At 66.6% G+C, this 56,200-nt stretch carries 52 protein-coding genes (2 of these 52 running past the window's edge); 25 read left to right on the forward strand and 27 right to left on the reverse strand.

What is annotated here, in order from left to right; genetic code table 11:
- Together GVL12_RS05340 and GVL12_RS05345 are read left to right on the forward strand one after the other, a co-directional pair.
- Positions 1-533 carry the final stretch of a class I SAM-dependent methyltransferase gene (locus tag GVL12_RS05340; protein ID WP_159911627.1) on the forward strand. 778 nt of this gene lie to the left of the window's left edge, so the window shows 533 of its 1,311 coding nt (coding positions 779-1,311); its start codon lies off the left edge, out of view; it ends in the stop codon at positions 531-533.
- Positions 494-835, forward strand: coding sequence for a DUF1840 domain-containing protein (locus GVL12_RS05345; RefSeq protein WP_159911628.1), 342 nt, complete (start codon positions 494-496; stop codon positions 833-835). Before GVL12_RS05340 ends, GVL12_RS05345 begins: the two co-directional genes overlap by 40 nt.
- Before the next feature lie 229 nt (positions 836-1,064).
- Here GVL12_RS05345 and GVL12_RS05350 read toward each other — a convergent pair whose 3' ends face one another.
- From GVL12_RS05350 to GVL12_RS05385, 8 genes are all read right to left on the reverse strand, one after another.
- The gene (locus GVL12_RS05350; RefSeq protein WP_159911629.1) at positions 1,065-2,054 is read right to left on the reverse strand and encodes a tripartite tricarboxylate transporter substrate-binding protein; all 990 of its coding nucleotides are present in this window, start codon (positions 2,052-2,054) and stop codon (positions 1,065-1,067) included.
- 119 nt (positions 2,055-2,173) lie between these two features.
- A complete protein-coding gene (locus GVL12_RS05355; RefSeq protein ID WP_159911630.1) occupies positions 2,174-3,421 on the reverse strand; it encodes an AMP-binding protein in 1,248 nt (415 codons plus the stop codon).
- 171 nt (positions 3,422-3,592) lie between these two features.
- Positions 3,593-4,441: an ABC transporter ATP-binding protein gene (locus GVL12_RS05360; protein WP_159911631.1), complete on the reverse strand. Its 849-nt coding sequence runs from the start codon at positions 4,439-4,441 to the stop codon at positions 3,593-3,595.
- 84 nt (positions 4,442-4,525) lie between these two features.
- Positions 4,526-5,839, reverse strand: coding sequence for an ABC transporter substrate-binding protein (locus GVL12_RS05365; protein ID WP_159911632.1), 1,314 nt, complete (start codon positions 5,837-5,839; stop codon positions 4,526-4,528).
- 85 nt (positions 5,840-5,924) lie between these two features.
- Complete coding sequence (locus tag GVL12_RS05370; protein ID WP_159911633.1) at positions 5,925-6,989, reverse strand: branched-chain amino acid ABC transporter permease; 1,065 nt, start codon at positions 6,987-6,989, stop codon at positions 5,925-5,927.
- Between the two features lie 21 nt (positions 6,990-7,010).
- Positions 7,011-7,940, reverse strand: coding sequence for a branched-chain amino acid ABC transporter permease (locus tag GVL12_RS05375; protein WP_159911634.1), 930 nt, complete (start codon positions 7,938-7,940; stop codon positions 7,011-7,013).
- 18 nt (positions 7,941-7,958) lie between these two features.
- Positions 7,959-8,744 (reverse strand): ABC transporter ATP-binding protein, encoded by a 786-nt coding sequence (locus tag GVL12_RS05380; RefSeq protein ID WP_159911635.1) that lies wholly within the window; start codon positions 8,742-8,744, stop codon positions 7,959-7,961.
- Positions 8,745-8,762: 18 nt separating this feature from the next.
- On the reverse strand, positions 8,763-10,697 hold the full coding sequence (locus GVL12_RS05385) for an AMP-binding protein (RefSeq protein ID WP_159911636.1): 1,935 nt from the start codon (positions 10,695-10,697) through the stop codon (positions 8,763-8,765).
- A 228-nt stretch (positions 10,698-10,925) separates the two neighbouring features.
- On the opposite strand from GVL12_RS05385, the gene GVL12_RS05390 reads away from it, so the two are divergent.
- The 4 genes from GVL12_RS05390 to GVL12_RS05405 all read left to right on the forward strand — a co-directional run bounded on the left by GVL12_RS05390 (position 10,926) and on the right by GVL12_RS05405 (position 16,618).
- On the forward strand, positions 10,926-11,672 hold the full coding sequence (locus GVL12_RS05390) for a Crp/Fnr family transcriptional regulator (RefSeq protein ID WP_200843507.1): 747 nt from the start codon (positions 10,926-10,928) through the stop codon (positions 11,670-11,672).
- A 220-nt stretch (positions 11,673-11,892) separates the two neighbouring features.
- A complete protein-coding gene (locus tag GVL12_RS05395) occupies positions 11,893-13,683 on the forward strand; it encodes a pseudouridine synthase (RefSeq protein ID WP_235033805.1) in 1,791 nt (596 codons plus the stop codon).
- Between the two features lie 144 nt (positions 13,684-13,827).
- The gene (htpG, locus tag GVL12_RS05400; protein WP_159911639.1) at positions 13,828-15,819 is read left to right on the forward strand and encodes a molecular chaperone HtpG; all 1,992 of its coding nucleotides are present in this window, start codon (positions 13,828-13,830) and stop codon (positions 15,817-15,819) included.
- Positions 15,820-16,186: 367 nt separating this feature from the next.
- Entirely contained in the window at positions 16,187-16,618 is a 432-nt protein-coding gene (locus GVL12_RS05405; protein ID WP_200843508.1) for a hypothetical protein, read from the forward strand.
- Between the two features lie 6 nt (positions 16,619-16,624).
- Here the strand turns inward: GVL12_RS05405 and GVL12_RS05410 are convergent, their stop codons facing one another.
- The gene (locus GVL12_RS05410) at positions 16,625-17,674 is read right to left on the reverse strand and encodes a serine/threonine protein kinase (protein ID WP_159911643.1); all 1,050 of its coding nucleotides are present in this window, start codon (positions 17,672-17,674) and stop codon (positions 16,625-16,627) included.
- A 70-nt stretch (positions 17,675-17,744) separates the two neighbouring features.
- A complete protein-coding gene (locus tag GVL12_RS05415; protein WP_159911645.1) occupies positions 17,745-18,593 on the reverse strand; it encodes a 3-hydroxybutyryl-CoA dehydrogenase in 849 nt (282 codons plus the stop codon).
- A 291-nt stretch (positions 18,594-18,884) separates the two neighbouring features.
- Between GVL12_RS05415 and purT the strand changes: the two genes are divergently transcribed.
- The gene (purT, locus tag GVL12_RS05420) at positions 18,885-20,126 is read left to right on the forward strand and encodes a formate-dependent phosphoribosylglycinamide formyltransferase (protein WP_159911647.1); all 1,242 of its coding nucleotides are present in this window, start codon (positions 18,885-18,887) and stop codon (positions 20,124-20,126) included.
- Positions 20,127-20,240: 114 nt separating this feature from the next.
- Here the strand turns inward: purT and GVL12_RS05425 are convergent, their stop codons facing one another.
- The 3 genes from GVL12_RS05425 to GVL12_RS05435 are packed head-to-tail and all read right to left on the reverse strand — an operon-like array spanning position 20,241 to position 24,373.
- Complete coding sequence (locus GVL12_RS05425; protein ID WP_159911649.1) at positions 20,241-20,813, reverse strand: DNA-3-methyladenine glycosylase I; 573 nt, start codon at positions 20,811-20,813, stop codon at positions 20,241-20,243.
- On the reverse strand, positions 20,810-22,291 hold the full coding sequence (locus tag GVL12_RS05430) for an AMP nucleosidase (protein ID WP_159911651.1): 1,482 nt from the start codon (positions 22,289-22,291) through the stop codon (positions 20,810-20,812). Before GVL12_RS05430 ends, GVL12_RS05425 begins: the two co-directional genes overlap by 4 nt.
- 3 nt (positions 22,292-22,294) lie before the next feature.
- Positions 22,295-24,373: a bifunctional diguanylate cyclase/phosphodiesterase gene (locus tag GVL12_RS05435; protein WP_159911653.1), complete on the reverse strand. Its 2,079-nt coding sequence runs from the start codon at positions 24,371-24,373 to the stop codon at positions 22,295-22,297.
- 121 nt (positions 24,374-24,494) lie between these two features.
- On the opposite strand from GVL12_RS05435, the gene dbpA reads away from it, so the two are divergent.
- From dbpA to dtd, 3 genes are all read left to right on the forward strand, one after another.
- Positions 24,495-25,892 carry an ATP-dependent RNA helicase DbpA gene (dbpA, locus tag GVL12_RS05440; RefSeq protein WP_159911655.1) on the forward strand — a complete coding sequence of 466 codons (1,398 nt, stop codon included), beginning with the start codon at positions 24,495-24,497 and terminating at the stop codon, positions 25,890-25,892.
- A gap of 63 nt (positions 25,893-25,955) precedes the next feature.
- Positions 25,956-26,906 carry a cation diffusion facilitator family transporter gene (locus GVL12_RS05445; RefSeq protein WP_159911657.1) on the forward strand — a complete coding sequence of 317 codons (951 nt, stop codon included), beginning with the start codon at positions 25,956-25,958 and terminating at the stop codon, positions 26,904-26,906.
- Between the two features lie 4 nt (positions 26,907-26,910).
- Entirely contained in the window at positions 26,911-27,378 is a 468-nt protein-coding gene (gene dtd / locus GVL12_RS05450; protein WP_159911659.1) for a D-aminoacyl-tRNA deacylase, read from the forward strand.
- 3 nt (positions 27,379-27,381) lie between these two features.
- Here dtd and GVL12_RS05455 read toward each other — a convergent pair whose 3' ends face one another.
- The 3 genes from GVL12_RS05455 to GVL12_RS05465 form a co-directional block, all read right to left on the reverse strand.
- Entirely contained in the window at positions 27,382-28,134 is a 753-nt protein-coding gene (locus tag GVL12_RS05455) for a sulfite exporter TauE/SafE family protein (RefSeq protein ID WP_159911661.1), read from the reverse strand.
- Between the two features lie 142 nt (positions 28,135-28,276).
- Positions 28,277-28,735, reverse strand: a complete 459-nt coding sequence (ybeY, locus tag GVL12_RS05460) for an rRNA maturation RNase YbeY (protein WP_159911663.1) — start codon at positions 28,733-28,735, stop codon at positions 28,277-28,279.
- Between the two features lie 8 nt (positions 28,736-28,743).
- Positions 28,744-29,715, reverse strand: a complete 972-nt coding sequence (locus GVL12_RS05465; RefSeq protein WP_159911665.1) for a PhoH family protein — start codon at positions 29,713-29,715, stop codon at positions 28,744-28,746.
- A 48-nt stretch (positions 29,716-29,763) separates the two neighbouring features.
- Between GVL12_RS05465 and ruvA the strand changes: the two genes are divergently transcribed.
- The gene (gene ruvA / locus GVL12_RS05470; RefSeq protein ID WP_159911667.1) at positions 29,764-30,336 is read left to right on the forward strand and encodes a Holliday junction branch migration protein RuvA; all 573 of its coding nucleotides are present in this window, start codon (positions 29,764-29,766) and stop codon (positions 30,334-30,336) included.
- 3 nt (positions 30,337-30,339) lie between these two features.
- Positions 30,340-31,386: a Holliday junction branch migration DNA helicase RuvB gene (gene ruvB / locus GVL12_RS05475; protein WP_159911669.1), complete on the forward strand. Its 1,047-nt coding sequence runs from the start codon at positions 30,340-30,342 to the stop codon at positions 31,384-31,386.
- A gap of 72 nt (positions 31,387-31,458) precedes the next feature.
- On the opposite strand, the gene GVL12_RS05480 is transcribed toward ruvB, so the two are convergent.
- The 7 genes from GVL12_RS05480 to GVL12_RS05510 form a co-directional block, all read right to left on the reverse strand.
- Positions 31,459-32,310 carry a lysoplasmalogenase gene (locus GVL12_RS05480; RefSeq protein ID WP_200843509.1) on the reverse strand — a complete coding sequence of 284 codons (852 nt, stop codon included), beginning with the start codon at positions 32,308-32,310 and terminating at the stop codon, positions 31,459-31,461.
- A gap of 83 nt (positions 32,311-32,393) precedes the next feature.
- Positions 32,394-33,458 (reverse strand): ABC transporter ATP-binding protein, encoded by a 1,065-nt coding sequence (locus GVL12_RS05485; protein WP_159911671.1) that lies wholly within the window; start codon positions 33,456-33,458, stop codon positions 32,394-32,396.
- Between the two features lie 4 nt (positions 33,459-33,462).
- Entirely contained in the window at positions 33,463-34,329 is an 867-nt protein-coding gene (locus tag GVL12_RS05490; RefSeq protein ID WP_159911672.1) for a carbohydrate ABC transporter permease, read from the reverse strand.
- Positions 34,319-35,320, reverse strand: a complete 1,002-nt coding sequence (locus GVL12_RS05495) for a carbohydrate ABC transporter permease (protein ID WP_200843510.1) — start codon at positions 35,318-35,320, stop codon at positions 34,319-34,321. The genes GVL12_RS05490 and GVL12_RS05495 overlap by 11 nt, the downstream gene beginning before the upstream one ends.
- An 18-nt stretch (positions 35,321-35,338) precedes the next feature.
- Positions 35,339-36,604 carry an ABC transporter substrate-binding protein gene (locus tag GVL12_RS05500; protein WP_200843511.1) on the reverse strand — a complete coding sequence of 422 codons (1,266 nt, stop codon included), beginning with the start codon at positions 36,602-36,604 and terminating at the stop codon, positions 35,339-35,341.
- Positions 36,605-36,798: 194 nt separating this feature from the next.
- Complete coding sequence (locus GVL12_RS05505; RefSeq protein ID WP_159911674.1) at positions 36,799-37,725, reverse strand: TauD/TfdA family dioxygenase; 927 nt, start codon at positions 37,723-37,725, stop codon at positions 36,799-36,801.
- A 363-nt stretch (positions 37,726-38,088) separates the two neighbouring features.
- Positions 38,089-38,949: a fumarylacetoacetate hydrolase family protein gene (locus GVL12_RS05510; RefSeq protein WP_159911766.1), complete on the reverse strand. Its 861-nt coding sequence runs from the start codon at positions 38,947-38,949 to the stop codon at positions 38,089-38,091.
- Between the two features lie 171 nt (positions 38,950-39,120).
- Here GVL12_RS05510 and GVL12_RS05515 point away from each other — a divergent pair, with 171 nt between their 5' ends.
- The 9 genes from GVL12_RS05515 to GVL12_RS05555 all read left to right on the forward strand — a co-directional run bounded on the left by GVL12_RS05515 (position 39,121) and on the right by GVL12_RS05555 (position 48,926).
- Entirely contained in the window at positions 39,121-40,089 is a 969-nt protein-coding gene (locus tag GVL12_RS05515) for a tripartite tricarboxylate transporter substrate binding protein (RefSeq protein WP_159911675.1), read from the forward strand.
- Between the two features lie 62 nt (positions 40,090-40,151).
- A complete protein-coding gene (locus GVL12_RS05520) occupies positions 40,152-41,030 on the forward strand; it encodes an IclR family transcriptional regulator (protein WP_159911676.1) in 879 nt (292 codons plus the stop codon).
- A gap of 196 nt (positions 41,031-41,226) precedes the next feature.
- Positions 41,227-42,435 carry an acyl-CoA dehydrogenase family protein gene (locus tag GVL12_RS05525; RefSeq protein ID WP_159911678.1) on the forward strand — a complete coding sequence of 403 codons (1,209 nt, stop codon included), beginning with the start codon at positions 41,227-41,229 and terminating at the stop codon, positions 42,433-42,435.
- A gap of 12 nt (positions 42,436-42,447) precedes the next feature.
- Positions 42,448-43,326: a MaoC family dehydratase N-terminal domain-containing protein gene (locus GVL12_RS05530; RefSeq protein ID WP_159911680.1), complete on the forward strand. Its 879-nt coding sequence runs from the start codon at positions 42,448-42,450 to the stop codon at positions 43,324-43,326.
- Entirely contained in the window at positions 43,326-44,201 is an 876-nt protein-coding gene (locus tag GVL12_RS05535; protein ID WP_159911682.1) for a CoA ester lyase, read from the forward strand. Before GVL12_RS05530 ends, GVL12_RS05535 begins: the two co-directional genes overlap by 1 nt.
- A gap of 27 nt (positions 44,202-44,228) precedes the next feature.
- Positions 44,229-45,389, forward strand: coding sequence for a CaiB/BaiF CoA-transferase family protein (locus GVL12_RS05540; RefSeq protein WP_159911684.1), 1,161 nt, complete (start codon positions 44,229-44,231; stop codon positions 45,387-45,389).
- A complete protein-coding gene (locus tag GVL12_RS05545) occupies positions 45,386-46,135 on the forward strand; it encodes an electron transfer flavoprotein subunit beta/FixA family protein (RefSeq protein WP_159911686.1) in 750 nt (249 codons plus the stop codon). The genes GVL12_RS05540 and GVL12_RS05545 overlap by 4 nt, the downstream gene beginning before the upstream one ends.
- A gap of 455 nt (positions 46,136-46,590) precedes the next feature.
- Positions 46,591-47,535, forward strand: coding sequence for an electron transfer flavoprotein subunit alpha/FixB family protein (locus tag GVL12_RS05550; RefSeq protein ID WP_159911688.1), 945 nt, complete (start codon positions 46,591-46,593; stop codon positions 47,533-47,535).
- Positions 47,536-47,588: 53 nt separating this feature from the next.
- Entirely contained in the window at positions 47,589-48,926 is a 1,338-nt protein-coding gene (locus tag GVL12_RS05555; RefSeq protein WP_200843513.1) for an MmgE/PrpD family protein, read from the forward strand.
- A gap of 49 nt (positions 48,927-48,975) precedes the next feature.
- Here GVL12_RS05555 and GVL12_RS05560 read toward each other — a convergent pair whose 3' ends face one another.
- From GVL12_RS05560 to GVL12_RS05575, 4 genes are all read right to left on the reverse strand, one after another.
- Positions 48,976-49,752, reverse strand: coding sequence for an amino acid ABC transporter ATP-binding protein (locus GVL12_RS05560; protein WP_159911690.1), 777 nt, complete (start codon positions 49,750-49,752; stop codon positions 48,976-48,978).
- A 26-nt stretch (positions 49,753-49,778) separates the two neighbouring features.
- Positions 49,779-50,429 (reverse strand): amino acid ABC transporter permease, encoded by a 651-nt coding sequence (locus GVL12_RS05565; protein ID WP_159911692.1) that lies wholly within the window; start codon positions 50,427-50,429, stop codon positions 49,779-49,781.
- A gap of 11 nt (positions 50,430-50,440) precedes the next feature.
- A complete protein-coding gene (locus GVL12_RS05570) occupies positions 50,441-51,103 on the reverse strand; it encodes an amino acid ABC transporter permease (RefSeq protein ID WP_159911694.1) in 663 nt (220 codons plus the stop codon).
- 176 nt (positions 51,104-51,279) lie between these two features.
- Positions 51,280-52,074 (reverse strand): transporter substrate-binding domain-containing protein, encoded by a 795-nt coding sequence (locus tag GVL12_RS05575; RefSeq protein WP_159911696.1) that lies wholly within the window; start codon positions 52,072-52,074, stop codon positions 51,280-51,282.
- Positions 52,075-52,369: 295 nt separating this feature from the next.
- Here GVL12_RS05575 and GVL12_RS05580 point away from each other — a divergent pair, with 295 nt between their 5' ends.
- The 4 genes in view from GVL12_RS05580 to GVL12_RS05595 are tightly spaced (at most 28 nt apart) and all read left to right on the forward strand, a layout consistent with a single transcriptional unit that may run on beyond the window.
- Positions 52,370-53,269, forward strand: coding sequence for a MurR/RpiR family transcriptional regulator (locus tag GVL12_RS05580; protein ID WP_159911698.1), 900 nt, complete (start codon positions 52,370-52,372; stop codon positions 53,267-53,269).
- A 21-nt stretch (positions 53,270-53,290) separates the two neighbouring features.
- Positions 53,291-54,529 carry a diaminopropionate ammonia-lyase gene (locus GVL12_RS05585; protein WP_159911700.1) on the forward strand — a complete coding sequence of 413 codons (1,239 nt, stop codon included), beginning with the start codon at positions 53,291-53,293 and terminating at the stop codon, positions 54,527-54,529.
- Positions 54,526-55,767: a Zn-dependent hydrolase gene (locus GVL12_RS05590; RefSeq protein ID WP_159911702.1), complete on the forward strand. Its 1,242-nt coding sequence runs from the start codon at positions 54,526-54,528 to the stop codon at positions 55,765-55,767. The genes GVL12_RS05585 and GVL12_RS05590 overlap by 4 nt, the downstream gene beginning before the upstream one ends.
- 28 nt (positions 55,768-55,795) lie before the next feature.
- Positions 55,796-56,200, forward strand: partial view of an N-carbamoyl-D-amino-acid hydrolase gene (locus GVL12_RS05595; RefSeq protein WP_159911704.1) — the beginning only. It continues 549 nt past the right edge of the window; only the first 405 of its 954 coding nucleotides appear in the window; its start codon is at positions 55,796-55,798; its stop codon lies off the right edge, out of view.

Raw genomic sequence — 56,200 nt, forward strand, 5'->3', positions numbered from 1 at the left:
CCGTGCACCGCCTGCTGCGGCCCGGCGGGCTGGCGCTGATCCACGGCATCACTTCGGGCGGCGTGGACAACGTCGAAGTCGGCGCGGGCATGGGCGAGTTCATCAGCCGCTACATCTTCCCCGGCGGCGAGCTGATGCATGTGAGCCGGGTGCTGCATGCGCTCGCGCAAAGCGGGCTTGAAATGGTCGACACCGAAAATCTTCGGCCGCACTACGCACGCACGCTGTGGGCCTGGTCCGACGCGCTCGAGGCGCAGTTGCCGCAGGCACAGCGTATCCTTGCCGAGCAGACCGATGGCGAACGCGGCGCACGCGCGCTGCGCGCCTACCGGCTGTACCTGGCCGGCTGCGCCATGGGCTTCGAGCGCGGCTGGATCGCGCTGCACCAGATGCTCGTGACCCATCCCGACGGCCAGATGGGCAGCGGGGCGTTGATTGGCGCCCAGTCCGAATACCCGTTCAATCGCGAATACATGTACACCGAAGGAATTGCATGCCCTACAAGTTCAAATCCCGTGCCACCGCAGACCTGATCATGCTCGACGCCAGCGCCCGCAAGCTGCTGGCCATCCTGGGCAAGGATGCCGACGGAGCCGGCATCATCACCGCCGAACAGATTCCGGGCGCGCTGGCCGCGCTGGAGCAGGCGGTGCTCGAGGACGAAGCCCGGCGCGCCGCAGCCGGCGAGACGCAGGACGATGCCGATGCAGAGCAAATGGATGAAGACGCCGCACCCGCTGGCGCTGCCGACGGTGTGAGCCTGCGCCAGCGCACGGCGCCGTTCATCGACATGCTCAAGCGCAGCGCGGCCGAGGGGCGGGATGTGACCTGGTGAGATCTTCCGCTCTGCCAAGAAAGAAGAAGCCAGCCGATGAGGCTGGCTTCTTTATGTCGGTGCAGGCACGAACTTCAAGCCCAGGCCGTGGGCGTGTCCACGGATGAGGGACACCGAGCAAGGGCCGCCCCGCAGCGATGGTGTCGTCCCTAGCCGGGCGCCCCCCTCCACCGAAGGGTGAGAGGGGGAAGCCGGGGCGGCCCAAGCCGCGTAAGCGGCTCAGGGGGTGTCAGTCTGCATACGCACCTGCGGCCTTGATGACTTTGCCCCAGGTTTCGATTTCGGATTGCACGAACTTCTTGTGGCCTTCGGGCGAGGTGCGCGCGTCGGATGCGATCACGGCGCCCAGCTGTTCTTCCTTCTTGATGAACTCGGGTTCTTTCAGCGCCAGGCGCATCGCTTCGTTGATCTTCTTGGTCACGGCGGCGGGCGTGCCCTTGGGCGCGTACAGGCCGTGCCAGACCGTGACCTGGAAGTTCTTCAGGCCGCTTTCGTCCAGCGTGGGCAAATCCTTGAGCGCCGGCGTGGTCAGGCGCTTGGGCGTGGTCACGCCATAGGCCTTGACCTTCTTGCCTTCGATCTGGGCCGTGGTGTTGGTGGTCTGGTCGCACAGCAGGTCGACCTGGTTGCCCATCAGGTCGGCAATCGCGGGGGCCGCACCCTTGTAGGGCACGGGCGTCATTTCGACTTTCAGCGTCGACTGCAGCATCAGGCCGCAGAGGTGGGAGGCCGAGCCTACGCCGGCGTTCGCCAGGTTGACCTTGCCCTGGTTCTGACCGATCCAGGTGATCAGGTCCTTGTAGTTGTCGGCGGGCAGCGTGGGCTTGCCGATCAGCGTCATGGGCACATCGTTGATGATGCCCAGGTATTCGAAGTCATTGACGACGTTGAACGACAGCTTGCGGTAGAGCGTGGGCACGGTGGCCATGCCGATGTGGTTGAGCAGCAGCGTGTAGCCGTCAGGGGTGGCGCGCGCCACCTTGGCGATGCCGATGGCACTGCCGGCACCGGCCGCATTGTCGATCACGATCGTCGCATTGTTCAGGTGCTTGCGCATGGACTCGGCCAGATCGCGGGCCACGCGGTCGGTCGGGCCGCCCGCAGTGAATGGCACCACAATGGTGATGCTCTTGCCTGCGGTGGGGTAGTCCTGCGCTTGAACTCCGGTGGCGGCGACGGCGGCCAAGGCGATGGTCGCCAGCTTGAACAACTTCTGCATGAATAGGCTCCTTAGGGACGTTCATGATAAGAACGATTGTTGGAATCGCTCCTACAGAAAAATAAGTGTTTTCCCTGAAAACAGACAAGAAAAATGGGTCTGAATTGATCCAGATCGTCCTAGCGATAGCTGCGCGCGTCTTCGATCACCACGCCGTCGTTGGGCAACTGGCCCGGCGCCAGCGGCCGCACATCGCAGCGCAGCTTGGTCAGGTCGCGCACGCATGCCTCAATTTGGTGCAGCAGCGCGGGGTCGGTCTCAGGCATCTCTACCAGCAGTTCCATCGAATCGTTGGCCATTTCGCCGCGCACCACCAGGCGCGCGCGCAGCACTTGGGCGAAGCGCTGCACGACCTGGTTGACCTGGGCCGGGTGCACGAACATGCCGCGCACCTTGGTGGTCTGGTCGGCGCGTCCCATCCAGCCGCGGATGCGGGTGTTGGTGCGGCCCGTGGGGCAGTTGCCGGGCAGCACGGCCGACAGGTCGCCGGTGCCGAAGCGCACCAGCGGGTAGCCGGTGTTGAGCGTGGTCACGACCAGTTCGCCGACTTCGCCATCGGGCACGGGATCGTTCGTTCCCGGGCGCACGATTTCGACGATCACGTTTTCATCGACCACCAGGCCTTCGCGTGCCGACGTTTCATAGGCGATCAATCCCAGGTCGGCCGTTGCATAGCACTGGTAGCCGGCGACGCCGCGTTCGGCCAGCCAGTCGCGCAGCGACGGCGGGAAGGCTTCGCCCGAGACCAGCGCCTTGTGCAGGCTGGGCAACGGCTGGCCCAGGCTTTGCGCCTTTTCGATCAGGATGCGCAGAAAGCTCGGCGTGCCGATATAGCCCGCGGGCAGCAGCTCGGCGATGGCCTGCACCTGCTGCTCGGTCTGGCCCGTGCCCGCGGCAAACACCGTGCAGCCCAGCGCCTGGGCGCCGGTTTCCATCATCGCGCCCGCGGGCACGAAGTGGTAGCTGAAGCTGTTGTGCACCAGCTCGCCGGGGCGAAAGCCCGCGGCGTGGATGGCGCGCGCCATGCGCCAGTAGTCGCGCCCGCAGCCTTCGGGCTCGTAGATGCCGCCGGGGCTGGAGAACACGCGCGGCATCTGGGCGCCGAACGCCAGCGCGCTGAAGCCGCCGAACGGGTTGTCGGCGCGCTGCGCGATCTGGCGCGCGAGCAGCTCTGATTTGCGCGTCACGGGCAGGCGGGCCAGCGCGGCGCGCGATGTCACGGCAGCGGGGTCTATGCCGGCGAGGATCTCGGCAAATGCGGGCGATGCTTGCTGCGCATGCGCGATCTGGCGCGGCAGCGCCGCCATCAAGGCCTGTTCGCGTTCCTGCGGGGAGCGCGATTCAAGCGCGTCGTAATGATCAGTCATGGAGGGGTTCCTGGGGCGGGTTCACTTGTGGTGGCCGGCCCTTCGATCCTTCGGCGGGCTCAGGACTCAGGGCGAACGGTGTGGGAGCGCTCAGGGCGAACGGCCGGGAATGTTCAGGGCGAACAATTGGGCGCGCTCAGGGCGAACGGTGTGGAAAGGCGCGGGCGCGGTTCAGGCCAGCCAGCGCTTGCGCCGCTTGTAGCTCTTGACGTCCTTGAAGCTCTTGCGTTCGCCGCCGCCCATGCCCAGGTAGAACTCCTTGACGTCCTCGTTGTTCGCGAGTTCGGTGGCCGGGCCGTCCATCACGATGCGGCCGCTTTCCATGATGTAGCCGTAGTCCGAATAGCGCAGCGCCATGCTGGTGTTCTGTTCGGCGAGCAGGAAGGTGACTTGCTCGCGCGAGTTCAGGTCCTTGACGATGTTGAACACTTCTTCGACGATCTGCGGCGCCAGGCCCATCGAAGGCTCGTCGAGCAGCACCATGCGCGGGTTGCTCATCAGCGCGCGGCCGATGGCGCACATCTGCTGCTCGCCGCCCGAGGTGTAGGCGGCTTGCGAATGGCGCCTGGTTTTCAGGCGCGGGAAATAGTTGTAGACCTTCTCGAGGTTGGCGGCGATCTCGCCCTTGTCGCTGCGCGTGTAGGCGCCAGTGAGCAGGTTCTCCTCGATGCTCAGGTGGGCAAAGCAGTGCCGGCCTTCCATCACCTGCACCACGCCGCGGCGCACCAGGTCCGAGGGCGTGAGGTGGGCGATCTGCTCGCCTTCGAGCGCGATATTGCCCTTGGTGACTTCTCCGCGCTCGCCCTTGAGCAGGTTGGAGATGGCGCGCAGCGTGGTGGTCTTGCCCGCGCCGTTGCCGCCGAGCAGCGCGACGATGCTCTGGCGCGGCACCTGCAGCGACACGCCCTTGAGCACCAGGATCACATGGTTGTAGATGACCTCGATGCCGTTGACCACGAGCAGTGGCTCGGCGGTGGCCGGGGCAGGGGATCCGGGCGTGGGGGCAGTAGTTTCAGACATGGGAACAGCCTCGCGGGGGAAATCGAAAAAAGTGCGTTCGCGCCGGCCAGGCACCGTTCGGGGCCTGGCCGGCGCGCAGCGGCATCAGTTGCAGCTGCGGGGGGTGACGTTCTTTTCCTTGGCGTACTTGTCGGCGTACTCCTTGACCAGTGGATCGACCATGGACTTGTCGGCCTGGTACCAGTCGGAGACCACGGTCCACTTGGCTCCGTCCCATTGCGCGATGCGCGACCAGTCGGTGCCAAGGTGGTTGGTGCAGCTGGTCTGGATCGGGCGCAGGATCTTGCCGAAGCCCAGCGCGTTGAGCTTTTCCTGCGTCAGGTTCAGGTTTTCCAGGCCCCAGCGCACCTGCTCGGGCGACATGACCTTGCCCTTGCCGTACTTCTCCTGCGCGGTGCGAATCGCCTCGACCTGCAGCATGGAGATCACCATGCCGCGGGTATGGGCCATCGCGCCGACGCTGCTCGCGTTCGATGCCGTGCCCTGGCCCTTGTCGTAGATCGCGCTCTTGACTTCGTCATGCACCTTGTCGCGCTCGGCCGTGTTGTGGATGGTCACGGTGTTGTAGCCCTTGGCGCCGGCACCGATGTCCTTGACGTCGTGGTCCGAACCCGCCCACCAGATCGAGTAGATCTTGTCGCGTGCAAAGTTGGTCGCCTGGGCTTCGCGGATGGCCGTGGGCGTCATCACGCCGGCCGACCACAGCAGCACATAGTCGGGGCGCTGCTGGCGCACCTGCAGCCAGGTCGATTTCTGTTCGACGCCAGGCGCGGTCACGGGCAGCAGCAGCAGATCGAAGCCTTCCTTGGCGGCGCGCTTTTGCAGCAGCGGAATCGGTTCCTTGCCGTACGGCGAGTCGTGGTAGACCAGCGCGATCTTCTTGCCCTTGAGGCTGCCCTTTTCCTTCTTCAGGATGTCCTGGATGATGGAGTCGGCCGCAGTCCAGTAGTTGCCCAGCAGCGGGAAGTTCCATTCGAACACCGAGCCGTTGGCCGATTGCGACAGCCCGTAGCCCATGGTGATGATCGCGCGCTTGTCGCCCGGCGCCTTGTCGCTGACGGCAAACGTGATGCCGGTCGACTGCGGGTCGAACCCCGAGGCGCCGCTGCCCTTGTTCTTCAGGCGCTCGTAGCATTCGACGCCCTTGGCGGTGTCGTAGGCGGTTTCGCATTCCTCGTAGGCGATCTTGACGCCGTTGACGCCGCCCTGGGCGTTGACCAGCTTGAGGTAGTCCTGCTTGCCGTCGGCCCATGGAATGCCCAGGGGCGCGAACTGGCCGGTGCGATAGACCAGCAACGGCACGAATTGATCCTGGGCCATGGCGCCGGGGGCCGCGACCAGCGCCCCGAATCCCAGGGCAGCGGTGGCGGCGGCGAGCGCAGCTTTCTTGAACATCATGATTTGTCTCCTGTAGAAGGTAAGGACCGGGGTCACGAAAGGGCAGCGGACACTTCGGACGAGTGCTTCACGCCCTGGCAACGGCTCAGTGGGGGAAAGGCCAGAGCCGCAGTTTCTGCTTGGCGGTGGACCACAGCCTGGCCAGGCCGTGGGGTTCGACGATCAGGAAAAAGACGATCAGCGCGCCAAAGATCATGTGCTCGAGGTAGGTCGCGGTGGCCGTCGACAGCGGCAGCCCCAGCCAGTGCGGCACATGGGTCAGCACCAGGGGCAGCAGCACGAAGAACGCCGCGCCGAACAGGCTGCCCATGATCGAGCCCAGGCCGCCGATGATGATCATGAACAGCAGCTGGAACGAGCGGTCGAGGCTGAACGCTGCCGGCTCCCAGGCGCCCAGGTGCACGAAGCCCCACAGCGCGCCGGCGATGCCGACGATGAAGGAGCTCACGGCGAACGCGCTGAGCTTGGCGTAGACCGGGCGGATGCCGATCACCGAAGCCGCGACGTCCATGTCGCGCATGGCCATCCAGTTGCGGCCCGTGGCGCTGCGCACCAGGTTCTTGGCCAGCAGGCCGAGCACGCACAGCAGGCCCAGGCACAGTAGGTATTTCTCGGCCGGCGTGTCGATGACCCAGCCGGCGATCGACAGCTGGCCGGCGCTGACCGAGCCCGACGACGAGTTGTTGGTCACCCAGGGCGCACGGCTTGCGAGCCAGTCCATGAAGAACTGCGCGGCCAGCGTCGCCACGGCCAGGTACAGGCCGCGGATGCGCAGGCTGGGCAGGCCGAAGATCACGCCGAACAGCATGGCGCACATGCCACCGCCGAGCAGCGACAGCAGCAGCGGCATGCCTTCGACGCGCACCTGCAGGTTGTAGGCCGCGTAGGCGCCGACGGCCATGAAGGCGCCCGTGCCCAGCGAGATCTGGCCGCAGTAGCCGACGAGGATGTTGAGCCCCATCGCGGCCAGCGCCATGATGAGGAACGGGATCAGCACCGCCTGGAAGGTGTAGTCGCTGACGCTCATCGGCACGATCACGAAGGCCAGCACCAGGATGGCGAGGATGGCGATGCGGTCCTGCGCGATCGGGAAGATCTGCTGGTCGGCCGCGTAAGTGGTCTTGAACTGGCCGTTTTCACGATAAAACATGGGGAACTCCTGAAACGGTCGTCAAACGCGGTCGATGATCTTGTCGCCAAACAGGCCCTGAGGGCGCACCAGCAGGAAAGCCAGTGCCAGGCCGTAGGCAAACCAGGTTTCGATGCCGCCGCCGACCATGGGACCGATATAGACCTCGGAGAGCTTCTCGCCTACGCCGATGATCAGGCCGCCGACGATGGCACCGGGAATCGAGGTCAGGCCGCCGAGAATCACCACCGGCAAGGCCTTGAGCGCGACCAGCGACAGCGAGAACTGCACGCCGAGCTTGGAGCCCCAGATGATGCCGACCACCAGCGCCACGCCGCCGGCCACCGACCAGACGATGACCCAGATGCGCGACAGCGGAATGCCGATCGATTGCGCCGCCTGGTGGTCGTCGGCGACCGCGCGCAGTGCGCGGCCGGTCTTGGTCTTCTGGAAGAACACTGCCAGGCTCAGCACCAGCAGCGCGGCGATGCCGGCCGAATAGAGGTCTTCCTGGCTCAGCAGCAGGCCGCCTTCGAACAGGTTGGGCAGGATGAAGATCGGGTCCTTGGGCATGCCCACGTCGATGCTGTAGACGGCGCTGCCGAACAGCATAGGGCCCAGGCCGTCGAGCAGGTAGGCAATGCCCAGCGTGGCCATCAGCAGCGTGATCGGCTCCTGGTTGACCAGGTGGCGCAGCGCGAGGCGCTCGATCAGCCAGGCCACGACCACCATCAGCGCCAGCGCGACGACGATGGCCAGCAGATTGCCCAGCATGCCCGGCGCAATGCCCAGCCACTGGGGAATCCATTCGGAAAAGCGCGCCATCGCCAGTGCCGAGAACAGCACCATCGCGCCTTGCGCGAAGTTGAACACGCCAGAGGCCTTGAAGATCAGCACGAAGCCCAGCGCGACGAGCGCGTAGAGCATGCCGACCATCAGGCCGCCAAAAAGGGTTTCGAGAAAGAATGCCATGGGGCTCTCCTGTGCGCTTTAGTGCGAGTTGCCCAGATAGGCGCGGATGACGTCGGGGTTGTTGCGAACGGCGAGCGGCTCGCCGTCGCCTATCTTCTTGCCGTAGTCGAGCACGACCACGCGGTCGGAGATGTCCATCACCACGCCCATGTCGTGCTCGATCAGCACGATGGTCGCGCCGTACTCGTCGTTGACGTCGAGGATGAAGCGGCACATGTCCTGCTTTTCCTCGACGTTCATGCCGGCCATGGGCTCGTCGAGCAGCAGCACCTGCGGCTCCATGGCCAGCGCCCGGCCCAGGTCGACGCGCTTTTGCAGGCCGTAGGGCAGCTGGCCCACGGGCGTCTTGCGGTAGGCCTGGATTTCGAGGAAGTCGATGATGTGCTCGACGAACTCGCGGTGCCTGGCCTCTTCGCGCGCGGCCGGCCCGATGTGCAGCGCCTGCATCAGCAGATTGCTTTTGATCTTCAGGTTGCGGCCGGTCATGATGTTGTCGATCACGCTCATGCCCTTGAACAGCGCCAGGTTCTGGAACGTGCGCGCCACGCCCATTTCGGCGACCTGGCGGCTGTTCATGTGCGAGAAGGTCTTGCCGCGGAAGGTGATGCTGCCTTCGGACGGCGTGTAGACGCCGTTGATGCAGTTGAGCATCGAGCTCTTGCCCGCGCCGTTCGGTCCGATGATCGCGCGAATCTCGTGCTCGCGCACATCGAACGAAATGTCGGTCAGCGCCTTGACGCCGCCGAAGCGCAGGCTGAGGTTGTTGATGTCGAGGATGACATCGCCTATGGGTTGGGTGCGCATGCGGTTCCTTGGGCGGCGTTAAGCGGCGGCCTTGGCCGGGGCAAAGGTCTTGGCGTCCAGCAGGTTGAGCGTCGCGCTCAGGTTGCCGGTGCGCCCGTCTTCGAACTTGACCTGGGTGGTGATGAACTGCTCGGTACGGCCCGCATACAGCGCGTCGACCAGCACGCCGTACTTGTCGGCGATGAAATTGCGGCGCACCTTGCGGGTGCGGGTGAGCTCGTCGTCGTCCGGGTCGAGCTCCTTGTGCAGCACCAGGAAGCGCGCGATCTGCGTGCCGGCCATGCCGTCCTCGCTCGCCAGGTCGCCGTTGACCTTGGCGATGCATTCGGCGATCAGCGCCTGCACCTGGGGCTTGGACGTCAGGTCGACATAGCCGCCATAGGGCAGGCCCTGGCGCTCGGCCCAGTTGCCCACGGCTTCGTAGTCGATGTTGATGAACGCGCAGACCTGGTCGCGCTGGTGGCCGAAGCACACCGCTTCCTTGATGTGCGAGAAGAACTTGAGCTTGTTCTCGATGTAGTTGGGCGCGAACATCGCGCCGGCGTTGGTCCTGCCCACGTCCTTGGCGCGATCGATGATGCGCAGGTGGCCGTCGGCGTCGATCACGCCCGCGTCACCGGTGTGGAAGTAGCCCTGCTCGTCGATCGCTTCGGCCGTGGCGTCGGGGCGCTTGTAGTACTCCTTGAGCACCGACACGCCGCGCACCAGCACTTCGCCGTTGTCGGCGAGCTTGAGCTCGATGCCGGGAGCGGCCTGGCCCACGGTGTGCAGCTTGACCTGGCCGTTGTGCTGGATGCAGACATAGGCGCAGGTTTCGGTCTGGCCGTAGAGCTGCTTGAGGTTGATGCCGATGGAGCGGAAGAAGCGGAACAGGTCGGGGCCGATGGCCGCGCCCGCGGTGTAGGCCACGCGGATGTGCGACAGCCCCATCACATTGCGCAGCGGCCCGTAGATAGCGAAGTCGCCGAGCCGGTAGAGCGCGCGGTCGAGGAAACCCACGGGCTTGCCGTCGAGAATGTCCGAGCCTACGCGCTGCGCAAGCTGCATGCAGCGCTCGAACAGCCAGCGCTTGGGGGCTGCCGCATCTTCCATGCGGATGGACACCGAAGTCAGCATGCCTTCGAAGATGCGTGGCGGCGCGAAGTAGTAGGTCGGGCCGATCTCGCGCAGGTCGATGGACACCGTCGCCGCCGATTCGGGGCAGTTGATGGTGAAGCCCGCGACCAGCCACTGGGCCAGCGAGAACAGGTGGTCGCCGACCCAGGCCGGCGGCAGGTAGGAAATGACGTTGTCGCTGGCATTCAGGCCGTCGACCTGCACGCCGCCCATCGCCGACTGCGCGAAGCTCGCATGGGTCTGGCACACACCCTTGGGCTTGCCCGTGGTGCCCGAGGTGTAGAGGATGACCGAGACGTCGTCGGGCTGGACCTGGGCGAGTGCGCTCTCCCAGGCGCCGGGGTGGGCTGCGTCCCATTGGGCGCCACGCGCGATCAGCTCGGCGGTGCTGATCAGGCCGGGCTGGTCGTAATGGCGCAGGCCGCGCGGGTCGTCGTAAATGATGTGGCGGATGCCGGGCACGCTCTCGCGGATTTCCAGCAGCTTGTCGACCTGCTCCTGGTTCTCGGCGAAAGCAAACGCGATGTCGGCGTCCTGCAGCACGAACGTCATCTCGGCGGCCACTGCATCCTGGTAGAGTGGAATCGGCACGCCGCCCAGGCTCTGCACGGCGACAAAGCCCATGTAGACATGGGGGCGGTTGTCGCTGATCAGTGCGAGGTTCTGGCCGCGGGTGAAACCCAGCGTCGTGAGGCCGCAGGCGAAGTGGCGCACTTCTTGCGCTACCTGCTGCCAGCTCCAGGTCTGCCAGATGCCGTATTCCTTCTCCCGCAGCGCAGGCGCGCCCGGGCGTTCGGCGGCATGCCTTTGCAGCAAATGCGGGAACGTGATGGTCATTGCGTTTCCTTGGAAAGTGAACAGCCTGGGCTTGACGTAAGCAAAGGCGGATATTGCTTGGTTGTGCTCGATCTTAGGAAGGGGTTTGACGCCTTTTTGTCTTGACGATGACAATCCAGGGGAAACTCCTTAGCGGGAAAACGCGCGCAGCGCCAGCCCCTATGGTCGTTGCAGCCGGGGGGAAATCCCCGATCCGCAACTCGGGGTTTGGGGGCCATGCTCATGGCCATGAGTCACGACCTGTCCTTGCACCAGCGCCGCAGAGAACCCACGCCCCAAGAGTTGCGCAATATTTCCTGGCTGAGCGTGCTGCAGCCGCATGAACGCGCGCGCGCCGAGGCCGCGCTGCTGGTTGGCGACGCCTTGCCCGGCGACTACATCTGCCGTGTCGGCCGGCCCGTGACCTACTGGTTCGGCCTGGTCGAAGGCCTGCTCAAGATCTGCGCCGACAACGAGCAGGGCCAGACGGTGACATTCACCGGCGTGCCGCCGGGCGGCTGGATAGGCGAAGGCACGGTCGTCAAGCGCGAGCCTTACCGCTACAACATCCAGGCGCTGCGCAAGAGCGTGGTCGCGGGCCTGCCGATCGACACCTTCCACTGGCTGCTCGACCATTCGCTGACGTTCAACCGTTTCGTGCTCGAGCAGCTCAATGAACGGCTGGGGCAGTTCATCGCCGCGCGCGAGAACGACCGCATGGGGAGCCCCGAAGTGCGCGTGGCGCGCAGCCTCGCGGCGTTCTTCAATCCCGTGCTCTACCCGGGCATGGGCCAGGTGCTGCGCATCACCCAGCAGGAGCTGGCGTACCTGGTCGGGTTGTCGCGCCAGCGCGTGAACGAGGCCCTGGCCAACCTGCAGGACCAGGGTGCGATCCGCATCGAGTACGGCGGCCTGCGCGTGCTCGATCTCGCGGCGCTGCGCAATGCGCAATTCATGACAGCTTCACATCCCGAGGGCGTGGCAGTGGGCGATTGAATGGATTGCCCCTTGTCCTTACTCGGCTAATCGCCGCGCCACGCGCTGCCCTGGCGTTCCTTTTTGCACCGGCTGCAGAGTGTGGATGCTGGTTTCTACCGTCATCTACGTGACATAACGTGTGGTAACGAGCAGCCGCGGGGCAGGGCGGCGACAATAGCGGCAAATGTCTTCCTCCCCATCTTCCCCCCGCACGCCTGCCTCCGGGCCGCGTGCCACCTTGCGCATCTCTTCCAAGCCGGCAGCGCCGGCGCCCGCTGCCCGTTCCACGGGCGGCGGTGCCGGGGGACGCGCAGGCAAACCCGGTGGCAGCCGTGATGGCGCCGCCCGTTCTTCCGCTCCCTATGGCGACCGCCAGCGCGGCCCTTCGGGTGCACCGCGCTTTGAACGCCGCGATGATCCCCGCGGCGGCCCGCGCCAGGGCGGTCCACGCCAGGATGGCCCGCGTTCCAGCGGCCCGCGCGAAGGTGGTGGTCGTGAAGGCGGCGGTTTTGGTCGTCCCGATGGCGCGCCGCGCTTCGAAGGGCGGGCCGGCCCGCGCCGCGATGATTTCCGTGGCGCACCGCAAGGTGGCGGTCCGCGCCAGGACGGCCCGCGTTCCAGCGGCCCGCGCGAAGGTGGTGGCCGTCAGGACGGACCCCGCGAAGGTGGCGGTTTCGGCCGTCCCGATGGCGCGCCGCGCTTCGAAGGGCGGGGCGGCCCGCGCCGTGACGATTTCCGCGGCGGTCCACGCCAGGACGGACCCCGCGAAGGCGGCGGTTTCGGCCGTCCCGATGGCGCGCCGCGTTTTGAACGCCGCGATGATTTCCGTGGCGCACCGCAAGGTGGCGGTCCACGCCAGGACGGTCCGCGTTCCAGCGGTCCGCGTCAGGACGGCCCGCGCGAAGGTGGTGGCCGTGAGGGTGGCGGTTTCGGCCGTCCCGATGGCGCGCCGCGCTTCGAGGGCCGTGGCGGCCCGCGCCAGGATGGTCCGCGCTTCGACAGCCGCGGCCCTGGCCGCGATGACCGTGGCGGCGAAGGCCGTCCCGCCCAGCCGCGTGTCGACGACCGCCGTTCGGGCGGTGGCGAGCGCGCGCGTCCCGCAGGCCGTTCCTTCGGCCCCGGTGCCGAGCGCGGCGGCCGTGACGACCACAGCGATGAAGCGCCGCGCCGTCCGTTCACCGGCATCCGCACCTACCAGGTGCCCACGGGCGACGACGCGCGCAAGATTCCCGTCAAGCGCCCGCCCCAGGCGGCAGCGCCGCAGGAATCCGCGCCCGGCTCGGTGCGCATCAACAAGCGCATGGCCGACATGGGCCTGTGCTCGCGCCGCGAAGCGGATGACTGGGTCGAAAAGGGCTGGGTGCGCGTGAATGGCGAAGTGGCCGCCATGGGCGTGATGGTCATGCCGTCCGACCGCATCACGGTCGACGAAGCCGCCAAGGGCGTGCAGGACCAGCAGGTCACCATCCTGATGCACAAGCCCATGGGCTATGTCAGCGGCCAGGCCGAAGACGGCCATACGCCCGCCGTGGCCCTGCTCAATGCGCAAAGCCGCTGGAACCAGGACGGCAGCCCCACGCGTTTCAACTTCGCGCAGCTCAAGGGCCTCGCGCCCTGCGGTCGCCTGGACATCGATTCGGTGGGCCTGCTGGTGCTGACGCAGGACGGCCGCGTGGCGCGCCAGCTGATCGGCGAAGATTCGGTGATGGAAAAGGAATACCTGGTGCGCGTGGTCTATGGCGACGTGCAGGTCAATGTCCAGGAACGCTTCCCCGCAGACCAGCTCGCGCTGCTGTGCCACGGCCTGTCGCTCGACGACCAGCCGCTCCAGCCCGCCAAGGTCGACTGGCAGAACCCCGAGCAGCTGCGCTTCGTGCTGACCGAAGGCAAGAAGCGCCAGATCCGCCGCATGTGCGAGCAGGTCGGCCTCAAGGTCGTGGGCCTCAAGCGCATCCGCATCGGCCGCGTCGTGCTGGGCAACCTGCCCGTGGGCCAATGGCGTTATCTGGGTGCGGACGAGAGCTTCTGAGCCCTTGTCTTCGACACCTGAAGAAGGGAGCGCCTGGCGCTCCCTTTTTTTTCATCGCTCGCACCAGGCTTGATAATCCGGGGCCAGGCCCTATCTGCAGCCTAGTTTGAAGTCGCAACCCGCAAGAAAATCCATTTCCACCCTATGAGCAAGCAAACCCATTCCTTCCAGGCCGAAGTCGCGCAGCTGTTGCATCTGGTGACGCACGCGCTGTACTCCAACAAGGAAATCTTTTTGCGCGAGCTGGTCTCGAACGCGTCCGACGCGTGCGACAAGCTGCGCTTCGAAGCGCTGAACAACACGGCCCTCTACGAAGACCAGCCCCAGCTCGAAGTGCGGGTCTCGTTCGACCAGGCCGCGCGCACGCTGACCATCGCCGACAACGGCATAGGCATGAGCCAGCAGGAAGCCATCGAACACCTGGGCACGATCGCCAAGAGCGGCACCAAGGACTTCATGCGCAAGCTCTCGGGCGACCAGCAGTCCGACGCCCAGCTCATCGGCCAGTTCGGCGTGGGCTTCTATTCGGGCTATATCGTCGCCGACAGGATCACCGTCGAATCGCGCCGCGCGGGCCTGCCGGCCAACGAGGGCGTGCGCTGGGCCAGCGGCGGCACGGGCGACTTCGAAGTCGAGCAGATCACGCGCGCCCAGCGCGGCACCTCGGTCACGCTGCACCTGCGCGACGACGCCGACGAATACCTCAACGCCTGGAAGATCAAGCAGATCATCGGCAAGTATTCCGACCACATCAGCCTGCCCATCCTGATGGAAAAGGAAGAGTGGAAAGACGGCGAGCTGCTCGTTCCCGGTGACGAGAACGGCGGCCGCCAGCCCGGCGGCATGGTCAAGACCGGCGAGTGGGAAACCGTCAACCAGGCGAGCGCCCTGTGGACCCGCCCCAAGAAGGACGTGACCCAGGAGCAATACCAGGAGTTCTACCGCGCGATCAGCCATGATTCCGAGAACCCGCTGACCTGGGCGCACAACCGCGTCGAAGGCAATGCCGAGTACACGCAGCTGCTGTTCATTCCGGCCAAGGCCCCGTTCGACCTCTGGAACCGCGACAAGAAGGCGGGCGTGAAGCTCTACGTCAAGCGCGTGTTCATCATGGACGACGCCGAAGCGCTGCTGCCCAGCTACCTGCGCTTCGTCAAGGGCGTGATCGACTCGGCCGACCTGCCGCTCAACGTCAGCCGCGAACTGCTGCAGGAAAGCCGCGACGTGAAGCTGATCCGCGAAGGCTCGACCAAGCGCGTGCTGTCCATGCTCGAAGACCTGGCCAGGCACGACCAGCACCTGCCTGCGGCGGCCGATGCCGCGGCAGCCGATGCCGACGGTGTCACGGACGTGGTCAGCGAAGACGACAAGGCCAAGGAAGGCAAGTACAGCCAGTTCTACGCCGAGTTCGGCGCCGTGCTCAAGGAAGGCCTGGGCGAGGACTTCGCCAACCGCGAACGCCTGGCCAAGCTGCTGCGCTTCGCCTCGACCACGAGCGATGGCGCGACTGTCTCGTTCGCCGACTACAGGGCGCGCATGAAGCCGGGCCAGGACGCGATCTACTACATCACGGCCGACACCCTGGCCGCGGCCAAGAACAGCCCGCAACTCGAAGTCTTCAAGAAGAAGGGCATTGAAGTGCTCTTGATGACCGACCGCGTCGACGAGTGGGCACTGAACTACCTGACCGAATTCGACGGCACGCCGCTGCAGTCCGTGGCCAAGGGTGCGGTGGATCTGGGCGACCTGCAGGACGAGGCCGAGAAGAAGGCTGCCGAAGAAGCCGCCGAAGCGTTCAAGCCGCTGCTGGCCAAGCTCAAGGATGCGCTCAAGGACAAGGCCGACGACGTGCGCGTGACCACGCGCCTGGTCGACTCCCCGGCCTGCCTGGTGGTCAAGGACGACGCGATGAGCAACCAGCTCGCCCGCCTGCTCAAGCAGGCCGGCCAGGCCGCGCCCGAAATCAAGCCCGTGCTCGAAGTCAACGCCGAGCACCCGCTGGTCAGGAAGCTCGACGGCTCGGTGCACTTCCATGACCTGGCCCACATCCTGTTCGACCAGGCGCTGCTGGCCGAAGGCGGTTTGCCCGAAGACCCGGCGGCTTACGTCAAGCGCGTGAACGCATTGCTGGTGTAATTTCCGGCTGCGCTCCCCTGCAAATCCCCTGTGCTTTCAGGCCAGGGGATTTTCTGTTTTTGCGAGTGGCTTGAGGACAGGCCGTTCATGGTTCGACGGGCTCACCACGAACGGTTTTTACCCGCTCGCCCTGAGCTTGTCGAAGGGTCGGTATTTTGAGAGTAGGCCGCCCATAGTCAGCTGCTGTTTGCTCAAATTACGTCCTTTCTAAGTCATTGATTTAGTTGACAAAAAAAGCTGTTTCTTGAGAGCTTGCCTGGCCGGCCGCGTCGAAGGGTGGACGGCCCGCCCTCCAGCAGAAAGGCACAAGCCAGACATCCGCGCAGGGCTAACCGCCCAAACGCCTATCTGCTGCAAAATGATCCCCATGTACCAACTCCCCATCCCCCGCCTTGCCGCAACGGCTGCCCTGCTTGTCATCCTCGCCGGCTGCAACTCCATGGGCGTAGGCATTGGCATCCCGGTCGGGCCGTTGTCGGTAGGCGTGGGCGTGGGCAGCGGCGGCCCGAGCCTGGGCGTGGGCACGGGCGTGGGGCCGGTGGGTGTCGGTGTGGGCGTGCAACCCGGCGGCCGGGTCACGGGCCATGCGGGCGTGGGCGTGTCGGCGCCCGTGGGGCCGGCGTCGGTCGGCGTTGGTGTGGGCCGTTCGACGGTGCTGCATGACCCGAATGCCAGCGCGCCTGCGGCGGCTCCCCTGCCCGAATCGGTGCCCGCACCGGGCGCCGTACGCCAGTGGCAGGACGCCCAGGGCAGGGCCGTACCCGGCTGCCAGGTCTATGGCGGTTGCAACGGGCGCTGAGAAGCCTCAAGCCACCAGCGGCGCCTCCTGCATGGCTTCGATCTGTTCGATGAGCATGTCGGTCTGGCCGCGCCAGTAGTCGGGGCTGCCGAACCAGGGGAAGTTGATCGCGAAGATCGGGTCTTCCCAGCGGCGCGCGAGCCAGGCGCTGTAGTGGATCAGCCGCAGGGTGCGCAGCGGCTCGATCAGCACCAGTTCGCGCCGGTCGAAAGTGCGGAACTGCTCATAGCCGTCGAGCAGTGCGCCGAGCTGCTGCGTGCGCTGGCGGCGGTCGCCGGACAGCAGCATCCACAGGTCCTGCACGGCCGGGCCCATGCGCGCGTCGTCGAGGTCGACGAAATGCGGCCCGCCCGTGCCTGCGGCCTCGTCCACGGGCGTCCAGAGAATATTGCCCGGATGGCAGTCGCCATGCAGACGGATGTGGGTCGCGTCCTCGAGGCCGAAAGGACGCATCTCGTTTTTGGAGCTTGCGCGCCCGGCGATCAGCGTGAGCGCCTGCTCGCAGGCCGTGCGCCAGGCGGTTTCGGCTTCCAGCGGAATCATTTGCTGCGCCAGCAGCCAGTCGAGCGAGTCCTGGCCAAAGCTCTGCAGATTGAGCTGAGGGCGGGTGACGAAAGGCTGGGACGCGCCGACGGTGTGGATACGCGCGAGAAAGCGGCCGATCCATTCAAGCACTTCGAAATCGTCGAGCTCGGGCTGGCGCCCGCCGCGCCAGGGGCTGACCGAGAATGCAAAGCCCGCATGCTGGTGCAAGGTCGCGCCCTGCAGCGTCAGCGGGCCCACGGCCGGAATCTCGGCGGCTTCGAGTTGCGCTGAAAACGCATGTTCTTCGCCGATCTGCGCCGCGCTCCAGCGGCCTGGCCGGTAGAACTTCGCGACCACGCGTTCGCCGTCATCGAGAAACACCTGGTAGACCCGGTTCTCGTACGAGCCCAGCGCCGTGAGCCGCCCATCCCCGTAGAGGCCGACCGAGGCCAGCGCGTCCAGCACCACATCGGGTGTGAGCTGTTCGTAAGGGTGGGCGCTGGGCGTATCGGCAATAGAGGGCATGGTCATGCCCGCTATTGTCCTCCTTACACAGACGGCGGGGCGCCACGATGCACAGCCGCGCCAGCGGCTCAGCGGGTCAGTACTGGTATACGCCGCGGCCGGTCTTGCGGCCCAGGCGGCCGGCGGCGACCATTTCCTTGAGCAGCTGGCAGGGGCGGTACTTGCTGTCGCCGAACTGCTCGAGGTAGACCTCCATCACGGCCAGGCACACGTCCAGGCCGATCATGTCGGCCAGCGCCAGCGGGCCTATGGGCTGGTTGCAGCCGAGCTTCATGCCGGCGTCGATGTCTTCGGGCGTGGCCAGGCCTTCGGAGAGCACGAAGAACGCTTCGTTGATCATCGGCACCAGGATGCGGTTGACGACGAAGCCGGGCGCGTTCTTGACGGTGATCGGGCTCTTGCCCAGGCGCAGCGACAGTTCCTTGACGCTGTCATGCGTCGCGTCGCTGGTCTGCAGGCCGCGGATGATCTCGACCAGCGCCATCATGGGCACGGGGTTGAAGAAGTGCATGCCGATGAAGCGGTCGGCGCGGCTGGTGATCGCGGCGAGCTGGGTGATCGAGATCGACGAGGTGTTCGATGCGAGTATCACTTCAGGCGCGAGCAGCGCGTCGATCTGTTGCAGTATCTTGACCTTGAGCGCGAAGTTCTCGGTCGCGGCTTCGATCACGATCTGCGCGGACTGCAGGTCTTCGTAGCGCGTCGAGGTCTTGATGCGGGCCAGCGCCGCCGCCTTGTCGGCTTCGCTGATTTTCTCTTTCTTGATCAGGCGGTCGAGGCTGCCGGACACGGTGGCCAGGCCTTTTTGTACCGCTGCGTCCGAGATATCCACCATCACCACGTCGATGCCCGAGACCGCGCACGCCTGCGCGATGCCGTTGCCCATGGTGCCTGCGCCGATGATCCCGACAGTTTGAATCGCCATTTGGAAAGTCTCCACAAAGTAAATTGGACCGCGTGATGGTATCGGGAATCGGCGCCGGGGTGCGCTTTGCGCAGGCGCGGATGTTGCAATGCACCATTGCACCGCGCACCGCGCTGGTGCATCGCCATTTTTTGTACCCGTGAAAATAGGGGGGAAGGCGTCACCGGCGCGCGCAAATGCGTAAGAATCACGCCTGCTGCCGGCGCGCAGCCTGCGCCGGGCCGGCCCCCGGATGGCCGGCCTCCGGATGGCCGGCCCCCGGACTTCTTTGTCTTTTACGGATCGATTGCCATGACGACTCTAGGAACCCCGCTTTCTTCCCATGCCACCAAAGTCATGCTGCTGGGCAGCGGCGAACTCGGCAAGGAGGTGTTGATCGCCTTGCAGCGCCTGGGCGTAGAGACGATTGCCGTGGACCGCTACGAGAACGCGCCCGGCCACCAGGTCGCGCACCGCGCGCACACGATTGCGATGAGCGACCCCGCGCAGCTCAAGGCCTTGATCGAGCAGGAGCGCCCTGGCTGGGTCGTGCCCGAGATCGAGGCGATCGCCACGCCCATGCTCGAGGAACTCGAAGCCGCGGGCGTGGTGCGCGTCGTGCCCACGGCACGCGCTGCGCGCCTGACCATGGACCGCGAAGGCATTCGCCGCCTCGCGGCCGAAACGCTGGGCGTGCCGACCAGCCCCTATCGTTTCTGCGACTCGCTGGCGCAATTGCAGGCCGCGATCGACGGCCATGACGGCCAGGCGGCGATCGGCTATCCCTGCGTGGTCAAGCCCGTGATGAGCAGCTCGGGCAAGGGCCAGAGCAAGATCGACGGCCCGCAGGACGTGGCTGCGGCCTGGGATACGGCCATGGCCGGTGGCCGGGTCAACCATGGCCGCGTGATCGTCGAAGGCTTCATCGATTTCGACTACGAAATCACGCTGCTGACGGTGCGCGCGCGCGGCGCCGACGGCCAGGTGCACACGCATTTCTGCGCACCTGTGGGCCATCTGCAGCAAAGCGGCGACTACATCGAGAGCTGGCAGCCCCAGGCGATGGCGCCGACGGCGCTGGACCGCGCCCAGGCGATTGCGCTGGCCGTGACCCACAACCTGGGCATGGACCGCGACGGCCAGCCCGCGGGCCTGGGCCTGTATGGCGTGGAGCTGTTCGTGCGCGGCGACGAAGTCTGGTTCAGCGAAGTCAGCCCGCGCCCGCACGATACCGGCCTGGTCACGCTGAGCACGCAGTGGCAAAGCGAGTTCGAGCTGCATGCGCGCGCGATTCTGGGCCTGTCGGTCGACACCTCGCTGCGCAACGCGGGCGCGAGCGCGGTGATCTATGGCGGCGTCGACGGCGAGAACATGGTGTTCGACGGCGTCGAGGAAGCCCTGGCCGTGCCCGGCACCGACCTGCGCCTGTTCGGCAAGCCCGAGAGCTTCGCCCGGCGCCGCATGGGCGTGGCGCTGGCGCGCCACGACGATGTCGAGCTGGCACGCGCGCGCGCCCGGCTCGCGGCCAGCAAGGTCAAGCCGCGGCTGGCCTGAGCCCACGCCGCCCGAACACCGCTCCCATGCCTGTCGTGCCCCATGGGCGGGCAGGCATCACGCCGCGAGCACCGCCAAATCGCCGCAATGTCGCGACCTCAGCGGCTTCGGTCCTCAGGTGCCCTTTGGCGCTGCCGTCACCTGCTGGTGCCGAAAGCACGCGGGGGCATGGTCGTTGACCATGCCCACGGCCTGCATCCAGGCGTGGACGATGGTCGGCCCGACAAACTTGAAGCCGCGGCGCTTCATGTCCTTGGAGATCAGCGCGGACAGCGCGGTCTGCGTCGCATGGCCCGTGCCCGGCAGGGGCTGGCCCTTGGTGAACGACCAGCAGTAGTCGGCGAAGTCTTCGCCGCGCGCCTGCATCTCGAGGTAGATCTGCGCGCCGCGAATCGTTGCCTCGATCTTGGCGCGCGCGCGCACGATGCCGGCATTGCCCATCAGCCGCTCGATGTCCTGCGCACCGAAGGCGGCCACGGCCTGCGGGTCGAAGCCGGCAAAGGCCTCGCGGAAAGCTTCGCGCTTGCGCAGGATGATCTCCCACGACAGCCCGGCCTGGAAGCCTTCGAGCATCAGCGTCTCCCACAGCATGCGCGCATCGCGCACCGGCACGCCCCATTCGGTGTCGTGGTAGTGCTGCATCAGCGGGTCCGCGCCCGCCCAGGCGCAGCGCACGGTCGCGTTCATTGGAAGGCGACTTCCGCAAAGCTGCGCAATTTGCGGCTGTGAAGCCGCTCTATGCCGCCCGCGCGCAGGATGTCGATGGCGCGCATGCCTATGCGCAGATGCTGGTCCACGCGCTCGCGGTAGAAGTGGTTGGCCATGCCGGGCAGCTTGATTTCGCCGTGCAGCGGCTTGTCGCTGACGCACAGCAGCGTGCCGTAGGGCACGCGAAAGCGAAAGCCGTTGGCGGCGATGGTCGCGCTTTCCATGTCCAGCGCCACGGCGCGGCTCTGGCTGAAGCGGCGCTGGGGCGTGTTGTTGGGCAGCAGCTCCCAGTTGCGGTTGTCGGTGCTGGCCACGGTGCCGGTGCGCATGATGCGCTTGAGGTCGCTGCCGGGCATCTGCGTCACGTCGGCCACGGCCTGCTGCAGCGCGACCTGGATTTCGGCCAGCGCCGGAATCGGCACCCACAGCGGCAGTTCCTCGTCGAGCACATGGTCTTCGCGCACATAGGCGTGGGCCAGCACGTAGTCGCCGAGCTGCTGGCTGTTGCGCAGGCCCGCGCAGTGGCCCAGCATCATCCAGGCATGCGGGCGCAGCACGGCGATGTGGTCGGTGATGGTCTTGGCATTCGCCGGGCCGACGCCGATGTTGACCATGGTGATGCCGCTGCTGTCGGCGCGCACCAGGTGGTAGCCGGGCATTTGCGGCAGGCGCGGCGGCGGGCTGCCGAGTTCGTCGATGGCTTGCGCGGGCAGGCCGGTGCGGCGCGTGACCACGTTGCCGGGCTCGACGAAGGCGATGTATTCGCTGTCGGGCTTGGCCATTTCGGCATGGCCCAGGCGAATGAACTCGTCGATGTAGAACTGGTAGTTGGTGAACAGCACGAAGTTCTGGAACCACTCGGGCGCGGTGCCGGTGTAGTGGCGCAGCCGGTGCAGCGAATAGTCGACGCGCGGCGCGGTGAACAGCGACAGCGGCATGGCGCCACCGGGCTCGGGCTGCCAGGTGCCGTTGGCGATGCCGTCGTCCATGGCCTCGAGGTCGGGCAGGTCGAACACATCGCGCATCAGCATGCGGCGCTGGGGCGTGAGCGAGCCTTCGATGTGGTCGTTCTCGGCGAAGGAGAAATGGATGGGAATCGGCTTGTCGCTCAGGCCGACTTCGAAATCCATGTCATGGCTCGCGCGCAGCAGGCGCAGCTGTTCGGCGTAGTACTCGGCGAACAGGTCGGGCCGCGTGAGCGTGGCTTCGTAGATGCCCGGGCCCTCGACAAAACCATAGGCCAGCGTGGTGTCGGCGCGCGCCACGGTGTGGGTATGGACCCGCACCTTGGGGTAGAACGCATGGATGGGCGAGGACGGCGTTTCGCCGGCGACAAAGCGCTGCATCGCGTCGCGCAGATGCCCGACCTGCTCACGGTAGAGCTGTTGAATGTGGGTGAGCGCCTGCTCTGGAGTGGTGTGCCGGGTGATGGCACGGTCGTGCGTGAACTGTTCCATGGCCTATTGTGCCTGCTGCGGATGACAGTAATCTTTCTGCCATTGCAGCGCCTGCTCGGCCGGCATGGGCGGCGCGATGTGGTATCCCTGGGCCATCTCGCAGCCCAGCGTGCGCAGCAGCGCGAACTGCTCGGGCGTTTCCACGCCTTCGGCGACGGTGCGCAGGCGCAGGCTCCTGGCCATCTGCACGATGGCCGTGACGATGGCCGCGTCGTCTTCGTTCCCGGGCAGGTCGGTGATGAACGAGCGGTCGATCTTGAGCTGGTGAATCGGGTGGCGCTTGAGGTAGGCCAGCGACGAGTAGCCGGTGCCGAAATCGTCGATCGCCATCTGCACGCCCTGCTGCTGCAGCGCGTGCAGCGTGCGCTGGACCTGGGCGTCGGAATGCATCAGCGTGCTTTCGGTGAGCTCGATGTGCAGCAGCTGCGCGGGCAGGCCGGTTTCGGCGAGCACCGCGGCGACATCGCTGGCCAGGTCGCTGTGGCGAAATTCCTGCGCCGACATGTTCACCGCGACGGGCACGCGCGGCATGCCCTGCGCATACCAGGCGCAGGCTTCGCGGCAGGCCTGGCGCAGCACCCAGCGGTCGATGGCGGTGATCAGGCCGCGGGCCTCGGCCAGCGCGACGAACTCCTCGGGGCTGACCAGCCCGCGCTCCGGATGGCGCCAGCGCACCAGCGCCTCGAAGCCCGCGAGCGCGCCGTTGTCGGTGCGCACCTGGGGCTGGTAATGCAGCTCGAACCCGCCCAGGGCAATCGACTGGCGCAGCAGCTGCTCCTGGTTGAGCATGCGGCTGGCGCGGCTTTCGAGCGCGGGCGTGTAGAACGCGAACGGCTGGTGGCTGTTGTCCTTGGCCAGATAGCGCGCCGCGCCTGCATTGCGCAGCAGGGCCTCGACGTTTTCGCCGTCCTCGGGGAAGATCGCAATGCCGATCGCGGGAGCGATGACCAACTGCTGCGCGGCCACATGGCAGGGCATTTCGAGCATCGCGACCATCTGCCGGGTGATCAGTTCGGCTTCCGCGCGCGACGTGCCGCCGGCGAGCACGACGATGAATTCATCGCTGCCCGCGCGCGCCACCAGATCGGTGCCGCGCACGCAGCTGCACAGGCGCTGGGCGACTTCGCACAGCACCTGATCGCCCGCCTGGTGGCCCAGCGAATCGTTGATCGCCGAGAAATGCTTGAGGTCCAGGCTCAGCACCGCCACCGCGAGGTTCTCCTGGCGCGCGCGGGTGATCAACTGCCCGAGCTGCTCGCTCAGATACCAGCGGTTGGGCAGCCGGGTGAGCGCGTCGTGCTCGGCGAGGAAGCGCATCTGGGCCTGGGCCTGCTGGTGGGCCGTGACGTCACGGATCACGACCAGGCGGAAGTCCTGCGCGCCGTCGCCGCCGGGCATGGGCAGGCCGTCGATCTCGACGGGAATGCTGTGGCCGTCCTTGTGCCTGACGGTGGCCTTGTAGGAAGTACTGCGCCGGCTCTGAATGCCTTCAAGTGCCAGCGGCCAGAATTCCTTGTCCAGATACTGCAGCGCCGACTGGCCGCGGAGCTCTTCGAGGCTGTAGCCTATGAGCCGCAGCATGGCCGCATTCGCATCGAGCACCACGCCTTCGCGGTGGATCAGAATGGCTTCATGGGTGGCGGCGGAAAACAGCCGCATGCGCTCCTCGCTCTCGTCGAGCTGCTGCTGCACCGAGCGGCCCAGGCTCAGGTCGATCACCTGCACCACCGCGCCGCGCAGCCTGTCCTGTTCCAGGTGCGGCGTGATGCGCACTTCGATTTCCCGCGGCAGGCCCTGCGGCGAGCGCGCCTGGCGTATGTAGCGCACATGTTCGCCGCGCAGGCTGCGCTCCACATGCACGGCGATGGCCTGCCAGCTTTCCGCTCCCATGATCTCCCAGGGATGCTTGCCCAGCATCTCGCCCGGCTCGAAGCCGTAATAGGTCGCATACGCATGGTTGGCAAAGCGGCAGCACAGCGTTTCGGCCTCGAAATAGGCCATCATTCCTGTCGCCGCATCGATGATGAGGCGCAGCATGGCATTGCTGTCGCTGAGGCTGGGCGCACTGGGGCTGGGTGGCATGTGCCTTCCTATGGGAATACCCTGTTTATAACGTAACCGGACGCAATGACGCAGGGGGCAAGTCCTTGCCTCTACAGCCCTGCGCCGCACTGGCCGGGCGTGACCCGGGATAATCGGGCCCATGAACGCCTCTTCTTCCTCCGCCAGTACCGGTTTCGACACACTGGCCCTCAGCCCTGCGATGCTCGACAATCTGCAGCAGCTGGGCTACCACCAGATGACGCCCATCCAGTCCGCGAGTCTGCCGCCCGCGCTGCTGGGCAAGGATCTGATCGCCCAGGCCAGCACCGGCAGCGGCAAGACCGCGGCCTTCGGCCTGACGCTGCTGACCCGGCTCAATCCGCGCTGGTTCGCCGTGCAATCGCTGGTGCTGTGCCCGACGCGCGAGCTCGCCGACCAGGTGGCGACGGAAATCCGCCGCCTCGCCCGGGCGCACGACAACATCAAGGTCGTGACGGTGTATGGCGGCGTGCCTTCGCGCGCGCAGATCGCGAGCCTGGAAAACGGCGCGCACATCGTGGTCGGCACGCCGGGCCGGGTCATGGACCTGATGGAGCGCGGCGCGCTCGACCTGGCCGGCCTCAATACCCTGGTGCTCGACGAAGCCGATCGCATGCTCGACATGGGCTTTCATGCCGACATCGAGACCGTGGTGCGCAAGTGCCCGGCCGAACGCCAGACGCTGCTGTTCTCGGCGACCTATCCCGAAGGCATCGCCGACCTGAGCGCGCGCTTCATGAAGCAGCCCCAGCGCATCACCGTGCAGGCCCAGCACAGCGAAGGCAAGATCGCGCAGCGCTGGTACGAAGTCGCCGAAGGCCAGCGCCTGCAGGCCGTGGCCGACCTGCTGCTGCATTTCCGGCCCGAGTCGAGCATTGCCTTTTGCAATACCAAGCAGCAGTGCCGCGACCTGGTCGGCCTGCTGCAGGCCCAGGGCTTCAGCGCGCTGGCGCTCTACGGCGAGCTCGAGCAGCGCGAGCGCGACGAAGTGCTGGTGCAGTTCGCCAACCGCAGCTGCTCGGTGCTGGTCGCGACCGACGTGGCCGCGCGCGGCCTCGACATCTCCAACCTGGCCGCGGTCATCAATGTCGATGTCACGCCCGACTCCGAAATCCATATCCACCGCGTCGGCCGCACGGGCCGGGGCGATGCCGAAGGCCTGGCGCTGAACCTCGCCAGCCTCGATGAAATGGGCAACGTCGGCAAGATCGAAGTGCTGCAGGGCCGCCCTTCGAGCTGGTTCCCGCTGAGCGAACTCACGCCGGCCAGCGATGCGCCGCTGGTGCCGCCCATGCAGACCATACAGATCATCGGCGGGCGCCGCGAGAAGATCCGCGCCGGCGACGTGATGGGCGCGATGACCGCCGACTTCGGCTACACCCGCGAGCAGATCGGCAAGATCAACGTCAATGACTTCTCGACCTATGTCGCCGTCGAGCGCGGCATCGCCGGGGCCGCCGTGGCCAAGCTCAATGCGGGCCGGGTCAAGGGCAAGAGCGTGAAGGCGCGGCTTCTGTAATCCGATCCACGCCATGTTTGTGGCGCTGCTGCGCTGCCGGTCCATGTCCAGGGAGTGAATCTCATGCTCGATGAATCGGGGTGGATTTCGCCGCGCGCGGTGCGTTGGCTGAGCCCTTCCAATCTGCTGCGGGTGTCCGTCGCCGTGGCCGTATTGACGATTGTGCTCAAGACCCTGGCCTGGGCGATGACGGGCTCGGTCGGTCTGCTGTCGGATGCGCTGGAGTCGCTGGTGAATCTGGCCGGCGCGATTTTCGCGCTGACCATGGTCACCATCGCCCAGCGGCCGGCCGACGAGGACCATCCCTACGGGCATACCAAGGCCGAGTATTTTTCGGCCGGCTTCGAAGGCATCCTGGTGATGGCGGCGGCGCTGGCCATCGTCTGGGCCGCGGTGCTGCGCCTGCAGGCGCCGGCCGCGCTGGAGCAACTGGGCTGGGGCCTGGCGCTGTCGCTGGTGAGCACGGCGTTCAATGGCGCATTGGCCTGGGTGATGTTCCGCTCGGCGCGCGTACACCGTTCGGTGGCGCTCGAAGGCGATGCCCGGCATCTGCTGACCGACGTCTGGACTTCGGTCGGCGTGGTCGTGGGGCTCGTGGCCGCGCACCTCTCGGGCTGGCTGTGGCTCGATCCGGTGGTGGCGATTGCCGTCGCACTGAACATCTGCAAGGAAGGCGTGAAGCTGGTCTGGCGCTCGTCCCAGGGCCTGATGGACCAGGCGGTCGAGCCCGAGTTGCTGGCGCGCATCGAAGCCGAGCTCGCGCGGTTCAGGACCGACGAGGTGCATTTCGACCATCTGCGCACGCGCCGCGCGGGCCTGCGCAGCTTTGTCACGCTGCACATGCATGTGCCCGCCGACTGGACACTGGGCCATGCCGCGCGCCAGCGCGAGCAGGTCGAAGCTGCCTTGATGCAGACCCAGGTCGGCCTGCAGGCAACGATTGAACTGCTGCCCGAAGGGGCGGTGACCGCATTGGAAAAAGCCCAGGCCCAGCCGGGCCTGCAGAGGGAATAGCGAAATGATCAGCGTATTGCAGCGCGTACGGGAAGCGCGTGTGGAAGTCGACGGCGAAGTCTGCGGCCGGATAGACCACGGCCTGGTGGTGCTGGTCTGCGCCGAGCGCGGCGACAGCGAAGCCGAGGCCGACAGGCTGCTGGCCAAGCTGCTCAAGCTGCGCATCTTTGGCGATGACCAGGGCAAGATGAACCGCAGCGTGCAGGACGTCGCCGGCGGCCTGCTGCTGGTGAGCCAGTTCACGCTGGCCGCGGACACCGCGAGCGGCAACCGCCCGAGCTTCAAGCAGGCCGCCGCGCCCGAAGAAGGCCGGCGCCTCTACGACTATCTGGTGCAGCAGGCCCAAGCCATGCACTGCGCGCATGGCGCGGTGCAGACCGGCCGTTTCGCGGCCGACATGCAGGTGCATCTGGTCAATGACGGGCCGGTGACGGTGCCGCTGCGCATCGCGCCCCGCCTGCAAGCCGCGTGACGACTATTGCTGCCAGAAGAACAGCGCCGACATCACCAGCCCGGTGACGACAATGCCGGCGCGCAGCCAGGGCGCGGGAATGCGCCGGGCCAGGCGCGCGCCGCCGTAGCCGCCCAGCGTGGCCGCGACCATCATGCCCAGCGCCTGCGGCCATTCGACCAGGCCGCCGGCCGCGTAGACCACGACGGCAATCGCTGTGAGCAGGGCCGAGACCAGGTTCTTCATGCCGTTCATCGCCGCCAGCCGGGTCTGGCCCAGCAGGCCGAACAGCGCCAGCAGCACAATGCCCAGCCCGCCGTTGAAATAGCCGCCGTAGATGGCCACGGCCAGCATGCCCAGGCCGGCCGGCAGGAGCGCAGGCGGGCCGTCGTGGGCGGCGCCGGCCGTCCAGCGGCGCAGTTGCGGCCCGAAGGCGAACATCGCTGTCGCGGCCAGCAGCAGCCAGGGCACGACGCGGCGAAACGTCGCATCGGGCGTGACCAGCAGCAGCAGCGCCCCGGCCGCGCCGCCAAGCAGCGACAGCACGATCACGCTTTTCATTGACAGGCCCGGTGGCGACTGCACGTCCTCGCGAAAGCCCCAGGCGCCCGCCAAGTAGCCCGGCAGCAGCGCGACCGTCCCCGTGGCATTGGCGACCACGGGCGGCACGCCCGTGAACACCAGCGCGGGCAGCGTCAGAAAACTGCCGCCGCCGGCCACGGCATTCAAGGCGCCAGCGACAAATGCTGCCGCGAGCAGCAAAAACCATTCACCCATGTGATGTCCCCTGTGTTGCCGGCGTGGTCGCCGGTCATGCGCACCATCTTAGTGCGCGACCTGCGCTGGGGCGGGGAAATGCGCGACAGCGGCAACGCAAAACAGTAATGACTATTTTGCGCGGCAGCCGCCGCCGCAACGCCTATTTTTGATAAGGGTCCTCGAACCCCAGCTCGCGCATGATGTCGCTCTCATACGCTTCCATCTCCTCGGCATCTTCCTCGCCGGTCTCGTGGTCCCAGCCCTGGGCGTGCAGCGTGCCGTGGACCAGCAGGTGGGCGTAGTGCTCCTCAAGCGTCTTGTTCTGCTCGCGCGCTTCGCGCTCGACCACGGGGGCGCACAGCACCAGGTCGGCCATCACCGTGGGTTCCTGCTGGTAGTCGAAGGTCAGCACATTGGTTGCGTAGTCCTTTTGCCGGTACTGGAGGTTCAGCGCCTGGCCTTCGTCGGTGTCGACGATGCGCACGGTGATTTCGGCGTCCACGGCCAGCGCGTGGCGTATCCAGCGCGTGACCTTGCTGCGGGACAGCACCGCGCGGTGGGCCGGGGCCGCGTCGAAGCGGCCGAATTGCAGGGAGAGTTGCAGTTGTTGCAAAGACATGGGCAAATTCAATCGTCGTTGGCGCGCGAGCGGCTGCGCGACGCGGGCTGGCGGCCGCGCGCTTCGTAGGCATCGACAATGCGCGCGACCAGCGGGTGGCGCACCACGTCGGCGCTGGTGAAATGGGTCACGGCAATGCCCTTGACGCGCTTGAGCACGCGCTCGGCGTCGATCAGGCCGCTCATCGCGCCCTTGGGCAGGTCGATCTGGCTCACGTCGCCCGTGACCACGGCCTTGGCGCCGAAGCCTATGCGCGTGAGGAACATCTTCATCTGCTCGGGCGTGGTGTTCTGCGCCTCGTCCAGAATGACGAAGGCGTTGTTGAGCGTGCGCCCGCGCATGAAGGCCAGCGGCGCGATCTCCAGCACATTGCGCTCGAAGGCCTTTTGCACCTTCTCGTAGCCCATGAGGTCGTACAGGGCGTCGTAGAGCGGGCGCAGATAGGGGTCGACCTTCTGCGTCAGGTCGCCGGGCAGAAAGCCCAGGCGCTCGCCGGCTTCGACGGCCGGGCGCGTGAGCACGATGCGCTGCACGGCGCTGCGCTCGAGCGCGTCCACGGCGCAGGCCACGGCCAGGTAGGTCTTGCCCGTGCCCGCGGGGCCTATGCCCAGCGTGATGTCGTGGCTGGCGATATTCTCGAGGTACAGGTTCTGCGTGGTGGTGCGCGCGCGCAGGTCGGCGCGGCGCGTCGACAGCTGGATCGCGCCTGCCGGCGCCTCGACCAGTTCGGCGTCGCCCGCGAGCATCAGCTGCAGGTGGGCTTCGGGAATCGGGTCATCCGCCATCTCGTAGAGCGCCTGCAGCATTTCCAGCGCCTGCTGCGCGCGGGCCTTGGGGCCGTCGATCTTGAACTGCTCGTGGCGGTGGGCAATGGCCACCTTGAGCGCGGTTTCTATGGTGCGCAGGTGCGCGTCGGCCGGGCCGCAGAGGTGGCCCAGGCGGGTGTTGTGGTGGGGAGTGAAGGTGTGGCGCAGGATCACGCGGATAATTCCAGACTAGAGCTGCCAACGGGGCGGCAAAGGACTTCAATGATAGGCAAATTGACCGGCACGCTGCTGGAGAAAAACCCGCCCACGGTATTGGTGGACTGCCACGGCGTGGGCTACGAGGTGCAGGTGCCCATGAGCACCTTCTACAACCTGCCCGCGACCGGGGCCCAGGTGGGCCTGCTCACGCACTTCATCGTGCGCGAGGATGCGCAGCTGCTGTTCGGTTTTGGCACATCCAGCGAGCGCGAGACTTTCCGCGAGCTGATCAAGATCACGGGCGTGGGCCCGCGCACGGCGCTGGCCATCATCAGCGGCATCGGCGTCGAGGATCTGGCCCAGGCGGTGACGCTGCAGGAAATGGGGCGGCTGATCAAGGTGCCGGGCATAGGCAAGAAGACCGCCGAGCGGCTGCTGCTCGAGCTCAAGGGCAAGATCGGCGCCGACATGGGCTCGAAATCGCTGTTCACCAACGAGCACCAGAACGACATCCTGCAGGCGCTGCTGGCCCTGGGCTACAACGACAAGGAGGCCGCGGCCGCGCTCAAGGCCCTGCCGCCCGATATCGGGGTCAGCGACGGCATCAAGCGCGCGCTGCAGGCATTGGCAAAATAAGCCATGACCATCCATACCGACGATTTCGCGCCCGCGCCCCCGAAGCGCGCAATATCTGCCGCGCCGCTGTCGCACCATGAAGAGGCGATGGAGCGCGCGCTGCGCCCCAAGCTGCTGCAGGAGTACGTGGGCCAGGCCAAGGCGCGCGAGCAGCTCGAGATCTTCATCGGCGCGGCGAGAAAGCGCGGCGAGGCGCTGGACCATGTGCTGCTGTTCGGCCCGCCGGGCCTGGGCAAGACCACGCTGTCGCACATCATCGCCGCCGAACTCGGCGTGAACCTGCGCCAGACCAGCGGGCCGGTGCTCGAAAAGCCCAAGGACCTCGCGGCGCTGCTGACCAACCTCGAAGCCAACGATGTGCTGTTCATCGACGAGATCCACCGGCTGTCGCCCGTGGTCGAGGAAATCCTCTACCCCGCGCTCGAGGACTACCAGATCGACATCATGATCGGCGAAGGCCCGGCCGCGCGCTCGATCAAGCTCGACCTGCAGCCGTTCACGCTGGTCGGCGCGACCACGCGCGCGGGCATGCTCACCAACCCGCTGCGCGACCGCTTCGGCATTGTCGCGCGGCTCGAGTTCTATACATCCGAAGAGCTCGCGCGCATCGTCGTGCGCAGCGCGGGCCTGCTGGGCGTGCCGCTGGACGCCGAAGGCGGCTGGGAGATCGCGCGCCGCTCGCGCGGCACGCCGCGCATCGCCAACCGGCTGCTGCGGCGCGTGCGCGACTACGCCGACGTCAAGGGCGACGGCCGCATCACCCAGGACATCGCCAACCGCGCGCTGGCCATGCTCGACGTCGACCCGCAGGGCTTCGACGTGATGGACCGCAAACTGCTCGAAGCCGTGATCCACCGCTTTGACGGTGGCCCCGTGGGGCTGGACAACATCGCGGCCAGCATAGGCGAGGAGTCGGGAACCATCGAGGACGTGATCGAGCCCTATCTGATCCAGCAGGGCTATCTGCAGCGCACGCCGCGCGGGCGCATCGCGACCAAGGCGGCGTATCTGCACCTGGGCGTGGAGCCGCCCAGCGCCCCCGCGGTCTGAAGACCTGCTTCAGTTATTGCCCGCAGTCCATGCCACTGGCGCGCTCCAAGCCAGGGGCCGCCGCGCAGCGGCTCAGGCGGTGTTTCTTTTCACCGTGCAGAGCATGCCGACCACGATCAGCACCTGTGCCAGGTAGTAGCTTGACAGCACCGCCAGCTGCGCCCAGGGCAGGGGCTGCACGAAACGGTTGGTCGCGAGCAGCGAATCGCTGAGCATGAAGCTGCACGCGCCCAGCGCCACCAGCAGCGCCGCGGGCCGGTCGGCGGCAGCGGCTTCGTGCCAGCGGCCCCAGGCCTGCGCGGCCATCAGCGCGATCACCAGCACATAGGCCGCGACCGGCAGCCGCAGCGCCGCGGGCAGGCCGCCCTGCCAGAGAAACGTGTACATCGCCGCGGCCAGCAACAGCGCGAATGCGAGCGCGCTGCGCAGCGCAAACCAGCGCTGGCCCTGCTTGAACAGCGCGATATAGCAAAGATGGGCCAGCAGGAACGCCGCGAGGCCCGGTATGAACAGGCCGCGCAGCATCAGCAACACATCGCCGGCGAGCGACGCGGCCAGCGCCGCGAGCAGCAGCCAGCCGCTGCGCGTGGCGCCGTGGCGGTGCATGCTCAATGCGACGGCGAGCAGCGCGCAGACCATGGCCAGCGGTTTGAAGACCAGATGCCACTGCTGCAGGCCCAGCGCGCTGCTGGCCGTGGCGAGTGCGCCGGCCTGGAGCATGCAGGCCAGGGCCGGGCTGGCGCGCGAACGCAGCGCGGCCACGCCCGCGAGCAGGCTGGCGAGCACCGTCGCCCAGGCGATCACGAAGTGCGCGAGCGGCGGTTGTCCGGAGTCTCCCGCGAGCACGCGCCAGGCGAGCAGCAGCGCGAAGAAAATGCCCAGGGCCGGTCCGGCCCAGGCCAGTGCATAGCGGGAAAGGTGCATGCAACCCATTGTGAGGCGCGGCGGCGGCGCTGGCGATGCAGGGGAACCCTTGGGCGAGTGGGCCCCTGGCGGGCCCAGCGGGGTCAGTTCAAGCGTGCGCCCGAGGCCTGGTCGAACACGTGCAACTGGCTTATCAGCGGCCGTAGGCCCAAGGTGCTGCCCGGCCGCAGATCGACGCGCTCGCGCGACACGGCGATCACGTTCTGGCCTCCCAGCCGCGCGGCGATCTGGGTTTCCGCGCCCGTGGGCTCGAGCACCTGGACTTTGGCGCGCAGGCCCTGGTCGGCCGATGTGACCTCGAGGTGTTCGGGGCGTACACCGAGCCAGACCGCGCGGCCCGGCGCGAGCGCCAGGCCCGGGGGCATGGGCAGCAGCAGGCCGTCGTCGGTCAGCACGCGTCCGCCTTCCTGCGCGCGCCCGGCGAGCAGGTTCATCGCGGGTGAGCCTATGAAGCCCGCGACAAACGCGTTGCGCGGCCGGTCGTAGAGTTCCAGCGGCGTGCCCGCCTGCTCGATCCGGCCGTCCTTGAGCACCACGATGCGGTCGGCCATGGTCATGGCCTCGATCTGGTCGTGCGTCACATACAGCGTGGTCGTGCCCAGCCGCTGGTGCAGCGCCTTGATTTCGGTGCGCATCTGCACGCGCAGCTTGGCGTCGAGATTCGACAGCGGCTCGTCGAACAAAAAGGCCTGGGGCTCGCGGATGATGGCCCGGCCCATGGCCACGCGCTGGCGCTGGCCGCCCGAAAGCTGGGCCGGGCGGCGTTCGAGCAGCCCCTGCAGGTTGAGTATGGCCGCCACATCGTCGACGCGCTGCTTGCGCAGCGCGGGCCGCACGCCTTGCAGGCGCAGCGCGAAGCCCAGGTTCTCGGCGACGCTCATGTGCGGGTACAGCGCGTAGTTCTGGAACACCATGGCGATGTTGCGCTCGCGCGGCGCGACGTCGTTGAGGCGCTGCGTGCCCAGCAGGATTTCGCCCTCATCGACGGCTTCCAGCCCCGCGACCATGCGCAGCAGCGTCGATTTGCCGCAGCCCGAAGGGCCGACCAGGGCGACGAATTCGCCGTCGGCTATCTCCAGCGACAGCTCGTGCAGCACGGCCTGGCCCGCGTAGTGTTTGCGCAGATGGCGCAGAGAAATGGAAGCCATGGAATCAGTCCTTGACGCCGCCGGCCGTGAGGCCGCGCACGAGGTATTTGCGCACCAGCAGGGTAAAGGCCACGACCGGCAGCATGACCAGCGTGCCCGCGGCCGCGATCTTGGTCCACTCCCAGCCGTCGTACTGCAGGAAGTTGACGATGGCCACGGGCGCCGTGACGGCCTGGGTGCGCGTGAGAATCAGCGCGAAGAAAAAATCGCTCCACGAAAAGATGAAGCACAGCACGGCCGTGGAGACCAGGCCGGGCAGTGTCAAGGGCAGCGTCACATGCCAGAACGCCGACCAGACGCCGCAGCCGTCGATCCACGCGGCTTCCTCGAGCGCCGGGGGAATCGCCGCGAAGAAGCTCTGCATCAGCCAGATCACGATGGCCAGGTTGAACGTCAGGTAGATCAGCGTCAGGCCCCAGACCGTGTCGAGCAGGCCGGCCCAGCGCAGCGCGAGAAAGAACGGAATGGTGAACGCGATCGGCGGCGCCATGCGCGTGCACAGTATCCACAGCGCGACATGGCGGCGCGCGCGAAAGCGCCAGCGCGTGAGCGCATAGGCCGCGGGCACGCCTATGAGCAGCGCCAGCGCCGTGGACAGCGTGCTGGTCAGCAAGCTGTTGCCGAACGCGCGCGCGAACTGGTCCTGCCAGAGCGCGCGAAACGCGTCCAGCGTGGGCGTGAACAGCAGCGAGGGCTCGAAGGCATAGGCCGCGGGGCGCAGCGCGAGCTGCACCATCCAGAAGAACGGCAGCAGCAATACCGCGAGCAGCGCCAGCGCCGCGATGTCGCGGCCATGGCGGCGCAGCCAGCCGCGGGTGCGCGGCCGGTCGGACGGAAAGGGCGGCTCGTAGAGCGCGGCTTCAGCGTGCATCGTGCGCTCCTTCACGGCCCAGGCGGCTGACCAGCGCGCTGAGAACAAAGACCCCGGCGAGCATGACCAGCGCGATCGCGCTGCCGTAGCCCCAGAACGAGAAGTTGAAGGCCTGGATGAAACCATAGAAATTCGTGACTTCGGTCACCGTGCCCGGGCCGCCATTGGTCAGCACGTAGAGCAGCGGAAAGGCCTTGAAGCTGTCGATCAGCCGGAACAGCGCGCAGACCAGCAGCACCGCGCGGATATGGGGAAAGACGATGAAGCGGAACAGCTGCCAGCGGTTGGCGCCGTCCATGCGCGCGGCTTCTAGCGGATCGTCGGGAATCATCTGCAGCGCCGCGAGCACCATCAGCATGGTGAACGGAAACCACTGCCAGGTATCGGCCGCGACCACGGCCCACAGCGCGGTGTCGGGGTTGGCGATCAGCGAGCGCAGCGGCCAGCCCAGGGCATCCAGCGCCTGGTGCAGCGGGCTGATGTCGGGGGTGTAGAGGATCTTCCAGATCAGCGCGACGACGATGGGCGGCAACACCATGGGAATCAGGAACAGGCTGCGCACCGCGCCCAGCACCTTTGACCGGCCATGCAGCAGCAGCGCGATGCCCAGGCCCGTCAACAGCTGCAGCGTCACGCCCACGCTTGACAGCTGGAACTGCACCCACAGCGAATGCAAAAAGCGCGGGTCCTGCAGCAATTGCCGGTAGTTGCCCAGTGGGTCGCGGAAGTGGAAGGTGCCCGCGGGGTCGGTCAGGCTCAGCGGCGTGAGGCTGACGACCACCAGTGTGATCAGCGGCGCCAGCGTGATCAGCGCGAGCACGATCAGCGCCGGGTACAGGCCCCAGCCATAGGCGCGGCGCTGCTGACGCTGCCAGCTCGGCGCGGGCGCTGGGACAGGTGGCGCTGGCGCTGCAGTCCGGCTGGGCAGATAGTAGGGCTGGCCGGCCTCGCCGGCGGGCAGCGCGGGAGCGAGTGCGGGAGGCATGTGCATGGGCGCTGCGCCTTTGCGTCAGACCGCGATGCCCGAGCGCCTGAGCTCGGCCAGCGCGCCGATCTGCGCCTGCTGCATGGCCGCGGCCGCGGACTTCTGGCCGGAGACGATCAGCTCGATGGCCTTGTTGATCTGCTGGTCGATCTGCGGGTACACGGCCACCGTGCGGTACTTCATATGGCCTTGCCGGGCCGCGAGATCGATGGCTTCGGACGACAGCTTGGCGATGTCATAGCCGTTGACGCGCTGGCGCTCGCTGAAGACCTGCGACTGCATGTCGGAGCGGCGCGTGGGCGAGCCATAGCCCGCGGCCACGGCGCGCTGCGTGATCTGCTTGGACGTCGCCCAGGCGATGAACTGCCACGCGGCCTGCGCGTTCCTGCTGCCCACGGGAATGCCCAGGCCATGCACGGCCGAGCCCGGAAAGCGCCCCGCGGGCCCGCGCGGCACCGCGCCCCAGGCGGTGGTCGCTGCGACCTTGCTGCTGGCCTTGTCGGCGAGCTGCGACAGGTAGATCTGGCCCTGTATGCCCAGGTTGCTGCGCCCGCTCTTGAGCGATTGCAGCGACTGGTCGGCGGTGTACGAGACCGCGCCGTCCGGCCCGAAATCGCGCAGCAGGCGCGCGAAGTAGTCGGCCGCGGCAATCGCCTCGGGCGTGTCCAGCGTGGGGTAGAGGTCGTGCGGCGCCTTGCGGAACACATCGCCGCCAAACGCCTGCAGGAACGGCGGGAAGGTCCAGCCGTAGTGGTTGTCGGTGACGAAGCCGGCCGCGCGCTCCTTGCGGTGCACGGTCTGCACGGCGCGGCTGAAGTCTTCCAGCGTGTCGGGAAAGGCCAGGCCGGCGCTGCGCAGCACATCGAAGCGGCTGGCCGCGGCCAGCGTGACTTCGGCCGTCCACGGCACGCCATAGAGCTTGCCGTCGGCGCCGGTCTCGGGCGCGCGCGCGCCGGCCAGGAAATCATTGATGTCGAAGTCGGCCGGCGTGAGATTGCGGTTGGCGATGAACTCGTCCAGCGGCGTGAGCCAGCCCGAGTTGATCCAGCGGCTCGAATAGATGAAGGTGACGTTGACCACGTCGTAGGCGCTGCCCTTGGTCGAGAGCTCGAGGTCGGTGCGCTGGTTGTAGACGGGAAAGCCCGGCGTGTCGAAGTTCACGCGCGCGCCGGTGCTTTCCTCGAACTCGGCGATCCAGGGGCGCAGCAGCCTGGAGTAGGCGGTGCTGAACAGCGCGACATTGAGCGTCGTGCCCTGCAGCGGCTTGGCGCGCTGGGCGAACGCGGGCATGCTCCACAGGGCGCTTGCACCGAGGGCTGCGCCGGCGCGCAAAAGGGCGCGGCGGGAGCTGGCGGCCGCGCAGGAAGCCGTGGAAGCTTCAGGAGCAGGCCCTGAAACGCCCTTCGATCCTTCGGCAGGCTCAGGACTCAGGGCGAACGGTGGGGGGGCGCTGGAGTGCGGCATGGGAGTATCCGAAATCAAGTTCAGGCGCTGACCGCCGTGCGGTCGATGCTCTTGCGGCCGTCGATGGCCGTGGTGTGTTCGCCGGTCACGGTGACGCGGCGCACCACGCGGTGCTGGTCGCCGTAGTCGTTGATCGCGTAGTGCTGGGTCGCGCGGTTGTCCCAGATCGCGACATCGCCTTCGGACCAGCGCCAGCGCACGGTGTTCTCGAGCGCGACGATGCGCTGGTGCAGCAGCTCGAGCAGCGCGTTCGATTCCTGCTGGCGCAGCTGGTTCAGGCGCTTGGCGAAATGGCCCAGCAGCAGCGCGCGCTCGCCGGTTTCGGGGTGCACATGCACCACCGGGTGTTCGGCTTCGATGAGGGTGCGCCGGAAAGTCGCGCGGTACTGCGCGCGGCCGGCGATTTCTTCGGCGCTGGCCGTGGTTTGCTGGCGCGGATCGGCATAGTCGTAGTCATTGCCATGCACCGCCCAGAGCCCGTCGGCGAGCGCCTTGAGCGGCGCGGGCAGGCCTTCGTAGGCGGCGACGGTATTGGCCCAGACCGTGTCGCCGCCATGGGGCGGCAGCACCACGGCGCGCAGTATGCAGGCCTTGGGCGGCGCGGCCTTGAACGTCACATCGGTGTGCCAGGAATCGGCGCGCCCGCCATGGCGCGAGTCGAGTTCGAGAAAGCGCGTGCCATCGGGCGCGGGCACCGTGGGGTGGGCCTCGATCTCGCCCCAGAGCCGGCCAAAGGCCTGGTGGCTGGCGTCATCGAGGTGGTGCTGGCCCTTGAAGAACAGCACGCGGTGGCGCAGCAGCGCGGCGCGCAGCTGGGCGACGGTGTCGCCATCGAGCGTGCCCGACAGACGCAGCCCGCGCACTTCGGCGCCTATGCGCACGGCCAGGGGCGTGATGTCCAGCGGGCCCGACAGTTGCGTGGGCAGGGTTTCCAAAACAGCGCTCATCGGATGCTCCAAGGTAGGCGTACATGACGCAATGGAGGTTCATCCTAGGCAGGCGGCTGGCTTGGGGAAACGAATTTTCTCGTAGATCGATATCTGAAAAAAAGCGGCGTTTCAGGCCGCAGGAATTGCCTGGCCTGGGCTCAATGCCCTCGCCCCAGAAACTGCTGCAGCTCGGGCGTCTGCGGCGCGCCGAACAGCGCTTCGGGCGTGCCGACTTTGGTGCATGAACACCACGCGGTTGCTGACCTTGCGCGCGAAGTTCAGTGTGCTGCTTTGCCATTGTGCAAGCACTCGGCGATCTTCTGCTGATTGCTGAGGCTCAACTGCTGGCAGGCCGTCGGGAGCGCGCGCTGTCCCATGGCGTCACGCGCAGGGTGGCTCCAGGGCGATGGTGTTGCGCAGTGTCCCTACGCCACCCACCTCCACTTCAACCACATCGCCGTCGCGCATCAGCACCGGTGGCGTGCGCTTGAAGCCGACGCCGCCCGGTGTCCCGGTCACGATGACATCGCCCGGCTCCAGCGGCGTGAAGGTGGAGGCATAGGCGATGAGTTCGGGGATGGGGAAGATCATCATGCGGGTGTCGGCCTGCTGCATGACCTGGCCATTGAGGCGTGTGGACAAGGTGAGCAGCGGGTTGTCGCCGAGTTCGTCTGCACTCACCAGAAAGGGGCCGAAGGCTCCCGTGGCCGGGAAGTTCTTGCCGGCTGTCCACTGGGTGGAGTGGGACTGCCAGGCGCGTGCCGACGCGTCATTGTAGGGAGCGTAGCCGAACACATGCTCCCAGGCCTGCGCCGCTGGGATGCGTCGTCCGCCGCGGCCGATGACGATCGCTATCTCCCCTTCAAAATCGAGTCCTTCGGATACTTCGGGCGGAATGATGATGGGCTGCTCGTGTCCGGTTTGCGATGCTGGTAGGCGAAGGAACAAGGTCGGTTGCGAGGTGCGTGCACGGCCGGCTTCCACCCGGTGCTCCTCGTAGTTGAGTCCTACGCAGAGAATCCGTGCTGGGTCAGCCACCACCGGGCGGAACGTTTTGATGCTCGAGAGCGCGAAGGATGCAGGGCCTTGGCTCGCGAGGGCGTGCAACGCAATGGGGCCCAGTCGACGCAGGGCTTCGCCCAGGTTGCCGCACTGCGAAGCCGGCGTCAGATCTACCACGGCATCGCCGCGCACTGCGCCAATGTGGTCGGCGCCATCACGCCGGAAGCTCAGGAATTTCATGTTCAAGGAGGTGGTATGTGGACGGTGCGCGATCGTCGTGCAACGCGTCGCCGCAGGCAAGGGCATGGCCCATTTATCAGCCGGCTGAACATTGCGTCATGGGCCTTTCATCGGGCGCTTGAGTCGCCTAGCATCCTGCGGACAAGTTGTAGAACCTGGAGACATATACCAATGAAACGTCGCGTTATTCTGGTAGCCACCGCCGCTACCGTCCTGGCCTCATTCACAGTGGGCAGCTCTGCGCAGCAGGGCTATCCCAACAAGCCGATTCGGCTGGTGGTGCCTTATCCACCAGGAGGCGGCGCGGATGGCCTGGCCCGCCTGATTGCCACCAAGGTGGGGGAGAAGCTTGGACGGACGGTCGTCATTGACAACAAGCCGGGTGCCAACACCATGCTCGCTTCCAGTGAGGTGGCGCGCGCCCAGCCCGATGGCTACACGCTCTTGTATGTCGCCAGCGCTTTCGCCATCAACCCCGGCCTCTACAAAGTGCCCTACGACACCGAGAAGGCCTTCGCTCCCGTCGCCATGGTGGCCGAGGTGCCGCTGCTCATTCTTGGCAACGCAAAAGTGCCGTACAAGACGTTGCCGGAGTTGCTGGCCGCAGCCAAAGCCAGGCCGGGCAGTATCGACTATGCCTCCTATGGTCAGGGCAGTCCCGCGCATTTGGGCGGGGAGTTGCTGGCAAGCATGGCCGGAGTAGAAATGGTGCATGTGCCCTACAAGGGCAGCGCGCCCGCGTTGAACGACGTGCTGGGCGGGCAGGTGCCCGTGGCCTTCAGCAGCATCGAGCCGGCGCTGCCACTGATCCACACGAACCGCGTGAATGCCATCGCGGTGATGACTAAGAAACGCGTTGCGTCTTTGCCGGATGTGCCTGCGGTGGCTGAATTCATTCCAGGCTTCGAGGCCATAGGCTGGAACGGCATTGTTGCGCCCGCGGGTACGCCGCCGGACATCATCGCCAAGTTGAATGCCACCATCAACGAGGTCGTTCAGTCGCCGGACGTTTTGGAGAAGTACGCCAAGCAGGGGGTGGACGCCGATCCCATGTCGTCGCAAGACTTCGCCAAGCTCATCAGCGGTGAAATCGCCAAATGGTCGGGGGTGATCAAGAAAGCCGGGGTACAGGTCGAGTGAGGGGCTTCGGTCCTGCGGGAGTCAGAGGTAAACTTGGGCCGAACGAGCACGCACGGTGCAGCATGGATATCCCACAGAACCCCTTTGTCGATGACGAGCTGCCGCTGACGCAGGTGGCCGCTGAATTGCCCTATGGCAAGCCCGTAGGATCGCTTCACCGCGCGCTCGAAGTGCTGGAGCTTTTTGCCGTTGAGCAGCGCTCGCTGACGGTGGGCGAAATCGCCCAGCGCCTGGGTTATCCGCAGTCCAGCACTTCGGTGCTGCTGCATGGCCTGAGCGAGCTCGGCTACCTGCAACATGACCGGCATGCACGCACTTTCATGCCGACGCTGCGGGTCAGCTTTCTGGGAAACTGGGTGCACCAGTTGGTGCTGGCGCAGGGTAGCTTGCTGGCCTTCATGGAAATGCTGGCCAGCCGTTCTGGCCATGTCGCCATGCTGGCGATGCAGAATGGTCTGCACGCACAGTACATCCACATCGTCTCGGCACGCTCTTCGCGCGTGGGTCTCAAGCCGGGCCTGTTGCGGCCTCTGTGCCGCTCCGCCGTGGGCAAGGTGCTGCTGAGCACCCAGTCGGACGAGCAGGTGCTGCGCATGGTGCGCAACGTCAATGCCACCGACGTCGATTTCCCGCTGCCCGTCGATGGCAAGGCCTTGCTGGCGGAAATCTTGGAATGTCGTCGGACCGGCTTCGCCTTCAGCGGGGATTCGGTCACGCAGGGTTCCTCCGTGATCGCCACGCGCGTGCCGGCGGATGTGGGCGGGCAGGCGCTCGCGGTGGGCATAGGCGTGCACACCTGGCAGCGCGAGGAATTGCAGCAGTCCATCATGGACCTGCTGCACGAGGCGCTTGCCACCCATTTTCCGGCAGGCGCCAGCGGCGCCGAACGCCCGCGCGTGCAGGTGCCGCAGGCCGGCTACGCCGTCTTCAAGACTCCGTGACGCGCAGCGCAGGATAAGCGCTCAGAAAACCGTTCCTACCCCGAGCGCGATCAGCCGCCCCGGCTGCGGCGGCGCAGGCGGCGCCAACGCTGCTTTCATCAGCCCATTGATATGTCGCTGCATACCCTCGCAAGCGGCCGAAAACCGGTTGTTTGAACCTACGATGCGCTTCGAACTCAACTGTTTTCGGAGCCCCATGACTTCAACTACCCAGCATGACGCTGCAGCCGTTGCCCCCCCAGTTTCCATGCAGCTCGGAGAGGATTTCTCCGATATCCGAGATGCCGTGCGCCGCGTGTGCGTCGACTTTCCCGATGAGTATTGGCTCAACCTCGACGAGAACGAGGCCTACCCCACGGACTTCATCAAGGCCCTGACGCAGGCGGGCTTTCTGGCCGCGCTGATTCCCGAGGAATATGGTGGTTCAGGCCTGCCGCTGCGCGCCGCTGCCGTGATCATGGAGGAAGTCTGTGCCGCCGGCTGCCACGCTGCAGCCGGCCACGCGCAGATGTACATCATGGGCACGGTGCTGCGCCATGGCAGCGAAGCGCAAAAGCGCAAGTACCTGCCGCAGATCGCCTCGGGTGATTTGCGTCTGCAGGCGTTTGGCGTGACCGAGCCCACGACCGGCTCCGATACCACGCAGCTCAAGACCCGCGCGGAACGCACCGCAAACGGCTTTCGCATCAACGGCCAGAAAGTCTGGACTTCGCGCGCGCAGCATTCCGACCTGATGTTGGTGCTGGCGCGCACTACGCCGGCCTCGGACGTGAAGAACAAGGTGGACGGTGTGTCCACTTTCCTGATCGACATCCGGGAAGCGCTGGGCCGTGGCCTCACGATCCGCCCGATCAAGGCCATGGTGAACCACCATGCGACCGAAGTGTTCTTCGAGAACCTCGAAGTACCTGCCGACGCGCTCGTGGGCGAGGAAGGCAAGGGCTTTCGCTACATCCTGGACGGCATGAACGCCGAGCGCATGATCACGGCCGCCGAGGCGGTTGGCTCGACGCGTTGGTTCGTGCGCAAGGCAACGGCTTATGCCAAGGAGCGCGTGGTGTTCAAACGCCCTATCGGCGCAAACCAGGCGATCCAGTTCCCCATCGCGCAAGCGCATGTGCAGATGGAAGCGGCCGATCTGATGGTCCGTCGCGCCACCGCCCTGTTCGAAGCCGGCCAGCCCTGCGGCGCCGAAGCCAACATGGCCCGCTACCTCGCCGCCGAGTGCTTGTGGAATGCGGCCGAGGCGTGCATGCAGACCCACGGCGGGTTTGGCTTTGCCCGCGAGTACCACGTGGAGCGCAAATGGCGCGAAGCACGTCTGGCGCGCATTGCCCCGGTATCCACCAACCTGATTCTGGGCAACATCGGCCAGCATGTGCTGGGGCTCCCACGGTCGTACTGAGGGAGCGTGTCCATGCCCGAAATTGCCACGTCCTCCCGCGACATCGCCGCTGAATTCACCGATTGGATGGGTCGTTCGATCACGGTCGACGACGAGATAACCCTGCCCGCCGTGCGCCGCATGGCGGCCATGCTTGACCTCGATCCGATGGCGTTTGCCCATGGCAGCGTCATCCCGCCGCACTGGTACTCGATGTTCTTCACGCCCAATGCACGGTGTTCGGAGATCGGCCACGACGGCCATCCGCGCAAGGGTGACTTCCTGCCGCCCATCCCATTGCCCCGGAGGATGTTTGTGGGGCGCAAGGTCACTTTCCCTGGTGCATTGCACGTGGGCGATCGTGCGCAGAAGCGCTCGGAGATCGTCGGCATAAGCCAGAAGCAGGGACGCAGTGGAACGCTCGTTTTCCTGGCCGTGTGCCACACCATCGAGGTGGCTGGCAAGCCGGTGATCGTCGAACAGCAGGAAGTGGTCTATCGCGATGCGCCCAGTGGCGAGACATCGGCCGCCACGCCTGCTGCCGCACCGGCCAATGCCGCCTGGAGCGCAAGCTACGAGATGGACCCGGTCCTGGTGTTTCGCTACTCTGCTCTGACTTGGAACGGCCACCGTATCCACTATGACGCCGATTACGCACGGCGCGAGGAAGGCTACCCGGGCTGCGTGATGAATGGGGCGCTCACGCTGCACCTCGTCATTGAGGAGGCTCTGGCACGCGCCGGAGGTCGTCGGCTGGCCGGGCTCAGCGCCCGGCTGGTCAAGCCACTGTTCGTGGGCGGCACGCTGACGGTCGCGGGCGGGTCGCCCGATACAGCCACCGTGGATGCCTGGGCCGGTGACGAGCAGGGTGTGCTGGCCGCCACCTGCACGCTGCAGTTCGAGGACGCATGATGGCGGGCCGCACATTGCCCGCTTGGCGCTCGCTGATGTTCTGTCCCGCCAATGCCCAGCGCTTTGTCGCGAAGGCGCATACCCGTGGCGCGGATGCGATCATTCTGGATCTGGAGGACTCGGTCGGCACCGACGAAAAAGCGGCGGCCCGCACTGGCGTTGCGGCCGCTGCACAGACCGTCGGCCAGGCCGGCGCGGATGTGCTGGTGCGCATCAACCGTGAACTGCACTGGGCCGTGGAGGATATCGCCGCTGCCGTCGGGTCCGCAGTCTCCGGTCTGGTGCTGCCCAAGGTCATGGGTCCGGAACACGTACGCCTTCTGGCCGAAGTGGTGACAGCGCGCGAAGTGGCACTGGGCTTGCCTGTGGGTCACACGCGTTTCGTTGCGCTGGTGGAGTCCGCCGCAGCACTGGAGCAGTTGAATGCGATCGCCCGCTCCGACGCCCGCCTGGTCGCCATGGCCGTCGGCGGAGAGGACCTCGCCACCGACCTGGATGCCGAACCCAGTGCCGATTCCCTGTACGTGGCCAAGATGCTGGGTCTGCACGCCGCCCGCGCGGCAGGCATCCTGCCCATGGGCGTGCTCGCCAGCGTGGCCGGCGTTGTCGACAGCGAGCCTTACCGCGCGATGCTCCACCGCTCTCGCGCCCTGGGCTTCGCCTGCGCATCGTGCGTGCATCCGGCACAGGTTCCTCTGCTCAACCAGGCATTCGGCCCTTCCGCTGCGGAGCAGGAAAAGGCCCGTCGTCTGGTCGCGACCTACGAGGCAGGCCTTGCCCACGGCACAGGCGCCGTGCTGTTTGACGGCGCAATGATCGATAAGCCAGTGGCCGAGCGGGCCTACCGTCTGCTTGCCCGCGCGTCGGCCGCCTGAACGCGGCTCATACCCAAGGAGTTACCCATGTCCCATTCCCAGCCGTTGGCAGGGTTCACCGTGGTCGAGATCGGCCACAGCGTCGCGGCCCCTTACACGGGCTTCATTCTCGCGGGCCTAGGCGCGGAGCTGATCAAGGTCGAAAACCCCGAGGGCGGCGATGCCGCGCGCGGCTGGGGGCCGCCGTTCCATGCGGGTTCAGCGCCCCACTTCACGGCCTTCAACCGCGACAAGCAGAGCGTGAGCGTGGATCTACGCGACCCGCAGCAATGCGCGGCGCTGCGCGAGCTGATCCTGGAAAAGGCCGACGCAGTGATCTGCAATCTGCGCGCTGGCGCGGCCGAAGCATTGGGCGTGGGGCCGATCGGGCTGCGCGCGGCCAATCCAGCGCTGGTCTACTGCGAGATCGGCGCGTTCGGCCATGCCGGCCCGATGGCGGGTAAACCGGGCTACGACCCGCTGATGCAGGCCTATGGCGGGATGATGAGCATCACCGCTGAAAGCGTGGAACGGCCGCCGATCCGGGTGGGCGTCTCCATTATCGACATGGGTTCGGGCATGTGGGGCGCAATCGGCATCATGGGCGCGCTGATCGAGCGGCGCCGCACCGGTGTGGGCGCGCATGTGCGTACCTCGCTGTTCGAAACGGCGCTGGCCTGGACGGCCACGCCGATCTGCCGCCAGCAGATGAGCGGAATGCCGCAACTGCCGCAAGGTTCGGGCGCGGCCGGCATCGTGCCCTACCAGGCGTTCAAGACAAGTGACGGCTGGCTCGTGATCGGTGCGGGCAACGATGGCCTCTTCGCCAAGCTGGCCCGTGCCATGGACCGTCCGGAGATGGCGGCCGATGAGCGTTTTCGCACCAACCGTCAGCGCGTGACCCATAAGAACGAACTGCTGCCGGTGATCGAGGCTTTCGCGGCGAACTACGGCAACCAGGAACTGTCCGCACTGCTGGACGCCGCCGACGTTCCCAATGCGCCGGTGCAGACCATAGAGCAGGTGGTGAAAGACCCGCAGACGCTGGCGCTTGGCATTCTGCAGCAAGGGCCGGAAGGGGCGTTCCCCACCGTGGGACTGCCTCTCACGTTCGACGGCGAACGCCCGGCCTACCGCGAGGCGGCGCCGACTCTTGGGCAACATACGGGCGAATGGTTGCCCGTTCAGGAAAAAGAGGTGCAGCAATGAAGGTACTGGTCCCAGTCAAACGCGTCGTGGATTACAACGTCAAGGTCCGTGTCAAATCCGACGGCTCGGGCGTCGATATCGCCAACGTCAAGATGAGCATGAACCCGTTTGACGAAATCGCCGTCGAAGAGGCCGTGCGTCTGCAGGAAAAGGGCGTGGTCACCGAAGTCATCGCCGTGTCCTGCGGCGTGGCCCAGTGCCAGGAAACGCTGCGCACTGCCATGGCCATTGGCGCCGACCGTGCCATCCATGTGCTGACCGACATCGAGCTCCAGCCCCTGGCCGTGGCCAAGCTGCTCAAGGCCCTGGTCGACAAGGAACAACCCGGCCTGGTCATCCTGGGCAAGCAGGCCATCGACGACGATGCCAACCAGACCGGCCAGATGCTCGCCGCCTTGGCGAATCTGCCCCAGGCGACGTTTGCCTCCAAGGTCGAAGTCGCCGGAGGCAAGGTCAATGTGACCCGTGAAATCGACGGCGGCCTTGAAACCCTGTCGCTTTCCACGCCCGCCGTGATCACCACCGATCTGCGCCTGAACGAGCCGCGCTATGTGACGCTGCCCAACATCATGAAGGCCAAGAAGAAGCAGTTGGACTCCGTGACCCCTGAAGACCTGGGTGTCGACGTGACGCCGCGCCTGAAGACCCTCAAGGTCTGCGAGCCCGCCAAGCGCGGCGCCGGTGTCAAGGTCGCCGATGTGGCGGCGCTGGTGGACAAGCTCAGGAATGAAGCCAAGGTGATCTGAGGCTTTTCCCGTTTGCCCTGAGACCTTCGTCCGTCGAAGGCGCTTGCCCCGTTTTATAGGGCAGGCCGTTCATCCTTCAACAAGCTCTCAAGAAACAGCTTTTTTCTCCAAATAAATCAATGACTTAGAAGTGGTCCGATTTATGCAAACAGCGCTTGCAAAGTCATGATTTTTTCCAAAACGAATAGCTAATGGCCGTTCGCCCTGAGCCCGCCTAGGCGGCCCCGTCGAAGGGCGTCTCCACCCAAGGCCAGTGCGCCAGTTCATCCTTCGACAGGCTCAGGACGAACGGGATTTTGAGGCCGTGCTTTAACTTGAGCGCGCTGTTTCTTGTCAACGCATTGCGAGACCCGTCTCGCTTACCCCGCTCAGGACGAACGGTAGGTTGCGCTGCGCCGCATCCCCGTTCGCCCTGAACCCGTCGAAGGGCCGGTACCCATACCGAAAGAAATTCCATGACCTCCCTCGTTATTGCAGAACACGACAACGCTTCGATCAAGCCCGCCACCCTGAACACCGTCACGGCCGCCGTGGCCTGTGGTGGCGACGTGCATGTGCTGGTTGCAGGTGTTGGCGCGGCCGCCGCGGCCGCTGCCGCCGCCCAGATCGCTGGCGTGTCCAAGGTGATCCACGCCGATGGCGCATCGCTCAAGAACGGCCTGGCCGAGAACGTCGCCGCCCAGGTGCTGGCACTTGTGGGAAATAGTGCGCCCGGCTACAGCCATATCCTGTTCCCCGCCACGGCTGGCGGCAAGAACGTCGCGCCGCGCGTCGCGGCCACGCTCGATGTCGCGCAGATCAGCGACACCACCAAGGTCGTGAGCGCCGACACCTTCGAGCGCCCCATCTACGCGGGCAACGCGATTGCCACCGTGCAATCGGGCGATGCGACCAAGGTCATCACCGTGCGCACCACGGGCTTTGACGCGGCTGCGGCCACGGGTGGCTCGGCCGCCGTCGAAACCGTGGCCGCTGCAGCGGATGCCGGCAAGAGCCGCTTTGTGGGCAGCGAGATCGCCAGGAACGACCGTCCGGAGCTCACTGCGGCAAAGATCATCGTGTCGGGCGGGCGCGCGCTGGGCTCGGCCGAGAAGTTCGCGCAAGTCATCACGCCGCTGGCCGACAGGCTGGGCGCAGCCATTGGCGCAAGCCGTGCGGCCGTTGATGCCGGTTATGCGGCCAATGACCTGCAGGTCGGCCAGACCGGCAAGATCGTCGCGCCGCAGCTGTATATCGCGGCCGGCATTTCGGGTGCGATCCAGCATCTGGCGGGCATGAAGGACTCCACGGTGATCGTCGCGATCAACAAGGACCCCGAAGCGCCTATCTTCAGCGTGGCCGACTACGGCCTCGAAGCCGATCTGTTCACGGCCGTGCCGGAATGGGTGGGGGCTGCCTGATGCTTCGCAGCGGCGCCCGCTTTTTCACCAGCCCAGAAAAAGGCAGACAGAACATGACACCAGGATTGACCCAGCAGCTCGGCGTATTCGTCGCCGATATCGCGGCGCAGGGCGCTCCGGCCGAGGTCCGGGAAGCGGCGAAAGAGGGCCTGATCGACAGCATTGGCTGCATGGTGGCGGGTAGCAGGGACGAGGCCGTCGCAATCGCCATGCGTGCCTTGCCGCCAGCGCAGGGTGGCACGTCGCGGCTGTGGTTTTCTGAGCGCACGACGCAGGCGGCCGATGCGGCCTTGCTCAATGGCATAGCCGCCCATGTGCTGGACTACGACGATACCTGCCTGCGCGGCCACCCGAGCGCCGTGCTGATGCCGGCGATCTATGCGGTGGCGCAGGAACGCGGCAGCAGTGGCCGGCAGTTGCTCGATGCCTACGTCGCAGGCTACGAGACCTGGGCCGAATTGGTAGACCGCGAGAGCGAATTCCACCAGATGAAGGGTTGGCATCCCACGGGGATTTTCGGCAGCATCGCTGCGGCGGCAGCCTGTGCCGTGCTGTATGGGCTGGATGCGCCGCGCGCCACCTGGGCCCTGGGCCTCGGCGCCAGCCAGGCCAGTGGACTGATGTCAAACTTTGGTGCTATGTCCAAGTCCTTCCACGTCGGTCGCGCTGCGCGGGACGGCGTGATCGCGGCGCGGCTCGCGGCGCACGGTTTCACGGCTTCCCCGGACGCCCTCGAACACCCGCTTGGATTCCTGGCTGCAGTGTCCCCCTCGGGTAAGGTGGATCGCACGCGTCCGGCCGTGGGGCTCGGACGCGAATGGCAATTGGTGCGCCGGCGCGTCAATCTGAAGAAATACCCGACCTGCTATTACACGCACCGCGCATTGGACGGTGTGTTGGCTCTGCTGGCCGAACAGCCCGTGTCCGCCACGGCCATCGAACGCATCGACGTCACGCTGAGCGAAGAGCATGCGCTGGCATTGCGCAACGCCGCGCCGCGCACGGCACTGGCAGCGAAATTCAGCATGCAATTTGCGATGGCCTGTGCCGTGATCGCGCGCAAGGCCGGCCTGACCGAACTGACCGACGAATTCGTCTGCCGTGCCGATGTGCAGGCGTTGATGTGCAAGGTGACCATCCGTCTCGACAAGGTGTACGACCCGCAGACACCGGGCGCGGCCCAGGTCGACCGGGTCACCTTGTACACCCGCGATGGCGCGGTCCGCGGCCAGTCGGTGCACCGTGCCACCGGCCACGCACAGCAGCCGCTCGCCGCCGCGCATCTGCGGGAGAAATTTCTCGAATGCCTCGCTTTTGGGGGGTTCCAGGGTGATGCGCAGGGGTTCTACACCGCCTTGTCGCGGCTCGAGGATCTCGACGTCATTGCTTAAGGAGTCCTGAGCATTTCGAAGGATCGAAGGACGTTTGAAGGGCGAGAGTTCAATGCCCTCGCCCCAGAAACTGCTGCAGCTCGGGCGTTTGCGGCGCGCCGAACAGCGCTTCGGGCGTGCCGACTTCGTGCACCTTGCCCTGGTGCATGAACACCACGCGGTCGCTGACCTTGCGCGCGAAGTTCATTTCGTGCGTGACCATGACCAGCGTCATGCCCTGGTCGGCCAGGCTTTCGACGACCTGCAGCACTTCGCCCACGAGTTCGGGGTCCAGCGCCGAAGTGACTTCGTCGCACAGCAGGATTTCGGGGTCCATGGCCAGTGCGCGCGCAATGGCCACGCGCTGCTGCTGGCCGCCCGAGAGCTGGTCGGGCATGGCGTCGAACTTCTCGGCCAGGCCCACGCGCGCCAGCAGGCGCTCGGCGTTCTGGCGCGCAACATCCTTGGGCTGGCTCGTGACCAGCGTGGGCGCGAGCATTACATTGCGCCCCACGGTCAGGTGGGGAAACAGGTTGAAGTTCTGGAAGATCATGCCCACGTTCTTGCGCAGCTCGCGCATGGCGCCGGGGTTGTCGGCCTGCAGCGGCTGGCCGTGCACCGTGAGCGTGCCTTCCTGGAAGGCTTCGAGGCCGTTGATGCAGCGCAGCAGCGTGCTCTTGCCCGAGCCGCTCTTGCCAATGATGGACACCACTTCGCTGCGCGCGATCTGCAGGTCCACGCCCTTGAGCACTTCGTTGCTGCCGTAGCGCTTGCGCAGGCCGCGGATATCGACCAGAGGGGTCTGCGAGGCGATGGGGGAAAAGGGGGCGGTGGCGGTAGAGGTCATGGCAAAGTTCCGGAAAAAGCCGGCAATCAGGAAGCGGGGCGCAGGCGGCGCTCGAGGCGCTGGCTCCACAGCGACAGAGGAAAGCACAGCGCGAAATACATCAGCGCCACGCAGCCGTAGATCAGGAAAGGCTCGAACGTCGCGTTGGCGATCAGCTGGCCGGCCTTGGTGACTTCGACAAAGCCGATGACGCTGGTCAGCGCCGTGCCCTTGATGATCTGCACCATGAAGCCGGCCGTGGGCGCCACGCCCAGGCGCATGGCCTGGGGCAGGATCACGTGGCGCAGCTGTTCGCCGAAACTCAGCGCCAGACTCGCCGACGCTTCCCATTGGCCCTTGGGCACGGACTCGACGCAGCCGCGCCAGATGTCGCAGAGATAGGCGCTTGCATAGAGCGTGAGGCATACGCTCGCGGCCAGCAGCGGCGAAGTGTCCACGCCCAGCATCGCCAGGCCGAAATAGATCAGGAACAGCTGCATCAGCAGCGGCGTTCCCTGGAAGACCTGCACATAGCAGGCGACGGCGCGCACCGCGCCCGGCAGCTTGCTCAGGCGCAGCACCAGCAGCGCCAGCGCGAGCAGGCTGCCACAGGCAAAGGCGATCAGCGACAGCCCCACGGTCCAGCGCAGGGCCAGCAGCAACTGGCGGGCAATGTCCCAGAAAGTGAAATCAACCATGGTGCTTCCTTTCAGCGGCGGCGGCCAAAGACGAAACGCGGGCCGAACCAGTTCAGCAACTGGCGCAGCAGCACCGCCAGGCCCAGATAGATCAGCGTGACCACGATGTAGGCCTCGAAGCTGCGGAACGTGCGGCTGGAGATCAGGTTGGCCGCATAGGAAATCTCTTCGGTGGAAATCTGGCTGCACACCGCCGAGCCCAGCATCACCAGGATGATCTGGCCCGTGAGCGCGGGCCAGACGCGGCCCAGCGAGGGCGGCAGCACCACGCGCGTGAAGATCTGCCAGCGGGTGAGCGCCAGGCTTTGCGCGGCCTCGATCTGGCCGCGCGGCGTGGCCTGTATGCCGGCGCGCACCTGCTCGCAGGCATAGGCGCCCAGGTTCAGCGTCATCGCCAGGATGCTCGCGGTTTCGGGCGACAGGCGCAGGCCCAGCGAGGGCAGGCCGAAGAACAGAAAGAACAGCTGGATGATGAACGGCGTGTTGCGAAACACTTCCACATAGGCGCTGACCACGAAGCGCAGGACAGGGCCGGCGTTCAGCCGCATCCAGGCACATGCCACGCCCAGCGCCACGCCCAGCGGCGTCGCCACTGCGGTCAGCAGGGCCGTGAGCGCCAGGCCCTTGAGGAACATAGGCCATTGGGCCAGCACCGTCGCGAAATCCATTGTCATGGGTGCATCCGTGGAAACAGAGAAGAGGGCAGGGCGGCCGCAAGGGCGCAGCCTCTGAAACTGGCGCGGCCCAGCAAGGGGACACCGAGCAAGGGCCGCCCCGCAGCGATGGTGTCGTCCCCCTCCACCGAAGGTTGAGAGGGGGAAGCCGCGCAGCGGCTCAGGGGGTGTTTTGTTTAATCCGGCAGATTGCCCATGCCCCGCCCCAGCCACTTCTGCGAATAGCCTTCGATGGTTCCATCGGTCTTGGCGGTGCGCAGGATGGCGTTGACCTGGGTCAGCAGCGCGGTCTCGCCCTTGCGCACGCCGATGTAGTTGGGCGAATCCTTGATCAGCAGCTTGTATTCGGCCTGGACCTTGGGGTTCTTTTGCAGCGCCGCGGCGGCGACGGCGGCGCCGATGGCGACGAACTGGGTCTGCTGCGACATGAACGCGGCCATGGTCGAGTTGTCGTCCTCGAAGCGCTGTATCTTGAGCGTCTTGGGCGCCAGGCCCTGCAGCGCATCGTCCTGGATGGTGCCGCGCGTCACGGCCAGCGTCTTGCCGGCCAGGTCGTCAAACGACTTGAGCGCCACGTCCTTGGGGCCGAACACCGCCTGGAAGAACGGCGCATACGAGACCGTGAAGTCGATCACCTTGGCGCGCTCCTCGTTCTTGCCCAGCGACGAGACGATCAGGTCGATTTTCTTGGCCTGCAGGTAGGGAATGCGGTTGGGCGTGCTCACGGGAACGAACTCGGCCTTGACGCCGAGCTTGTCGGCGATCAGCTGGGCCACGGCCACGTCGATGCCCGTGGGCTTGAAGTCCGGGCCCATATAGCCATACGGTGGGTAATCGGTGGGAATGCCCAGTGCAATGCTTTTCTTGGCCATCACGGCCTTGAGCGAATCGTCGGCATGCGCGCCCACGGAAAACGACAGCGCGGCAGCGGCGAGCAGACCCGACACGGCGGTACAGACTTTGAACTTCATGGCGCAGGACCTTTTGTGAAAAGAAGTGAATGCGCCATGGTCTGAGCAGGATGCGTGCCAGCTTGAAACAGCCATGCCAGCCAGGCCGTCGCCGGCGCGCATTTTTCCGGGGTGCAGCACGGGCGCCAGAGGGGAACGCACTGCCTGGCCGCGATTCCAGGCATTGGTCTTGCTTGGCAAGGCCGTGCCATATGAAACGCTGGTTTCTTTGGCTTGTATGTATGGAACAAGAATTTCACAGTGGTGCGTCCCGGCCCTGGCTTGGTGCGGGCCGCACCTGAATGGAGCAAATGCGATGGAACAGCAGTCCGCCACACCCCTCGATGCGCGCATCCGCGAGGTCTATGCCGACCTGTCGGCGGCCGAGCGCAAGCTCGCCGATGTGCTGCTCGCGCGCCAGCATGATCTGCGCGGCTATTCGGCGACGGAGCTGGCCGCGCTGGCCGATACCTCGAAGTCCAGCGCCGCGCGCTTCTTCCGCCGCCTGGGCTATGCGGGTTTCGATGAGTTCCGCCTGCAGGTGCGTTCGCGTGCCACCCCGCATTCACCGCTGGCGCGCCTGGCCCAGGCGCCGGCCCAGCCGTCGGCCGATGCCGGCCTGCAGGCCCATGCGCGGCGCGATGCGCAGCGGCTGCTGGCCTGGTCCGAGGAACTGCGCGACGAGGACGTGCAGGCCGCGCTGGCCCAGCTCGTGCGGGCGCGCCGCATCGCCGTGCTCGGCTACCGCCACAGCCAGGTGACGGCGCAGTACGCGAGCCTGCTGTTCGACCAGGTGCGCCCTGACGTGCAACTGCTGGCCACGGGCGGCGGGCGCGAAGCCGAAGCGCTGGCGGGCCTGGGCGCCAAGGACCTGCTGTTCGTCGTCGATTTCCGCCGCCGCAGCGCCCAGCTGGCGCGCGTGCTCGCCGCGGCGAGCGCGGTCGGCATTCCGCTGGTGGTGCTCAGCGACGCCGCGCCCGGCGAGTGGCTGGCGACCACGGCCCAGGCCGACGTGGTGCTGCGCTGCGCGCGCACCGCCGCCGCGCCCCAGCCGCCGGAGCAGACACCGCTGTTCGACACCTATGTCTGCGGCATCAGCCTGGTGAACTTCCTCGCGACCGCGCTGGCCGCGCGCTTGCGCGCCAGCGCCCAGGCGCGGCTCACGCGCATAGAACACCTGCATGCCGCGCTTGGCGACCTGCAGGCCCCGAACTGATTTTTTCCCTGAGGTATTTCCATGTCATCCCTGCCTTCCCTGTCGATCGAGCTTGTACTGAACCCGGCCAATCCCCAGCGCAGCCGCGACGAAGCCTATGGCGCGCGCCGCAGCGAAATTCTCGGCGCCCCAGCCCTCGCGCAGGCCGAGCGCGAACTCTCGGCCTGGCAGGGCTATGCGCCCACGCCGCTGCACGCGCTGCCCGCGCTGGCCCGGGCGCTGGGCGTGCAGTCGCTGCACTACAAGGATGAGGGCGGGCGCTTCGGCCTGGGCAGCTTCAAGGCGCTGGGCGGCGCCTACGCGGTCGCGCGGCTGCTGTGCCGCGAACTCGGCGCGCGCCTGGGCCGCACGCTCGACACCCGGGACCTGCAGCAGCCCGAAGTGCGCGCGCTCAGCGCCGGCATTACCGTGACCTGCGCCACCGATGGCAACCATGGCCGCTCGGTCGCCTGGGGCGCGCAGCTGTTTGGCTGTGCCTGCGTGATCTATGTCCATTCCACCGTAAGCCAGGGCCGCACCGACGCGATTGCCGCCTATGGCGCCCAGGTGGTGCGCACGCCGGGCAATTACGACGACGCCGTGCGGCGCGCTGACGCTGACGCCAAAGAACGGGGCCGCTTTGTGATTTCCGATACCTCCTACCCCGGCTACATGGACGTGCCGCGCGACGTGATGCAGGGCTACCAGCTGATGGTGCAGGAAGCCGCGGCGCAGATCGGCGAGCGGCCCACGCACATCTTCGTGCAGGCCGGCGTGGGCGGGCTCGCGGCCGCGGTCTGCGGCTATTTCTGGGAGCGCGACGGCGGCGCGCGCCCGCAGTTCATCGTCGTCGAGCCCGAGCGCGCGGCCTGCCTGTTGGAGAGCGCGCGCGCCGGGCAGCTGCGCGCGGTCGAAGGCGAACTCGACACGCTGATGGCGGGCCTGGCCTGCGGCGAAGTCTCGCATCTGGCCTGGGAGATCCTCGAAAAGGGCGCGGATGCGTTCTGTGCCATCGCCGATGCCGCGGCCGTGGACTGCATGCGGCTTTTGGCCCACCCGCTGGGCGGCGACCGCGCCATCGTCGCCGGCGAATCGGCCGTGGCCGGCGTGGCCGCGGCCATTGGCGCGCTGCAAAGCCCCGCGGCGCGCGCGCAGCTGGGTCTGGGCGAAGGCAGCCGCATCCTGTTCTTTGGCAGCGAAGCCGCGACCGACCCAGCGCTGTATGCGCAGCTCGTGGGCGAAAGCGCCGCCGCCGTGGCCCTGCGCGCGGAGGCCGCATGAGCACCGACCTGCGCATCGACGGCGCGCGGCTGCTCGCCAGCCTGGAGGCCCTGGGCCGGCATGGCGCGCTGCCCGGCGGCGGCACCAACCGACTCGCCTTGAGCGACGCCGACCGCGCGGCGCGCGACTGGACCGTGGCGCAGATGCGCGCGCTGGACATGGCTGTCGAAATCGACGCGATCGGCAATGTGTTCGCCACCTATGCGGGCACGCAAGACCTGCCACCGGTCGCCACCGGCAGCCATATCGACACCGTGCGCACCGGCGGACTCTACGACGGCAACTACGGCGTGCTCGCCGGCCTCGAAGTCGTGGCCACGCTGCGCGCCGCGGGGCGGCGCACGCGCCGGCCCCTGCAGGTCGCGTTCTTCACCAACGAGGAAGGCGCGCGCTTTCAGCCCGACATGCTCGGCAGCCTGGTGCATGTGGGCGGCATGCCCCTCGAAGAGGCGCTGGCCCAGCGTGCGGTAGACAACGGCGCGCGGCTCGGAGACGAACTCGTGCGCATAGGCTATGCGGGCGCAGCGCCCGTGGGCCGCCCGCGCGTGGACAGCTTTGTCGAGCTGCATATCGAGCAGGGCCCGGTGCTGGACCGCGAAGGCATTGCGATCGGCGTGGTCGAAGGCGTGCAGGGCATCTGCTGGACCGAGCTGACGTTCACCGGCCGCAGCAACCATGCGGGCACCACGCCCATGGCCTTGCGCCAGGACGCAGGCATGGCCGCGGCGCGCGTCGCGGCCTTGGCCCACGATCTGAGCCAGCGCCATGGCGGGCGCCAGCTGGCCACCGTGGGCGCGCTCACGCTGCAGCCCAATCTGGTCAATGTGATCGCCCAGAGCGCGCTGATGACCGTCGATCTGCGCAACACCGACGGCGCGCTGCTGCAGCAGGCCCAGGCCGGGCTGCTGGCCGGCGCGCGCCGCATTGCCGCCGAGCATGGCGTGCTGCTGAGCCACCGCCTGCTTGCCGATTTCGCGCCCGTGGATTTCGACGCCGCGCTGGTCGACAGCGTCGAGCGCGCGGCCCGTGCGCTGGGCCTTGCCACGCTGCGCCTGCCCAGCGGCGCGGGCCATGACGCGCAGATGCTGGCGCGCGTGTGCCCCACGGCCATGGTGTTCGTTCCCAGCCGCGACGGCCTGAGCCACAACGTGCGCGAATTCACCGCGCCCGAGCAGTTGGTACAGGGCGCGAATGTCTTGCTGCAGGTGCTGCTCGAACGCGCTGATCGCGCGAACTGATACGAAACTGTTTTGAAGGAATTCCAGAATGTCCCGAATCGTCAATGTCGCCCTGGGCCAGCTGGGCCCGGTGCAGCGCGCCGACGCCCGCGCGGCCGTGGTCGCGCGCCTGTGCGCCATGATGCGCGAGGCGCACAGCCTTGGTGCCCATGTGATCGTCTACCCCGAGCTCGCGCTGACCACCTTCTTTCCGCGCTGGTACATCGAGGATGCGGCCGAGATCGACAGCTACTTCGAGCGCTCCATGCCCAGCCGTGAAACCTTGCCCTTGTTCGAACTGTCGCGCGAACTCGGCGTGGGCTTTTACCTCGGCTATGCCGAACTGGCCGAGGAGGGCGGCAAAAGCATGCGCTACAACAGCGCCATCCTGGTCGACCGCAGCGGCAGCATCGTCGGCAAGTACCGCAAGATCCATGTGCCCGGCCATTTCGAG

This window comes from Pantoea sp. 18069 (genome assembly GCF_902706035.1).
Taxonomy (GTDB): domain Bacteria; phylum Pseudomonadota; class Gammaproteobacteria; order Burkholderiales; family Burkholderiaceae_C; genus Comamonas.

Coding starts and splice junctions, on each gene's coding strand:
- GVL12_RS05345 (WP_159911628.1), top strand. CDS start 494: ATGCCCTACAAGTTCAAATCCCGTGCCACCGCAGACCTGATCATGCTC.
- GVL12_RS05350 (WP_159911629.1), bottom strand. CDS start 2,054: ATGCAGAAGTTGTTCAAGCTGGCGACCATCGCCTTGGCCGCCGTCGCC.
- GVL12_RS05355 (WP_159911630.1), bottom strand. CDS start 3,421: ATGACTGATCATTACGACGCGCTTGAATCGCGCTCCCCGCAGGAACGC.
- GVL12_RS05360 (WP_159911631.1), bottom strand. CDS start 4,441: ATGTCTGAAACTACTGCCCCCACGCCCGGATCCCCTGCCCCGGCCACC.
- GVL12_RS05365 (WP_159911632.1), bottom strand. CDS start 5,839: ATGATGTTCAAGAAAGCTGCGCTCGCCGCCGCCACCGCTGCCCTGGGA.
- GVL12_RS05370 (WP_159911633.1), bottom strand. CDS start 6,989: ATGTTTTATCGTGAAAACGGCCAGTTCAAGACCACTTACGCGGCCGAC.
- GVL12_RS05375 (WP_159911634.1), bottom strand. CDS start 7,940: ATGGCATTCTTTCTCGAAACCCTTTTTGGCGGCCTGATGGTCGGCATG.
- GVL12_RS05380 (WP_159911635.1), bottom strand. CDS start 8,744: ATGCGCACCCAACCCATAGGCGATGTCATCCTCGACATCAACAACCTC.
- GVL12_RS05385 (WP_159911636.1), bottom strand. CDS start 10,697: ATGACCATCACGTTCCCGCATTTGCTGCAAAGGCATGCCGCCGAACGC.
- GVL12_RS05390 (WP_200843507.1), top strand. CDS start 10,926: ATGAGTCACGACCTGTCCTTGCACCAGCGCCGCAGAGAACCCACGCCC.
- htpG (WP_159911639.1), top strand. CDS start 13,828: ATGAGCAAGCAAACCCATTCCTTCCAGGCCGAAGTCGCGCAGCTGTTG.
- GVL12_RS05405 (WP_200843508.1), top strand. CDS start 16,187: ATGTACCAACTCCCCATCCCCCGCCTTGCCGCAACGGCTGCCCTGCTT.
- GVL12_RS05410 (WP_159911643.1), bottom strand. CDS start 17,674: ATGACCATGCCCTCTATTGCCGATACGCCCAGCGCCCACCCTTACGAA.
- GVL12_RS05415 (WP_159911645.1), bottom strand. CDS start 18,593: ATGGCGATTCAAACTGTCGGGATCATCGGCGCAGGCACCATGGGCAAC.
- purT (WP_159911647.1), top strand. CDS start 18,885: ATGACGACTCTAGGAACCCCGCTTTCTTCCCATGCCACCAAAGTCATG.
- GVL12_RS05425 (WP_159911649.1), bottom strand. CDS start 20,813: ATGAACGCGACCGTGCGCTGCGCCTGGGCGGGCGCGGACCCGCTGATG.
- GVL12_RS05430 (WP_159911651.1), bottom strand. CDS start 22,291: ATGGAACAGTTCACGCACGACCGTGCCATCACCCGGCACACCACTCCA.
- GVL12_RS05435 (WP_159911653.1), bottom strand. CDS start 24,373: ATGCCACCCAGCCCCAGTGCGCCCAGCCTCAGCGACAGCAATGCCATG.
- dbpA (WP_159911655.1), top strand. CDS start 24,495: ATGAACGCCTCTTCTTCCTCCGCCAGTACCGGTTTCGACACACTGGCC.
- GVL12_RS05445 (WP_159911657.1), top strand. CDS start 25,956: ATGCTCGATGAATCGGGGTGGATTTCGCCGCGCGCGGTGCGTTGGCTG.
- dtd (WP_159911659.1), top strand. CDS start 26,911: ATGATCAGCGTATTGCAGCGCGTACGGGAAGCGCGTGTGGAAGTCGAC.
- GVL12_RS05455 (WP_159911661.1), bottom strand. CDS start 28,134: ATGGGTGAATGGTTTTTGCTGCTCGCGGCAGCATTTGTCGCTGGCGCC.
- ybeY (WP_159911663.1), bottom strand. CDS start 28,735: ATGTCTTTGCAACAACTGCAACTCTCCCTGCAATTCGGCCGCTTCGAC.
- ruvA (WP_159911667.1), top strand. CDS start 29,764: ATGATAGGCAAATTGACCGGCACGCTGCTGGAGAAAAACCCGCCCACG.
- ruvB (WP_159911669.1), top strand. CDS start 30,340: ATGACCATCCATACCGACGATTTCGCGCCCGCGCCCCCGAAGCGCGCA.
- GVL12_RS05480 (WP_200843509.1), bottom strand. CDS start 32,310: ATGCACCTTTCCCGCTATGCACTGGCCTGGGCCGGACCGGCCCTGGGC.
- GVL12_RS05485 (WP_159911671.1), bottom strand. CDS start 33,458: ATGGCTTCCATTTCTCTGCGCCATCTGCGCAAACACTACGCGGGCCAG.
- GVL12_RS05490 (WP_159911672.1), bottom strand. CDS start 34,329: ATGCACGCTGAAGCCGCGCTCTACGAGCCGCCCTTTCCGTCCGACCGG.
- GVL12_RS05495 (WP_200843510.1), bottom strand. CDS start 35,320: ATGCACATGCCTCCCGCACTCGCTCCCGCGCTGCCCGCCGGCGAGGCC.
- GVL12_RS05500 (WP_200843511.1), bottom strand. CDS start 36,604: ATGCCCGCGTTCGCCCAGCGCGCCAAGCCGCTGCAGGGCACGACGCTC.
- GVL12_RS05505 (WP_159911674.1), bottom strand. CDS start 37,725: ATGAGCGCTGTTTTGGAAACCCTGCCCACGCAACTGTCGGGCCCGCTG.
- GVL12_RS05510 (WP_159911766.1), bottom strand. CDS start 38,949: ATGAAATTCCTGAGCTTCCGGCGTGATGGCGCCGACCACATTGGCGCA.
- GVL12_RS05515 (WP_159911675.1), top strand. CDS start 39,121: ATGAAACGTCGCGTTATTCTGGTAGCCACCGCCGCTACCGTCCTGGCC.
- GVL12_RS05520 (WP_159911676.1), top strand. CDS start 40,152: ATGGATATCCCACAGAACCCCTTTGTCGATGACGAGCTGCCGCTGACG.
- GVL12_RS05525 (WP_159911678.1), top strand. CDS start 41,227: ATGACTTCAACTACCCAGCATGACGCTGCAGCCGTTGCCCCCCCAGTT.
- GVL12_RS05530 (WP_159911680.1), top strand. CDS start 42,448: ATGCCCGAAATTGCCACGTCCTCCCGCGACATCGCCGCTGAATTCACC.
- GVL12_RS05535 (WP_159911682.1), top strand. CDS start 43,326: ATGGCGGGCCGCACATTGCCCGCTTGGCGCTCGCTGATGTTCTGTCCC.
- GVL12_RS05540 (WP_159911684.1), top strand. CDS start 44,229: ATGTCCCATTCCCAGCCGTTGGCAGGGTTCACCGTGGTCGAGATCGGC.
- GVL12_RS05545 (WP_159911686.1), top strand. CDS start 45,386: ATGAAGGTACTGGTCCCAGTCAAACGCGTCGTGGATTACAACGTCAAG.
- GVL12_RS05550 (WP_159911688.1), top strand. CDS start 46,591: ATGACCTCCCTCGTTATTGCAGAACACGACAACGCTTCGATCAAGCCC.
- GVL12_RS05555 (WP_200843513.1), top strand. CDS start 47,589: ATGACACCAGGATTGACCCAGCAGCTCGGCGTATTCGTCGCCGATATC.
- GVL12_RS05560 (WP_159911690.1), bottom strand. CDS start 49,752: ATGACCTCTACCGCCACCGCCCCCTTTTCCCCCATCGCCTCGCAGACC.
- GVL12_RS05565 (WP_159911692.1), bottom strand. CDS start 50,429: ATGGTTGATTTCACTTTCTGGGACATTGCCCGCCAGTTGCTGCTGGCC.
- GVL12_RS05570 (WP_159911694.1), bottom strand. CDS start 51,103: ATGACAATGGATTTCGCGACGGTGCTGGCCCAATGGCCTATGTTCCTC.
- GVL12_RS05575 (WP_159911696.1), bottom strand. CDS start 52,074: ATGAAGTTCAAAGTCTGTACCGCCGTGTCGGGTCTGCTCGCCGCTGCC.
- GVL12_RS05580 (WP_159911698.1), top strand. CDS start 52,370: ATGGAACAGCAGTCCGCCACACCCCTCGATGCGCGCATCCGCGAGGTC.
- GVL12_RS05585 (WP_159911700.1), top strand. CDS start 53,291: ATGTCATCCCTGCCTTCCCTGTCGATCGAGCTTGTACTGAACCCGGCC.
- GVL12_RS05590 (WP_159911702.1), top strand. CDS start 54,526: ATGAGCACCGACCTGCGCATCGACGGCGCGCGGCTGCTCGCCAGCCTG.